Source organism: Lentisalinibacter sediminis (assembly GCF_040706615.1).
GTDB classification, from domain to species: domain Bacteria; phylum Pseudomonadota; class Gammaproteobacteria; order Steroidobacterales; family Woeseiaceae; genus Lentisalinibacter; species Lentisalinibacter sediminis.
Window position 1 is genome coordinate 57,672 of the sequence record NZ_JAPDRF010000003.1, and the last position, 56,226, is coordinate 113,897.

50 protein-coding genes and 1 other RNA gene (2 of these 51 running past the window's edge) are annotated in these 56,226 nt (G+C 67.2%); 31 read left to right on the forward strand and 20 right to left on the reverse strand.

Annotated features, from left to right (window positions below; genetic code table 11):
- A protein-coding gene (gene recN, locus ACJMKX_RS05130) for a DNA repair protein RecN (protein WP_405221999.1) crosses the window boundary here: on the forward strand, positions 1-880 show its 3' portion. The gene continues 812 nt to the left of window position 1, outside the view; 880 of the gene's 1,692 nt are visible here — the last part of the coding sequence; the start codon falls outside the window, past its left edge; its stop codon occupies positions 878-880.
- Positions 881-899: 19 nt separating this feature from the next.
- Here recN and fur read toward each other — a convergent pair whose 3' ends face one another.
- A complete protein-coding gene (fur, locus tag ACJMKX_RS05135; RefSeq protein WP_405223768.1) occupies positions 900-1,307 on the reverse strand; it encodes a ferric iron uptake transcriptional regulator in 408 nt (135 codons plus the stop codon).
- A gap of 171 nt (positions 1,308-1,478) precedes the next feature.
- On the opposite strand from fur, the gene ACJMKX_RS05140 reads away from it, so the two are divergent.
- A complete protein-coding gene (locus tag ACJMKX_RS05140; RefSeq protein ID WP_405222002.1) occupies positions 1,479-1,850 on the forward strand; it encodes an outer membrane protein assembly factor BamE in 372 nt (123 codons plus the stop codon).
- Here the strand turns inward: ACJMKX_RS05140 and ACJMKX_RS05145 are convergent.
- Both ACJMKX_RS05145 and ACJMKX_RS05150 read right to left on the reverse strand, forming a co-directional pair.
- Positions 1,847-2,206 carry an RnfH family protein gene (locus ACJMKX_RS05145; protein WP_405222005.1) on the reverse strand — a complete coding sequence of 120 codons (360 nt, stop codon included), beginning with the start codon at positions 2,204-2,206 and terminating at the stop codon, positions 1,847-1,849. The genes ACJMKX_RS05140 and ACJMKX_RS05145 overlap by 4 nt on opposite strands.
- Positions 2,187-3,572, reverse strand: a complete 1,386-nt coding sequence (locus tag ACJMKX_RS05150; protein ID WP_405222008.1) for a sodium-dependent transporter — start codon at positions 3,570-3,572, stop codon at positions 2,187-2,189. Before ACJMKX_RS05150 ends, ACJMKX_RS05145 begins: the two co-directional genes overlap by 20 nt.
- Positions 3,573-3,688: 116 nt before the next feature.
- On the opposite strand from ACJMKX_RS05150, the gene smpB reads away from it, so the two are divergent.
- The 3 genes from smpB (at position 3,689) to ACJMKX_RS05165 (ending at position 5,783) form a co-directional block, all read left to right on the forward strand.
- On the forward strand, positions 3,689-4,180 hold the full coding sequence (smpB, locus tag ACJMKX_RS05155) for an SsrA-binding protein SmpB (protein ID WP_405223770.1): 492 nt from the start codon (positions 3,689-3,691) through the stop codon (positions 4,178-4,180).
- Positions 4,181-4,240: 60 nt separating this feature from the next.
- Positions 4,241-4,601, forward strand: a transfer-messenger RNA (tmRNA) gene (gene ssrA, locus ACJMKX_RS05160).
- Positions 4,602-4,745: 144 nt separating this feature from the next.
- Positions 4,746-5,783 carry a TauD/TfdA dioxygenase family protein gene (locus ACJMKX_RS05165; protein ID WP_405222011.1) on the forward strand — a complete coding sequence of 346 codons (1,038 nt, stop codon included), beginning with the start codon at positions 4,746-4,748 and terminating at the stop codon, positions 5,781-5,783.
- A 51-nt stretch (positions 5,784-5,834) separates the two neighbouring features.
- Here the strand turns inward: ACJMKX_RS05165 and ACJMKX_RS05170 are convergent, their stop codons facing one another.
- Both ACJMKX_RS05170 and ACJMKX_RS05175 read right to left on the reverse strand, forming a co-directional pair.
- Positions 5,835-6,152: a P-II family nitrogen regulator gene (locus tag ACJMKX_RS05170; protein WP_405222014.1), complete on the reverse strand. Its 318-nt coding sequence runs from the start codon at positions 6,150-6,152 to the stop codon at positions 5,835-5,837.
- A 65-nt stretch (positions 6,153-6,217) separates the two neighbouring features.
- Positions 6,218-7,225 (reverse strand): sodium-dependent bicarbonate transport family permease, encoded by a 1,008-nt coding sequence (locus ACJMKX_RS05175; protein ID WP_405222017.1) that lies wholly within the window; start codon positions 7,223-7,225, stop codon positions 6,218-6,220.
- Between the two features lie 125 nt (positions 7,226-7,350).
- On the opposite strand from ACJMKX_RS05175, the gene ACJMKX_RS05180 reads away from it, so the two are divergent.
- Genes ACJMKX_RS05180 through ACJMKX_RS05190 form a run of 3 tightly spaced genes read left to right on the forward strand, consistent with a single transcriptional unit; the run spans position 7,351 to position 9,418 of the window.
- Positions 7,351-8,241, forward strand: a complete 891-nt coding sequence (locus ACJMKX_RS05180) for a LysR family transcriptional regulator (protein WP_405222020.1) — start codon at positions 7,351-7,353, stop codon at positions 8,239-8,241.
- A gap of 27 nt (positions 8,242-8,268) precedes the next feature.
- Positions 8,269-9,114, forward strand: coding sequence for a sterol desaturase family protein (locus tag ACJMKX_RS05185; protein ID WP_405222023.1), 846 nt, complete (start codon positions 8,269-8,271; stop codon positions 9,112-9,114).
- A gap of 13 nt (positions 9,115-9,127) precedes the next feature.
- A complete protein-coding gene (locus ACJMKX_RS05190) occupies positions 9,128-9,418 on the forward strand; it encodes a hypothetical protein (protein WP_405222025.1) in 291 nt (96 codons plus the stop codon).
- 46 nt (positions 9,419-9,464) lie between these two features.
- Here the strand turns inward: ACJMKX_RS05190 and ACJMKX_RS05195 are convergent, their stop codons facing one another.
- Both ACJMKX_RS05195 and ACJMKX_RS05200 read right to left on the reverse strand, forming a co-directional pair.
- A complete protein-coding gene (locus ACJMKX_RS05195) occupies positions 9,465-12,179 on the reverse strand; it encodes a fused MFS/spermidine synthase (protein WP_405222028.1) in 2,715 nt (904 codons plus the stop codon).
- A gap of 107 nt (positions 12,180-12,286) precedes the next feature.
- Positions 12,287-14,689 (reverse strand): OmcA/MtrC family decaheme c-type cytochrome, encoded by a 2,403-nt coding sequence (locus tag ACJMKX_RS05200; RefSeq protein ID WP_405222031.1) that lies wholly within the window; start codon positions 14,687-14,689, stop codon positions 12,287-12,289.
- Positions 14,690-15,061: 372 nt separating this feature from the next.
- On the opposite strand from ACJMKX_RS05200, the gene ACJMKX_RS05205 reads away from it, so the two are divergent.
- Complete coding sequence (locus ACJMKX_RS05205) at positions 15,062-15,778, forward strand: Crp/Fnr family transcriptional regulator (protein ID WP_405222033.1); 717 nt, start codon at positions 15,062-15,064, stop codon at positions 15,776-15,778.
- Positions 15,778-16,275, forward strand: a complete 498-nt coding sequence (locus ACJMKX_RS05210; protein ID WP_405222036.1) for a DUF2505 domain-containing protein — start codon at positions 15,778-15,780, stop codon at positions 16,273-16,275. The genes ACJMKX_RS05205 and ACJMKX_RS05210 overlap by 1 nt, the downstream gene beginning before the upstream one ends.
- Here the strand turns inward: ACJMKX_RS05210 and ACJMKX_RS05215 are convergent.
- The 4 genes from ACJMKX_RS05215 to ACJMKX_RS05230 all read right to left on the reverse strand — a co-directional run bounded on the left by ACJMKX_RS05215 (position 16,269) and on the right by ACJMKX_RS05230 (position 20,997).
- Complete coding sequence (locus ACJMKX_RS05215; RefSeq protein ID WP_405222039.1) at positions 16,269-17,414, reverse strand: D-2-hydroxyacid dehydrogenase; 1,146 nt, start codon at positions 17,412-17,414, stop codon at positions 16,269-16,271. The genes ACJMKX_RS05210 and ACJMKX_RS05215 overlap by 7 nt on opposite strands.
- Positions 17,415-17,464: 50 nt before the next feature.
- Complete coding sequence (locus ACJMKX_RS05220; protein WP_405222042.1) at positions 17,465-18,493, reverse strand: ion transporter; 1,029 nt, start codon at positions 18,491-18,493, stop codon at positions 17,465-17,467.
- Positions 18,494-18,665: 172 nt separating this feature from the next.
- Positions 18,666-20,132: an HAD-IB family hydrolase gene (locus ACJMKX_RS05225; protein WP_405222044.1), complete on the reverse strand. Its 1,467-nt coding sequence runs from the start codon at positions 20,130-20,132 to the stop codon at positions 18,666-18,668.
- A 112-nt stretch (positions 20,133-20,244) separates the two neighbouring features.
- Complete coding sequence (locus ACJMKX_RS05230; protein ID WP_405222047.1) at positions 20,245-20,997, reverse strand: glutamine amidotransferase-related protein; 753 nt, start codon at positions 20,995-20,997, stop codon at positions 20,245-20,247.
- Positions 20,998-21,134: 137 nt separating this feature from the next.
- Here ACJMKX_RS05230 and ACJMKX_RS05235 point away from each other — a divergent pair, with 137 nt between their 5' ends.
- The 5 genes from ACJMKX_RS05235 to ACJMKX_RS05255 all read left to right on the forward strand — a co-directional run bounded on the left by ACJMKX_RS05235 (position 21,135) and on the right by ACJMKX_RS05255 (position 25,182).
- Positions 21,135-21,740, forward strand: coding sequence for a nuclear transport factor 2 family protein (locus ACJMKX_RS05235; protein ID WP_405222050.1), 606 nt, complete (start codon positions 21,135-21,137; stop codon positions 21,738-21,740).
- 204 nt (positions 21,741-21,944) lie between these two features.
- Positions 21,945-22,844: a hypothetical protein gene (locus tag ACJMKX_RS05240; RefSeq protein WP_405222053.1), complete on the forward strand. Its 900-nt coding sequence runs from the start codon at positions 21,945-21,947 to the stop codon at positions 22,842-22,844.
- Positions 22,831-23,538, forward strand: a complete 708-nt coding sequence (locus ACJMKX_RS05245; RefSeq protein ID WP_405222060.1) for a hypothetical protein — start codon at positions 22,831-22,833, stop codon at positions 23,536-23,538. Before ACJMKX_RS05240 ends, ACJMKX_RS05245 begins: the two co-directional genes overlap by 14 nt.
- Positions 23,539-23,623: 85 nt before the next feature.
- Positions 23,624-24,148: a DUF2878 domain-containing protein gene (locus tag ACJMKX_RS05250; RefSeq protein WP_405222063.1), complete on the forward strand. Its 525-nt coding sequence runs from the start codon at positions 23,624-23,626 to the stop codon at positions 24,146-24,148.
- Positions 24,148-25,182, forward strand: coding sequence for an SAM-dependent methyltransferase (locus tag ACJMKX_RS05255; RefSeq protein ID WP_405222066.1), 1,035 nt, complete (start codon positions 24,148-24,150; stop codon positions 25,180-25,182). The genes ACJMKX_RS05250 and ACJMKX_RS05255 overlap by 1 nt, the downstream gene beginning before the upstream one ends.
- A 70-nt stretch (positions 25,183-25,252) precedes the next feature.
- Here ACJMKX_RS05255 and lysM read toward each other — a convergent pair whose 3' ends face one another.
- Both lysM and ACJMKX_RS05265 read right to left on the reverse strand, forming a co-directional pair.
- The gene (lysM, locus tag ACJMKX_RS05260; protein ID WP_405222069.1) at positions 25,253-25,753 is read right to left on the reverse strand and encodes a peptidoglycan-binding protein LysM; all 501 of its coding nucleotides are present in this window, start codon (positions 25,751-25,753) and stop codon (positions 25,253-25,255) included.
- Positions 25,754-25,816: 63 nt separating this feature from the next.
- Positions 25,817-26,020, reverse strand: coding sequence for a dodecin family protein (locus ACJMKX_RS05265; RefSeq protein WP_405222071.1), 204 nt, complete (start codon positions 26,018-26,020; stop codon positions 25,817-25,819).
- 121 nt (positions 26,021-26,141) lie between these two features.
- Between ACJMKX_RS05265 and ACJMKX_RS05270 the strand changes: the two genes are divergently transcribed.
- Together ACJMKX_RS05270 and ACJMKX_RS05275 are read left to right on the forward strand one after the other, a co-directional pair.
- On the forward strand, positions 26,142-27,404 hold the full coding sequence (locus ACJMKX_RS05270; protein WP_405222074.1) for a hypothetical protein: 1,263 nt from the start codon (positions 26,142-26,144) through the stop codon (positions 27,402-27,404).
- Positions 27,401-30,199, forward strand: a complete 2,799-nt coding sequence (locus ACJMKX_RS05275) for a tetratricopeptide repeat protein (RefSeq protein WP_405222077.1) — start codon at positions 27,401-27,403, stop codon at positions 30,197-30,199. The genes ACJMKX_RS05270 and ACJMKX_RS05275 overlap by 4 nt, the downstream gene beginning before the upstream one ends.
- Here the strand turns inward: ACJMKX_RS05275 and ACJMKX_RS05280 are convergent.
- Positions 30,171-32,243: a S9 family peptidase gene (locus ACJMKX_RS05280; RefSeq protein ID WP_405222080.1), complete on the reverse strand. Its 2,073-nt coding sequence runs from the start codon at positions 32,241-32,243 to the stop codon at positions 30,171-30,173. The two genes, ACJMKX_RS05275 and ACJMKX_RS05280, sit on opposite strands and share 29 nt — an antisense overlap.
- A 153-nt stretch (positions 32,244-32,396) precedes the next feature.
- Between ACJMKX_RS05280 and ACJMKX_RS05285 the strand changes: the two genes are divergently transcribed.
- The 3 genes from ACJMKX_RS05285 to ACJMKX_RS05295 all read left to right on the forward strand — a co-directional run bounded on the left by ACJMKX_RS05285 (position 32,397) and on the right by ACJMKX_RS05295 (position 36,188).
- The gene (locus ACJMKX_RS05285; protein ID WP_405222083.1) at positions 32,397-33,881 is read left to right on the forward strand and encodes an AAA family ATPase; all 1,485 of its coding nucleotides are present in this window, start codon (positions 32,397-32,399) and stop codon (positions 33,879-33,881) included.
- A 75-nt stretch (positions 33,882-33,956) separates the two neighbouring features.
- Complete coding sequence (locus tag ACJMKX_RS05290) at positions 33,957-35,816, forward strand: FHA domain-containing protein (RefSeq protein ID WP_405222086.1); 1,860 nt, start codon at positions 33,957-33,959, stop codon at positions 35,814-35,816.
- Between the two features lie 150 nt (positions 35,817-35,966).
- A complete protein-coding gene (locus tag ACJMKX_RS05295; protein WP_405222089.1) occupies positions 35,967-36,188 on the forward strand; it encodes a hypothetical protein in 222 nt (73 codons plus the stop codon).
- On the opposite strand, the gene ACJMKX_RS05300 is transcribed toward ACJMKX_RS05295, so the two are convergent.
- Entirely contained in the window at positions 36,177-36,734 is a 558-nt protein-coding gene (locus ACJMKX_RS05300; RefSeq protein ID WP_405222092.1) for a gamma-glutamylcyclotransferase, read from the reverse strand. The genes ACJMKX_RS05295 and ACJMKX_RS05300 overlap by 12 nt on opposite strands.
- 129 nt (positions 36,735-36,863) lie before the next feature.
- On the opposite strand from ACJMKX_RS05300, the gene ACJMKX_RS05305 reads away from it, so the two are divergent.
- The 3 genes from ACJMKX_RS05305 to ACJMKX_RS05315 all read left to right on the forward strand — a co-directional run bounded on the left by ACJMKX_RS05305 (position 36,864) and on the right by ACJMKX_RS05315 (position 38,414).
- Positions 36,864-37,163 (forward strand): hypothetical protein, encoded by a 300-nt coding sequence (locus tag ACJMKX_RS05305; RefSeq protein ID WP_405222096.1) that lies wholly within the window; start codon positions 36,864-36,866, stop codon positions 37,161-37,163.
- Positions 37,164-37,339: 176 nt separating this feature from the next.
- Positions 37,340-37,717: a hypothetical protein gene (locus ACJMKX_RS05310; protein ID WP_405222099.1), complete on the forward strand. Its 378-nt coding sequence runs from the start codon at positions 37,340-37,342 to the stop codon at positions 37,715-37,717.
- A gap of 187 nt (positions 37,718-37,904) precedes the next feature.
- Entirely contained in the window at positions 37,905-38,414 is a 510-nt protein-coding gene (locus ACJMKX_RS05315) for a hypothetical protein (protein WP_405222102.1), read from the forward strand.
- A 41-nt stretch (positions 38,415-38,455) separates the two neighbouring features.
- Here the strand turns inward: ACJMKX_RS05315 and ACJMKX_RS05320 are convergent, their stop codons facing one another.
- Positions 38,456-40,183: a M28 family metallopeptidase gene (locus tag ACJMKX_RS05320; protein WP_405222105.1), complete on the reverse strand. Its 1,728-nt coding sequence runs from the start codon at positions 40,181-40,183 to the stop codon at positions 38,456-38,458.
- Positions 40,184-40,338: 155 nt separating this feature from the next.
- On the opposite strand from ACJMKX_RS05320, the gene ACJMKX_RS05325 reads away from it, so the two are divergent.
- Both ACJMKX_RS05325 and ACJMKX_RS05330 read left to right on the forward strand, forming a co-directional pair.
- A complete protein-coding gene (locus tag ACJMKX_RS05325; protein ID WP_405222108.1) occupies positions 40,339-40,908 on the forward strand; it encodes a YkvA family protein in 570 nt (189 codons plus the stop codon).
- Positions 40,909-40,910: 2 nt separating this feature from the next.
- Entirely contained in the window at positions 40,911-41,240 is a 330-nt protein-coding gene (locus ACJMKX_RS05330; RefSeq protein ID WP_405222111.1) for a hypothetical protein, read from the forward strand.
- Here ACJMKX_RS05330 and ACJMKX_RS05335 read toward each other — a convergent pair.
- On the reverse strand, positions 41,237-41,521 hold the full coding sequence (locus ACJMKX_RS05335; protein ID WP_405222114.1) for a hypothetical protein: 285 nt from the start codon (positions 41,519-41,521) through the stop codon (positions 41,237-41,239). The two genes, ACJMKX_RS05330 and ACJMKX_RS05335, sit on opposite strands and share 4 nt — an antisense overlap.
- 122 nt (positions 41,522-41,643) lie before the next feature.
- Here ACJMKX_RS05335 and ACJMKX_RS05340 point away from each other — a divergent pair, with 122 nt between their 5' ends.
- The 5 genes from ACJMKX_RS05340 to ACJMKX_RS05360 all read left to right on the forward strand — a co-directional run bounded on the left by ACJMKX_RS05340 (position 41,644) and on the right by ACJMKX_RS05360 (position 51,673).
- Positions 41,644-43,770 (forward strand): carboxy terminal-processing peptidase, encoded by a 2,127-nt coding sequence (locus ACJMKX_RS05340; RefSeq protein ID WP_405222117.1) that lies wholly within the window; start codon positions 41,644-41,646, stop codon positions 43,768-43,770.
- 100 nt (positions 43,771-43,870) lie between these two features.
- The gene (locus ACJMKX_RS05345; protein ID WP_405222120.1) at positions 43,871-44,182 is read left to right on the forward strand and encodes a hypothetical protein; all 312 of its coding nucleotides are present in this window, start codon (positions 43,871-43,873) and stop codon (positions 44,180-44,182) included.
- Between the two features lie 25 nt (positions 44,183-44,207).
- Positions 44,208-45,347 carry an efflux RND transporter periplasmic adaptor subunit gene (locus ACJMKX_RS05350; RefSeq protein WP_405222123.1) on the forward strand — a complete coding sequence of 380 codons (1,140 nt, stop codon included), beginning with the start codon at positions 44,208-44,210 and terminating at the stop codon, positions 45,345-45,347.
- A 34-nt stretch (positions 45,348-45,381) separates the two neighbouring features.
- A complete protein-coding gene (locus ACJMKX_RS05355; protein WP_405222126.1) occupies positions 45,382-48,597 on the forward strand; it encodes an efflux RND transporter permease subunit in 3,216 nt (1,071 codons plus the stop codon).
- A gap of 16 nt (positions 48,598-48,613) precedes the next feature.
- Positions 48,614-51,673: an efflux RND transporter permease subunit gene (locus ACJMKX_RS05360; RefSeq protein WP_405222129.1), complete on the forward strand. Its 3,060-nt coding sequence runs from the start codon at positions 48,614-48,616 to the stop codon at positions 51,671-51,673.
- 14 nt (positions 51,674-51,687) lie between these two features.
- Here ACJMKX_RS05360 and ACJMKX_RS05365 read toward each other — a convergent pair whose 3' ends face one another.
- From ACJMKX_RS05365 to ppsR, 3 genes are all read right to left on the reverse strand, one after another.
- Positions 51,688-52,722 carry a hypothetical protein gene (locus ACJMKX_RS05365; protein WP_405222132.1) on the reverse strand — a complete coding sequence of 345 codons (1,035 nt, stop codon included), beginning with the start codon at positions 52,720-52,722 and terminating at the stop codon, positions 51,688-51,690.
- A 160-nt stretch (positions 52,723-52,882) separates the two neighbouring features.
- The gene (locus ACJMKX_RS05370) at positions 52,883-53,368 is read right to left on the reverse strand and encodes a DUF1249 domain-containing protein (protein WP_405222134.1); all 486 of its coding nucleotides are present in this window, start codon (positions 53,366-53,368) and stop codon (positions 52,883-52,885) included.
- A gap of 70 nt (positions 53,369-53,438) precedes the next feature.
- Positions 53,439-54,263: a posphoenolpyruvate synthetase regulatory kinase/phosphorylase PpsR gene (gene ppsR / locus ACJMKX_RS05375; protein WP_405222137.1), complete on the reverse strand. Its 825-nt coding sequence runs from the start codon at positions 54,261-54,263 to the stop codon at positions 53,439-53,441.
- 68 nt (positions 54,264-54,331) lie between these two features.
- On the opposite strand from ppsR, the gene ppsA reads away from it, so the two are divergent.
- Positions 54,332-56,226, forward strand: partial view of a phosphoenolpyruvate synthase gene (gene ppsA / locus ACJMKX_RS05380; RefSeq protein ID WP_405222140.1) — the 5' portion only. Its footprint extends 469 nt past the window's final position; only the first 1,895 of its 2,364 coding nucleotides appear in the window; the start codon lies at positions 54,332-54,334; its stop codon lies beyond the right edge, outside the window.

Sequence of the window (56,226 nt, forward strand, 5' to 3'; positions counted from 1 at the left end):
CGAGGCCGAGGCCGCCATCAGCGAGGCGGCCGAGGAGATCCGCCGCTACACCGGCTCGCTCGAATCCGATCCCGGCCGCCACGACGAGGTGGAGACCCGTCTCGGCGCCATCCGCGACGTGGCTCGCAAACACCGCATCGAGGCCGGCGAGCTGCCGGCCCAGCTCGAGCGGCTGCAGGCGGAACTCACCGAGCTGGAGGAGGCCGACGTGCGGCTCGAGTCCCTGGAGCGCGACGCCGCCACTGGCCGGGAGAAATACGACGGCCTCGCGGCCGAACTCACGGCGGCACGCAGGCGCACGGCGAAGGATTTTTCCGAACAGGTCACGGCCGCCATGCAAACGCTCAGCATGTCCGGCGGGCGCTTCGTCGTGGCCGTGGAGACGCCGGCCGATGCCGAGCCCCGGGAGCACGGCGCAGACCGCATCGAGTTCCTGGTCAGCGCCAATCCGGGCCAGGAGCCCATGAGTCTCGCCAGAGTCGCCTCAGGCGGCGAACTCTCCCGCATCAGCCTGGCCATCCAGGTGGTCGCCGCCGGCGCCAGCACCATACCGAGCATGGTGTTCGACGAGGTGGACAGCGGCATCGGCGGCGGTGTGGCCGAGATCGTCGGCCGCCGGCTGCGCCAGCTCGGCGACCAGCGGCAGGTGCTGTGCGTGACCCACCTGCCGCAGGTGGCGAGTCAGGCTCACCGGCATCTGCGGGTGGCGAAGGTGACCGACGGCAAGAGCACGCGCACGGGCATCACGCCGCTGGGCGACAAAGAGCGGGTAGAGGAAATTGCGCGGATGCTGGGCGGTGTGGAGATCACGGAGCGCACCCGCGAGCATGCCGCCGAGATGCTGGAGGAGGCCGCGGGCGGCCGGGAACGGACCGCCTGATCAGTCCGGCGCCGGAGTCTTACTTTTTCTTCGGCCGCACGTAGAGGACCAGGCTGTGGTCCGCGATCTCGTAGCCGTGCTTGGCGGCGATCTCGTGCTGCAGGCGCTCGATCTCCTCGTCGACGAACTCGATCACGTCGCCCGTCTCGATACAGACCATGTGGTCGTGATGCTCGCCGTCGTCCAGCTCGAACACCGAATGCCCGCCCTCGAAATTGTGCCGCGTGACGAGCCCCGCCCCCTCGAACTGGGTGAGCACCCGGTACACGGTGGCCAGGCCGATGTCCTCGCCGGAACCAAGGAGCTCCCGGTAGATGTCTTCCGCGCTCAGATGTGCCTGGCTGTTGGCCTCCAGGATCTCGAGGATTTTCAGGCGTGGCAGCGTGACCTTGAGTCCCGCGTTTCTCAGTTCCTTCTTCTGCATCATCGTCTTCGATTCCCTGGCGCTCGCCCTGCCGTAATCGGGTGCGTTCATGTATGATCGGCACGCAATTATGGCTCAGATAGCAGCCGCGCTCCACTAGCGCGACCGAGGCTTCCGGGAATGACTGAACGAGGCGCAATCAGAGAGACGAGTAGGGGCGCGTCACGAGGACGGATGCCGGGGCGCGCATTTCGCGGCATCACGCTCGCGGCCCTGGCCGCGCTGCTGTTGGGAGGCTGCGTCTACCGCATCAATGTCCAGCAGGGCAATCTCCTCGACGAGGACCAGATCGAGCAGCTGGAAGTGGGCATGACCCGCAAGCAGGTGCGCTTCCTGCTGGGCACGCCCATGGTCAACGACCCGTTCCACGCCGAGCGGTGGGACTACGTCTACTACCTCGCGCTGGGCCGCCGCGACCCGATCATGTCGCACATGCTCACGGTCTACTTCGAGGGGGATCTCGTCTCCCGGATCGAGCGCCACCAGGCTGTCGAAGACGAGACCATGGAACCCCGGGGACTGCCGGAGCCCGACCAGAGCGGCTAGTCGCCCTCCCCCGGATCGCGCCCGGCCCGACCGAGCGTCCGGCCGGCTTCCGCCGCACGGCGCCGCGCCTCCCGCGGATCGACGGTGAGCGGGCGGTAGACCTCGACCCGGTCGCCGTCGCGCAGCGGCCGGTCCCGGTCCGCCACCCCGCCCCATACCCCGACCGCGCAGCGCGCGAGATCCGGCACGCCCGCCTCCTTCGCGAAGTGGGAAGCCGCCTCGGCCAGGGCATCCGCCACGGTCGCGCCGGTCGGCAGACGAATCGGCACGCACCACTGCCGATCCGGCAGGGCACAGACCACTTCGACGTCCAGCTCGACGTCGGGCGTCGCGTCGTCAGGTAAAGGAGAGCACACCGATCGCGTTCAGGAACACCAGTATCACCGCCACCGGGGCAACCCAGCGAGCGAGGAAGCGCCACACCCGGTACAGCCCGTCGGCACCGCCCAGCTCCTCCGAGGTGGAGTTGGCGCACATGACCCAGCCGGCGAACACGGTGATGAGAAGACCGCCGAGAGGCAGCATGATGTTGCTGGTGAGAAAGTCGAGATTATCGAACAATGTGCCGGCCAGGAACGTGACGTCGGAGAGCGCGTTGAAAGAGAGCACCGTGCCGAACCCCAGCGCCCAGATCACGATGCCGATCACGCTCGCCGCGGCCACCCGGGTCATCCGGAAGCTCTCCACCAGCCAGGCCGTCGCCGGTTCCATGAGCCCGATGGCCGATGTCCAGGCCGCGAAGGAGAGCAGCAGGAAGAAGATGGTGGCGAACACCACGCCGCCGCTCATGTTGCCGAAGGCGAGCGGCAGCGTCTCGAACACCAGACCCGGTCCGGAACCGGGGCTGAGACCATTCGCGAAGACGATCGGAAATATGGCCAGCCCGGCCAGCATGGCAATGAACGTATCTGCCGACACCACCGTGAACGAGGCCTTCATGATGGAGGTGTCTTCCGGCAGGTAGGCACCATAGGCCATCACCGCACCCATGCCGACGCTCAGGCTGAAGAACGCCTGCCCCATCGCCGCCAGCACCGAATTGGGCGTCAGGGCAGAGAAGTCCGGCGTGAACAGAAACGCCAGTCCCTGCTGGAAATGACCCGTGGTCATCGAATAGCCCAGCAGCACGAACATCAGCAGAAGCAAGGCGGGCACCATGAATCGCACGGCGCGCTCGAGGCCGCCCTCCACACCTCTTGCGACGACGAAGACCGTCAGTACCATGAAAAACGTGTGCCAGCCGGCAACGGTCCACCAGCTGCCTACCATGTCGCCGAACAACGCGGTGATGCCGACGGCATCCTGGCCGGAGAATGACCCGCTGACGCTGTGGCCGACGTACGAGAGCGACCAGCCTGCGATGACACTGTAATAAGAGAGGATCAGCATGCCGCCGACCACACCGGCCACGCCCACCAGCCGCCACCGGCTGGTGCTGCCCTCCTCCTCGCCCAGCAGCGCCATCGTGGCGGCCGGGTTTCGACGCCCGCGGCGGCCGATCAGAATCTCGGACATCATGATGGGCAGCCCGACGACGAAGACGCAGATCAGGTAGACCAGCACGAAGGCACCGCCGCCGTTCTCGCCGGCGACATAGGGGAACTTCCAGACGTTGCCGAGACCCACGGCCGAGCCGGTGACAGCCAGCACGAACGCCATGCGCGACGACCAGTGCCCGTGCAGGGACTTGCGCGGCGCATCGACTGCAGCTTCTTCGCTCATCAGGACTCCCCACCCACCGGCTGAAGGGCGGAATTGTGGCCGAATCCCGGGAGAGTGACAACAGAAGGCCCGCCGCCCTGCCGCCCGGCACGGGCCGAATCCGTTACACTTCGGCCATGGCCGGCAAGCAGAAAAACAAAGGCAGCGACAAGCCTTCGCGCACCATTGCGGTAAACAAGAAGGCACGCCACGACTTCTTCATCGAGGAGACGCTGGAGGCGGGACTCGCGCTGGAGGGCTGGGAGGTGAAGAGCCTCAGGGCCGGCAAGGCGCAGGTGACGGAGGCCTACGTCCAGCTGCGCGACGGCGAAGCCTGGCTGTTCGGCTCCCACTTCCACCCGCTGCTGTCGGCCTCCACCCACGTCAAGGCCGACCCCACCCGTACGCGCAAACTGCTGCTGCACCGAAACGAGATCGACCGGCTGGTGGGTGCCGTGGAGCGGCAGGGCTATACGCTGGTGCCGCTGGACCTGCACTGGTCACGGGGGCGGGCCAAGCTCACGGTGGGCGTGGCCAAGGGCAAGAAGAAGCACGACAAGCGGGCCACCGTGAAGGAACGCGACTGGCAGCGGCAGAAAAGCCGCATTCTCAAGTCGGCCGGGCAATAACTCAAGCCGGCATTGAATCACGGAACTTCCACCCCACATCCGTTATCATAGAGAAAACTTGGGGGCGACATGGCTTCGACGTGGGTCGCGAACCCCTGGGTGCATGCCGAGGTGCAGAGTACCTCGTTAAACCATCTGCAAACCTTATAGTTGCCAACGACGACAACTACGCTTTAGCCGCTTAAAAACCGGCTCGAAGCCTTCCGCCCGGCACGTGCCTGTGCGTCCGGTCCCGGGAGTCATCCACACAGGATCGCGCGAGGAGTCGTCCGGGCTCCGACCGTTAAACCCCAATTCCGGGCTGGCTGCGGGTTTGCCCTTTCCACCGGGTTGCCCGTAGTGAGATCAAAGGTGGAATAAGCATGTAGACCTCAGGGCAGAGGGCTTGCGGACGCGGGTTCGATTCCCGCCGCCTCCACCAAACAACGATCCATCCATCCTTCATGGATGCTCTGAAGCCCGCGCCAATGCGGGCTTTTTTGCGTCTGAATTCATCGATCCTCGCACTGGATCCAGCGAGGCCGCATGACTGCGTCTTCAGTCTGATTGCGTTACGCTTCGGCCTATGAGCCAGAGCAAACTCGCAGCAAGAACACCATCATCACGGATTTCACCCCTCGATCCACTACGAGTCGAGACGATCGAAAATGCCGGAGGAAGAATCCACCCGCTCGATCCGATTGGAGCCGCGGTGTTCGGTATCGATTTGTCATCCGAGCGCCCGCCATCCCCCGACGTGATCGAGGCCCTCGAAAAGGAAATGGCCAGCCGCGGGTTCCTCGTCTTCAAATCCACTCAGCCACTGGCTGTCGACGATTTTCTTCGCGCCAGCTGCTGGTGGGGCGGGGCGGAACTCCACAGCACGCACGGAGTTCATCCGGCGACGCCGGATAGCAACCGACATATTTTCCGCCTGTCGAATGATCGTCGTCACGGCATCCCGGGGGTGGGTCCCCAGTGGCACAACGACGGCAGCTTCAACCCGGACACCTTCTCCCACGCGGGCTACCACATTGTCCGCCCGGCGGAGAAAGGCGGAGGGACCTACTTCGCTCACCAGGGGGCGGCCTATGACGCTCTCCAGGAGGAGCGGCAGGAATTCTGGAGCCGTCTGTCCTCTGTCAACTCCGCGTCGGGAGTCGTCCATCCGGCAGTGCATGAACACCCGATCTCCGGACAGAAAAGTCTCTGGCTCCACCTGGGCATGACCGGCGCGGTGATCGAGAAACTTCGGCATGACGATGGCTTTCGACTGCTCAGCTCGGAAGAACTGAAGCGGCTTTGCCATGAATACAAAGACGTCCTGGATGCAGGCTTCGAAGACGGCTACGCCATCGCCTACGAGTACGAGGAGAACGACTGCATCTTCATCGACAACCTGGCGGTAGCGCATCGCGCTTCACCTCAGGCCCACTTGCCTGCCGAGGAACAGGGTCTGCGCATCATGCATCGCAGTACCGTTCGCGGCGTCAGCGATTTGGCGCCTCGCTACGGACTGCCGATCCGTATCAACATCGCGGGGCCGAGCCCCTTCGGCGCAGGCGTCTGGCAGGCGGGCGGGATCGGTTTCCGGTGGGACGAGAGCATCCCGATGCAAAACTGAAGCCGACGGCAGGGTACGCTGGCTCGCCCATCGGCGTGCGGCCGGGTGCCCTCAGAACTTGTGCGGCCGCAGGATCTCCACCTCCTCCAGGTAGGTGATGCCCGAGTAGTTGTCGAAGAAGTGCTCGGCCACCTCGTCGGCGATGCGGTTCGCCGCCTCCCGATCGCCGGTAATAACCTCGATCTTCACGTTGCTGAACTCGTCCACAACGGCCGCCCGGTTGGCAGGGCGCACGCCACGGCTGCCCTTGCCGCCGGCCGCCACCACCGTGTAGCCCTTCGCTCCTGTCGACTCGATCAGCCGAGCCACCTTCTCCAGGATGAGCTTCTCGGTGATGATGACGACCTTCGTTGCCTTGTAGTGAGTCATTGCTCTTTACCTCCCCGCGCGGCTGCGCGGTCATTATCGCTTGGCATGCCTCTTTCCGCGCCCGCTCACAGCCCAAATACCGCCTCGGCGAGTGCGATGTACAGCGGGATGCCGACGGCGATGGCCACCGGGGTGCCGACGCTGGTCGAGGATCCGATGTACGAGGAAGGGTTCGCCGACGGGATCGCCGCGCGCAGCGTGGGCGGCCCGGAGATGTCGGAGCTAGACCCCGCGATGACCGCGAGCAGGATCACGCCGCCCGGGCTGAAGCCGGTCAGCAGGTGCGCCACGTAGCCCAGGCCGAAGGCGATGAGGCCGTGGGCCAGTGGCGCGACGGCGCCATACACGGCGTACCAGTGCGCCACGCTGCGCAGCTCGTTCAGGCGGGTCCAGGCCTCCATACCCATGGTCAGCATCAGGATCGACAGCAGGCCCCGGAACAGCGGGTCGTAGAAGCCCTCGTAGACCAGCTCCGGGCGCGTCAGCAGACCGAGCAGCAGACCCAGCAGCAGAGCCGAGAGCGCGGAGCCCCGCAGGCTGTCTGCGATGATGGAACCGATACGGACCTCCTCCCGCGCACCGCCCTTCCGCTTCGCCAGATAGACGTTCGCCAGAACGATGGCGACGATCAGGGCCGGGATGTCCATGAACGGATACAGCGCCGGTACCCACGCCTCATAGAAGATGTCCTGCTCCTCCAGCATCACCATGGCAGCCGCCAGCGTGGACGCGCTCACCGCACCGAACAGTCCGGCCGTGGCGATCCCGTCCTCGGTCCGCACGCCGGGCAGCGCCGCGAGCGTGTAACGCCCGACGATGACGATGGCGCAGCCAACAATGACGGCGATAGCCGCCGGCAGCAGCATTTCACCGAGTTCGGCCTCCCGGATCTCCATTCCGCCCTCCAGGCCGATGCGCATGAGCAGCATGTAGACGCAGAATTTGTAGATGGCATCCGGTATCTGCAGCTTACTGCCGGCCGCGGCCAGCACCATGCCGCCGATCAGGAAGGCGAGCGCCGGCGACTGGAACTGGGCCAGCAGGCGGCTGAAGAAGTCGATAGCGAGGTCCATGGGTTTCTCCGGCCAATCGTTCAGGCTTTCGGTCAGTCAATCGGACAGTCAATGGATTGGAGACGGATGTTGCGTATCGCGGGCTCTTCCGTAAAATAGATTTATTGTTCTATTCCGTTCTTTTTATGAGAACAGAGACTCTCAGACGGCTGAACTTCCGCCACCTGCACTACTTCTGGGTGGTCGCGAAGGAGGAGCACCTGACCCGCGCGGCCGAACGGCTGCACGTCTCACAGTCGGCCATCTCCTCGCAGATACGTCAGCTCGAGGAAGAGCTGGGCCACGAGCTGTTCCTGCGCGACGGACGCACGCTGCGCCTAACGGAGACGGGCAGCCTGGTGCTCGGTTACGCCGAAAGCATCTTCAACCTGGGCGCCGAGCTTCTGGAGACGGTGCGGGGCGGCGACGGCCAGGAGATGCCGGAGCTGCGGGTGGGCGCCGTCGCCACCCTGTCACGGAACTTCCAGCAGAACCTGCTGCGACCGGTCATCGGCGACGAGAATCTGCATCTCCTGATCGAGTCCGCGAGCCTGGAGGAACTCATCGGGCGGCTGCGGGTACACAAGCTCGACCTGATCCTCTCGAACCGGCCGGTGACCGCCGACGACCAGCTGCCGCTCAGCTGCCGGCGCATCGCCCGGCAGACCGTATGCCTGGTGGGTCCGCCCCGCCCGCGCCGGCGCCGCTTGCGCTTCCCCGACGATCTCGCCGGCACCGCGCTGCTGCTGCCCGGCCACAGCAGCGAGATTCGCAGTCAGTTCGACCTGCTGTGCGAAGAGCTGGGACTCGCGCCGAAAATATCGGCCGAGGTGGACGACATGGCCATGCTCCGGCTGCTCGCCCGCGATTCCGGCAGCGTGGCCATGGTGCCGGAGGTGGTCGTGCAGGACGAACTGGAGCATGGCATCCTCAGCAAGTACTGCGAGGTGCCCGATATCCACGAGAACTTCTATGCCATCACGGCCCGGCGTCACTTCCGCTCTGCGGCATTGAAGGCCGTGCTGGACGGCTTCTGATTTCGCAACAGCCCGGACGATCTGCGCATGGAACCGCTGCTGGCCGACAACGAAGCCCTCATCCGGGGCGGATTCTTCCTGTGCGTCCTCCTCCTGCTGGCCGCCGCGGAGAGTCTCGCTCCCCGGCGCCGGCGCCAGCTGCCCCGCCGCACCCGCTGGTTCTCCAACCTGGGCATCGTCCTCGTGAACACTGCCGTGCTTCGCCTTGCGTTCCCGCTGCTCGCCATCGGCGTCGCGCTGGTCGCCGCGGAGCGGGGCTGGGGTCTGCTGAATGCCTTGTCGGCGCCGTGGTGGGTCGCCTGGCCGGTCTCGATCCTGCTGCTCGACCTCGCGGTCTATCTCCAGCACGTGATGTTCCATGCACTCCCCGCCCTTTGGCGTCTGCACCGCATGCATCACGCGGACCTGGATTTCGACGTCACCACCGGGCTGCGCTTCCATCCGCTGGAGATCCTCATCTCGATGGTCTGGAAGATGGCGGTGATCGCGGCGCTTGGCGCGCCGGCGGGCGCGGTGCTGGCATTCGAGGTCCTGCTGAACGCCACTTCGATGTTCAATCACAGTAACCTCGCGATCCCGCTGGGCATCGACCGGGTGCTGCGCTGGCTCGTGGTCACGCCGGACATGCACCGCGTTCATCACTCGATACACCGGGACGAGACCAACAGCAATTTCGGCTTCAACCTGCCCTGGTGGGACCGGCTGCTCGGCACCTACCGGGACCAGCCGAGGGACGGCCACGACGGCATGACCATCGGCATAGGGCAATTCCGCGACCCCGCCGACCTGCGGCTGGACCGTATGCTGCTGCAGCCCTGGCGGGGCGACGCCGGCGGCGGTCTCGGTGGCGCTGGCGGCGCGCGCAGACAATGAGAGGTAATCCGACATGAGCGACAGAGAAGCGTGGCTGAAGAAGGCCTGCGCCGACCCGGGATCCGTGTTCGAAGGGCCGGAGGCGCTGGCCGCGCGGGATGACCTGAGCCCGGAAGAGAAGATTCGCATACTCCGCTGCTGGGAGTACGACGCGGCCGAGTTGTCGGTGGCCACCGAGGAGAACATGCCCGGGCCGGAGAACGACCTGCTGCGCCGCACCCTGCTCGTTCTCGCCGAACTCACCGGCGATGTCGACGCCGAGAAGGTCGCGCCCAGCAAGCAGCACGGGCTCTCCGCGGACTAGCGCCGGCGAGCGAGCGCGCGGTGCCGGGTCCCTGGTCCGGGCGCCTTTAATCGGGCAGAGTCGCCGGCGTCTGGTAGAGGGCTTCGGCGCGGCGCGAGAGCCGGTCCCGGCGCACAGGATCCCGCTGCATGGCCGCGAAATACCGGTACTGGGCGTAGATTCTCGCCCGCAGGCTGTCGTGCCAGGGCGCGATCGCCAGTGCGCCGTCGAACAGCCGATAGGTCTCCGCGAGCGGTATCCGGCCGAGGAACCGCTGGAACGCCTCCAGGAAGCGGAACTCGGCCGCGAAAGTGCGCTCCAGCCGCGCCGGATTCTCCGCGTCCGCCGCCAGCTCGCGGAAGTAATCCGAGTGGGCGCGGCGCTTCAGCTCCAGCAGGAAGGCCTGATTGGCGATGGCCTTGTCCAGCCGGCCCTCGGCGTATTCCCAGGGGTGATAGAACTCGTAGCGGGGATGCGCGAGGGTGTTCAGCTCCGCTTCCGCGACCGCCTCGCGGATCACCGAATCCGCAGCGACGAAGTGCGCCACCAGCGACTCGGCCGAAGTGATGCCATAGGGCTCGAGGCTCGCCAGCGCTGCCCTGTCCTCGTCTAATCTGCGCCGGATGGCGCCGAGCTCGACCGGCACCGGCTCCGCCGAGCCGACCAGCAGGGTGTTGAACGGCCCGAGCCGGTGCGCGGGCAGAAAGCTCCAGACCTGCACGTGGGGGAAGCCGCGGCCGAAGGTCTTCAGGATCATGCGGTACTGGCGCGGCGGCAACGTGCCCGGGACCCACTGCACCACCAGCCCGCCCGGCGCGAGATGCTCGAGCAGCAGGCGGTAGTAGTCCAGCGAGTAGGAAAAGCCGTTGGAGGCGTACTCGTCGGCGGTCTTTTCGTCCGCGGTGATGACGTCGAACCGCCGCTCGCTGGTATGCAGGAAACTGTTGATGTCGTCGTTGACGACCTCGAGGCGCGTGTCGCCCAGGATGCCACCGTGCTCCTCGCGGAAGTAGCCGGCGCCCTCTATCACGCCGGGCTCGATCTCCACCGCCGTGATGGCTCTCAGATCCTCGTGACGGGCGCTCTCCCCTACCAGGATCCCGGACCCGAGACCCACCGAGAGCTCGGTGTGCAGCCCGTCCTTCAGCAGCCGCGGCAGGTGGGCGAGCAGCACCTGCTTGAAATGGGTATCGCCGGTCCCGCCAATCACGATGCCGTCCACGCTCATGTACTTCTCGCCGCTGTCGGGATCCGCGTACACCTTGGTGGTGGCGAGCGGGCCTTCCCGATAGAACAGCGTGCGGTGATCCGGTTGCTCGCCGCGGGAGGGGAAGCGGAAATCCAGCGGCGTCTGCATCATGACGACGGCGCTCGCGATCAGCATCATCGGCAGCGCGCCCCACCAGACCGGGCTGCCGGCGGGGCGCAACAGCCGCACCGCGAGGACCAGCAGCCCGAGCAGGACATTCAGCACGGCCATGAACAGGATCCCCTTTTGAATTCCGAGCCAGTCGAGCAGGAACAGACCGGGCACGAGCGCGCCGACCACGTTGCCGAGCGTGTTCACTGCATACACCTTGCCCACCGAGCCGCCGGTCTCGCTGATGCGCCGCACGGCGAGGTGTCCGACCAGCGGGAACGTGGCGCCGATCAGCGCCGCCGGCACCAGCATGACCAGGAAGGCGATGCCGAAGCTCGCCAGCACCAGTGTCGTCGCCTCCCCCGCGATGCCCTGGAGATAGCGGCCCAGCGAGGCGGGGTCGTTCACCGCGAACAGCAGCGGCAGCGCCAGCGCCGACACCAGTCCCAGCGAGAGCTGCAGCCAGCCGAAGGCCTCGACGCGATCGCGCACGTAGCGGATCACGAACCGCACCAGGTAACCGCCCAGCGCAATGCCGGTCAGGAAGGCGCAGAGCATCGTACTCAGCGCATAGGTGGAGTTGCCGAGGACGAAGACCAGGGAGCGGGTCCAGTAGATCTCGTAGGCGAAGGAGGTGAAGCCCGAGATAGCGAGCCCGATCAGTACGAAGCGCATGACCGCAGGGCCGGGCACCTCGGACGGCTCCTCCGGACCGAGAACGTCTTCGGCAGGCGGCGCTTCACCCGCCTCCTCGCCACCGGCGCCCCGGCCTGCAGCCACCCAGGCGATGAGCCCGATCAGGGCGTTGCCGACGGCCGCGCCCACGATCGGGGCGTGGATACCGTAACTGCCGATCAGGAAGAACCCGGTGGTCGCCGCGCCGGCCACGGCGCCGAAGGTGTTGACCGAGTAGAGCGTGCTGAGGCGCACGCCCACCAGTTCACGGCCGCTGACCAGGTAGCGGCTCAGCACCGGCAGCGTCGCGCCCATCAGGATGGTCGGCACCATGACCAACAGAAAGGCGGCGAGGAAACGGACGGGGGCAAGAAGTACGGATGACCCGCCGACGAGCCCGTGCAAGGCCGGATAGACGATCTCCATGTGGGACAGCGCCCAGTGCGACAGCAACGCGGCCGCCGCGATGCCGACCTCGAGAACGGCGTAGAGTTTCAGCCTGTTCCCGGTGCGGTCGGCAAACTTCCCCAGGTACCAGCTGCCAAGTGCCATGCCCGCCATGAAGGCGGCCAGCACGGTGCCCACGGCCACCGCCGTGGAGCCGAAGACATGGGTCATCATCCGGGCCCAGACGACCTGATAGACCAGGGCCAGCGCGCCGGAGCCGAAGAACAGCGCCAGCACCAGCGTGAGCGATGCGCGGGGTGACTTCCTCTCGATCATGGCGGGATGGTACCGGAAACCCACGCCGCTTCCCGCAGGTATCGGGCGAGGCGACGCGGCGCGTTTCCGCTGGACAAAAAAGCGCCCGCCGAAGCGGGCGCCCAGTTCTGGTTTTTATTATTGGTCGTTAATTAATCGGCGATACCGGGATTGTGGTAAAGCGCGGTATCGAACGAGGCACCGGCACCATGGCAGACGGCACAGGCTTCCTGACCGTTCGGCAGGCCGTTGAACTTCAGGATGTCACCCTTCGGTACACCGACTTCACCGTTGTTGGTCGCGAAGTGACCCAATGCCGCAGCCGAAGCATGGCAGGTACCGCAGGACGCAGATGTCGGCGTAGTGGCCGCGTCATCCGTCCAGACCGTGAGATCGCCGCCGCCGACGCTGACGCTGACGGAGCGAGCTTCAGCCCGCGCGACGTTGTAGGCGCCTTCCACGTGGCAGGCGTCGCAGTTCGCGATGCTCTGCGGGTAGGTGATATCCGCGTACAGACCGTCGATGTAGCTCGGGCTGGCCACATGGATCGAGTGAATCATGTAACCCAGACCGTAGCCTTCATCCACCGGCACGTCGCCCTCACCGAAATCGAAGTCCTCCACGACCGCCAGGTCGGCGTTGTGGCAGACCACGCACATCTCGGCGTTGCCGTTGCGGTTCGACCCGTGGAACTGCAGCTGCTCGTGGCAGGCGTTGCACTTCGCGGAATCCGCAGCGAACTCACGCGCCATGGTGCCTTCCGGATAGAAAACGATGCTATCCGGTGCCGCCCGCTGGGTCGTGAGGTCGCCGTTGGCATCCTCTACGTCCACCGCGGCCGGATGACCGCCCATGGCGATGTAGGCGTTGCCCGTGAAGTCCGCCGGCAGAGACGTGAAGTACGTCACCGTGTAGCTGCCATCGGTGTTCTGCACCGCGTCACGCTGCAGGGCCGCGAGATACATCCGGTGCGGATGAGCCACCGCGTACGGCTCGGCGCCCGTACCCCGGTCCCGCACACCGACGTCACTTGCACCGGCCTCGGTACCGTTATAGGTCTCGATTCCCGGCCAGGAGACATACAGGTTCAGCGATGCGGCTCCGTCCGTAAACTCCGGATCGTTGACGATATCGTAGGGATTGCCTGCGGCATCGCTTACCTTAAACGTGATCACAGGCGTCTCGCCCGGACCCACATTCGTGGCATCCAGAATCTCGAACACGAAGTTCTCACCGGTGATCTGGCGGAACTGCTGATCGCCGTCGATCCTCGTGTGGATCACATCAGCCGGACCAGCGAAGTTAACGCCGCCCTCCAGGTGGCAGTTAGCGCACTGGTTATTATTCTGCGGCCCGAGGACCGGCACTTCTGAATTGGCGTGATCGAACTGGTACTCGGCAATACCGGTGACCTCGTCGTAATTGCTGACAACGAGACCGTCGGAGTGGCAGCTGCCGCAGGACTGCGTCGACGCACCCAGGTTCCAGGCGTTGCCATCCGGCGCAGCCTCGGATTCCACGTGGCAGGTCGTGCAGTAGGTCAGCGACTGCGGATGAGTCACTTCACCATAGTCGTGCACGGAGCCGCCGTAACCGTAGATCACGTAAGGCAGCGGATCGCCGGCGACGTCCACACGGCCCTCACCCACGTGGATGGAGTGGGTCATGTAGGCCATGTCGAGAGACTCGCCCGTATCCTGGTCGATCGTGCCGGGATTGTGGCACGTCACGCAGTATTCCACCGTCTTCCGCGGTCCGCCGTGCAGGGCGAACGAGAAGTGGCAGTCGGCGCAGTTGGCCGTGGCGGCAATGTCCTTGCTGCCGGAGCCGACGCCGCCATCGGGCACGAAGTCGTAGACCGGGTTATCCGGAGCCAGCGGCACCTCGCCCGGACCGCCGAGACGAATCTCGAGGCCCACGCGGTGGGTCAGGCTCGGTTCCCAGGCCACTTCGATGGGATCGGTCACTGCGGTGACGTCCGTTGCGAACGTGTAGCGGTAGTTGCCGTCACCCAGCTCTTCCAGCGTACCCTGCGTATCGGTCGTCGCCTGTACCGCCGAATCCAGAAAGTCCGGCGGATTCGGGTTGAACCGCTCCGGACCGGCCGTCTCAATACGGTTCACATAGCTCTGCCAGTAGGCGATACCGCCGTTTACGTCGGGATCGGCCGGCACGAGCTTGGCGAACGTGAAGTTGACCACGCCCTCGGCCAAACCGAGCGCGGGATCGCCGTTCTGATCCACCACGGTGAATTCAACCACCGGCGGACTCGCGATAGTCACACTATTGATAGTGGCCTCTAGCTGACCGAGGATCTCGATCTCCTCGGCCGTCAGAGCCTCGCCATCACCGATGGAGATCGGTCCTGGTCCCGGAGGCCCCGGAGGTCCTTCCGGTCCCGGAGGCCCGGCGGCTCCGTCCTGCCCGTCCTGGCCCGGAGGCCCTGCGGGTCCCTGTGCACCGTCGTCGCCTTCGCAACCTGCCAGACCTAACAGCAGGAACGACGCGAGGAGCAATGCCCAGCTTCCTTTAAACATCTTGTGGAAACGGTTCATGGCGCAACCCTCTGCTTCTTCTAAATGCCCGATTTACCAGCAACGACCTTTACCAAGGCCTCACCGATTAACCGGCGTCAGGTGAAAGAGTAGGTTTGCGCGTGTCAAGAAACACTGACAATTGTCAGTTCAGCCGCTCTGACCGCTTGTGGATAGTACGTATTTCCCTTTTCTTCGAAGAGGGGCTCGGGCAAAGCGGCGAGCGCACGCATAGAGGCGTTGCAATCGTAAGCACATTCTGTAGGGCCAAACAATGACAATTGGCAGTTTCAAATACGGGAATACCGACAATCGCACTGGATATCCCGGTATCGACGCGGGGCCTGCCGACGCGTATCAAGTGCTTTAGAAGAAGGAGGGGAGCGACCGCCGATGCCATGTGAAAACTGCCTGTGTCTTTTCCGCAGTCTGGACGAAGAGAAGGATGGCCTCGCCGACCTGCCCTGCGTGGTCTCGGGGCTCGTCCAGTGCTCCAGCTATCAGAAGGGGGAGATGCTGTTCCTGCAGGGAGAACCGGGCGGTAATCTCTATTCCATCTCCCACGGCGTCGTGAAGATCTGCCATCACAGCCCGGACGGGCGCGAGCAGATCGTGGGCATCGGCCGGCGCGGCAACCTGGTGGTGGGACTGCAGACTCTGCAGCAGGAGCGCTATGCCTATTCGGCGACGGCGGCCACCCCGGTGCAGGCCTGCCGCATCAGCCACGAGGCCCTGCTCTCCCGTGTCACGGAGCGGCCGGACATCGCCATGCGGCTGATCGATGCGCTTAACGCCCAGCTGGTGCAGAGCCGTGCTCTGATACAGGCCATGGGCCAGAAGTGCGCCAGTTCGAAGCTGGCAGCTTTCATCCTGATGATGGCGCCGGAGCCCTGGCCCCGTGACGGGCGCTTCCGCCTGCCGATCACCCGCCTGGAGATCGCCAACCTGCTCGGCCTGAGCGAGGAGACCGTCTGCCGCCTCATGGCGGACCTGAAGCGCCGCGAGGTCCTGCTCGCGCCCCGGGGCCGCATCGAGGTGCTGGACCTGGAGGCGCTCCGTGAGCTCGCCGACGGGGAAGTCGTCGACGAGCGGGAGCCCAAGTTCGCCTGATGGCCGTCAGCCGCCGCTTCGACGCCGACGTGGACACTGTAGCCGCGTTGATGACCGACCCGGATTTTATCGTCGACCGCTGCCTCGCCATCGGTGAACTGAGCGCCGAATGCCACGCCGACGAGGACCGGGACTCCGTCACGCTGCACACCACCCGGGTTGCGCGCCAGGATCTGCCCGGCTTCCTCACGAAGCTGGTGGGCGAACAGCAGACGCTCACCGTCCACGAGATCTGGCAGACTGTCGCGGACGGGCGCAACAACCGCTACCAGGGCCGCTACACGGTGCGCAGCGCCAGGGCTCCCATCGAGATCGAAGGACGCTTCACCCTCGAGGCCGACGGCTCCGGCTCGGTATACAAGGTGGAGCACCGGTTCCACGTGCCGATACCGCTCATCGCCGGTCGCATCGAGAAGGTGCTGCGCCGTCAGATCACGGCCACCGTCGAGGCCGAGCTGGCCTGCGCGGCCGAGCGGCTCACCGACTCCACTCAGTAACCTTTGTCGATATCCACCACGGAGAGCAGGGGCTCGCCCGCCACGTAGCGGCGCAGGTTTTCGCGCACCAGCAGCCAGCGCCGCTCGGACGAACCCTCGGTGCGCGCGGAGATGTGAGGCGTGATGACTACCCGCGGCATGCGCCACAGCGGATGCCCCTCCGGCAGGGGCTCCGGGTCGGTCACATCCAGCCCGGCGCCGGCGATACGCCCCGACTCCAGGGCCGCCAGGAGGTCCTCCGTGACCACGCTGCCGCCGCGACCGATATTAATGAAATACGATCCCGGCTTCGCCGCAGCGAAGAACTCCGCGTCGAACAGATCCTCGGTCGCCGGCACCAGCGGCGTGGCGTTGACAATGATGTCGGCGCGGCCGGCCAGGGTGTGGAGCTCGTGGGCAAGGCCCACGTAGCTGACGAACGGCGGGCCCTGCCGGGAGCTGGCCCGGGTCGCGATAACCTTCATACCGAGGGCATGCGCGCGCCGCGCGATCTCGGTGCCGATGCCGCCGAGTCCGACCACCAGCAGCGTCCGGTCGGCCAGCTCCCAGGTGCTGTCGGCGTAGTCTTCGAGCCCCCGCTCCCATCGTCCGTCGGCCTGACGCAGATGATAGACGTCCAGGCCGCGGGCCAGCATGAACATCATGCCCATCACATGCTCGGCGATGGCCGGTCCGTACAGGCGCTGTGCGTTCGTGAGGATCATGTCCCGCTCGGCGAGCGCGGGTGTGTCCACGCAGCGGTCCACCCCGGCGCTGTAGCTCTGCACCCAGTGCAGCGACTCGCCCGCCTCGATCAGCTCGGCGCTGCAGATGCCGAGTAGCGCGACGGCGCCCGGCAGCACCGCCTCGGCCTCGGCACGCGACTGCACGGCGACCAGCTCGGCCTCCCCCGCAACGGCCTGCAGCCACGCCAGCCGCTGCGGACCGTCGACCGCCACCAAGATGGGGCCGCCAGACTGCCAGCGGGGATGCTCGCGTACCGGCGTCTCGCCCTCGCTCAGCCCGAGTTCGCTGATCAGCTCCCTGGTGTCGGCATCGGCGGCGGCAGGCCGGGCCTGGCCCAACGGTGCCGCCATGACGAGGGCCACGGCGCAGCAGACGATCACCGCCTGCCGTCGATAGATCTCGCTCAGCTTCATGCTTGCTTCCGGTAATGACTCCCGGATCGAAGCATACCCCAACCCGACCCTCAGCGCGGACGCGGGCCCTCCAGATGCTCCCCACACTGCGGGCAATAACGGAAGCCGTGCGCCGCCCTCCCCTGCAGCTCCACCAGCCGCGTCAGGGTGTCCTCGGAGAGTCCGAGTTCCGCGCGCAGCCGGGCGAGCTCCGCCTGCTCGCCCGCGTCCAGCATGCCGTCGCTCAGCGCCTCGGCCACCTCGAAGCGGAGCTTCTCGCGTCGTTCCTGCAGCTCCGCGGAGAATCGGGCCGCGAGGATGCCCGCCGGCAGGGCGAAGGTCGCCACGCCCATCAGCATGATGACCATGGCCAGAATCTTGCCGCCCGCCGTCACCGGCGTGACGTCTCCGTAGCCGACCGTGGTCAGCGTGACGACCGACCACCAGATGGCATCGACGACGCTGCGGAATACCTGGGGCTGGGCCTGGCTCTCCAGCGAGAACATCAGGCAGGCCGAGATGATGACCAGCACGAACATGGTGAGCAGCGCGGCGGAAATCGCTCCGATTTCCACCCTTATTACTTTAAGAAAAATCTGTAACCCGTCGAAATAACGAGATAACTTCAACAGGCGCAGCAGCCGGAAAGCACGCAGGTAGCGCAGGTCGATGGGGATCAGCAGCGCCAGGTAGAACGGCGCGATGGCCAGCAGGTCGATCACCGCCAGCGGCGAGGTGGCGTAGCGCAGGCGCGCCCGCCACGGCGGCGAGGCCTGGTAGCGCGGGTCCGCCGGCGCGGCCCACAGGCGGGCCAGGTATTCCAGTGTGAAGATCACCACGGAGGCGATCTCGAAGCCGTGGAAGAACTCGGGCGTCACCCGCTGCACCGACAGCTGGGACTCCAGGATCACGGCCGCGACATTCGCCAGGATCAGCGCGACCAGCACCCGGTTCACGAAGCGGCCGAGCCGGCTGCCGGACCGCTCACCCTCCAGCAGGTCGTAGATCGTCCCGCGCAGGCCGGCCTCGCCGCTCCCGCCGACCGCCGTGCTGCCGGCCGGCCGGTCGACGTGTCGCTCCTGCAGGCGGATGGTCTTCATGGGCGCGCGCCCCTGTCGCCTCTGCGGCGTGGCTCTGAAGAGGTTAGCGGCCGGGGTCGGTGAAACTTGAGGCGACCGGTAAGACTCAGCGCTCGAGCAGGCACGTTGGGGTGCTGGCCGCAGATTCTTCGCAGCAGCCTCGGTCATGGCCAGATTTCAGTCGAGAAAGCCTCTATATCTTATTGTTATTGCTAATCTCTTCTTCGCCCGGCTCCGGCATCTGATCCAGCGCCTTCAGAAACATGCGGCGCACCGCCCGCACGTGCTGATCGATGGTCTCGGCTTCCCAGTCGTCGGTCGGCACGGGCGGCAATATCTCCACCTTGATGATGGCGGGACGCACGAAAATACCGCTCTTGGGCAGCGCGTCCGTCGCGTTGTGGATCACGATGGGCACCATCGGCACGCCCGCCTGCATGGCCAGGTGGAACGCACCCTTCTTGAACGGACCGAGCCGGTCGCTGAGGCTGCGCGTCCCCTCCGGCGCCAGCACGATGGACAGGCCGCTCTTCAGCGTCTCGACGGCCGGCCGCATGGCCTCGATCGCCTGCTCCGTGTTGGCCCGGTCGATGAAGACCGTCTCGGTGGCCCACATGAGCGGGCCGAGGATCGGGTTGCTCCTCAGCTCCTTCTTGGCGATACCGGTGAAATCCTGCCGCAGCAGCTTCGCGAGGATCACCATGTCCGCCCCGCTCTGGTGGTTGAACACGAACACCGCGGGCCTGTGCGACCAGAGATGCTGCTCTCCCGTCACCTGCAGATCGAGACCCGCCAGCGCGCTGGCGAAATCGCCGAACGTCGCGATGGCCAGGTTGGCGGCATCGCGCCGGGACCGGTTGAGCGCCAGGACGGGGACACTCGCAAGGGCGGAAGAGACGAGCGCACCCCAGGCAAGACCGGTGCCGAGCACCTCGCGCACGCCGGGCAGGCCGCGGCTGTGAAAGCGCCGGATCGGCCAGCCTCTCTCCTCGGCCACCTCCTCGAGGTCGCCGTCCGGATTGAGCGGGCGCGGATAGCCGACGTGTTCGAGCAGCGGCACGTCCTCGGCACCATCGGTGTAGAAGAAACTGTTGGCGAGCTTCAGGCGACGCGCCTTCAGGAACTTGCGGGCCGCAGTCAGCTTGCCCTCGCCGTAAGTGATCGGCTCCACCAGCCGGCCGGTGAACCTGCCCTCCTCCACCTCGAAGCGAGTGCAGAGCAGGTGCTCGATATCCAGTTCCTCTGCCACCGGGTTGACCTGGTACGGCGTGGCCGAGGACAGAACCACCACGGTATGACCCTTGCGCTGGTGGGCGCGCACCAGGGCACGGGATTCCGGATAGATGGCGCCACTCACGTACTTGCGGAACGTCTCGCGGCCCAGGCGCACGAACGAGGCTTCCTCGACGCCCTCCAGCGTCCGGGTGGCCGCCTTCAGCATGGCCGGAAATTCCCGGCTGCGGAAGCCCTGACCGATGAACGAGACGAACTGCACGAGCGCCTGGCGGGGTTTCAGCTCGCCGGAGGACAGCCGCTCGCGCATCATCGAGGTCACCGAGAACCCGGACAGCAGGGTGCCGTCGAGATCGAAGAAGGCAACGATCTCCGGTCCCTCCGGCATCTCGTCGATCTCCCGGGTGACGTCGGCGTACAGCTTCATGCTCGGGTTTCCGCTCGGCTGACTGAACCGCCTATCATGCAGGCAAAGACGGCAAAAATCAGCCCGGAATTCGGCCGGAGATCCCGCGCGAACCGGCCGTGCGCGGCACCGCTCACCGTGACGGCAGCGCGCGCCGCCGCCTGGGCAGGCCGAACTGCTCGATCCAGCGGCCGAAGACACGCCGGCTGCGTGCCTCCAGCGCCGCGATGAGCCCGGGCGTCTCGCGCCGTATCGCCTCCGGGTGCACCTGCCCCTGCAGGCGCTCCAGCAGACGACGGTTGATCGGTACCGTCAGCCAGCGCTCGATCAGCGCCCGATCCACCTCCAGGTGGAACTGCAGCCCCAGCGCCAGATCGCCGTAACGGAAGGCCTGATTGGCGCACAGCATGGACTCCGCCAGGTGGCTGGCACCCGGCGGCAGCTCGAAGCGGTCGCCGTGCCAGTGGAAAAGCGGCGCCGGCGAATCCAGCGCCGAGAGCACCGGGTCCGCCTCACCGTCGGCGGTGAGCCGCACCTCGTGCCAGCCGATCTCGTGGGGCCCGTTGGGGGCCACCGTGCCTCCCAGCGCCTTCGCGAGCAGTTGTGCGCCCAGACAGATGCCGAGCACGTGGCGCTCCCGCTCCAGCGCCTCCCGGATCAGTTCGACCTCGGTGGCCAGGTTGGGGTAGTCCTGCACCTCGTCCACGTTCATCGGTCCGCCCAGGACGATCAGTGCATCGTAGCCGGCGAGTCGCGGGCGTTGCGCCGGGTCGCGGCTGAAATTGACGTAGCGGATGCGGAAGCCGTGCTCCTTCAGCAACGGATCCAGCGTGCCCAGCGGCTCGAAGGGCACGTGCTGGAAGACGAGGACCTTGGGACGCGGCATCGGCGGCTCCTGATCCGATCAGCGGCAATCGCCGAATAACGTGCCAGCGCCGGCAGCGTACACGTGCACTATGCTTGTCGTCGTCACCATACGTTCACCATCGGCTCAGTCCGCGGCCACCCTGCAAGGAGACCGGCATGCAAAAGCTCGTGATTGTAACCCTGCTTGTCATCGGCGTCCTGGCCGTCGTCGTGGTCGGGCTGCTGGCATGGGCGATCCGCAGCGCGGACGTAGCCCCCTCCGCCGCCCATGTGGCCGCCTACGAGGAGGCCCTGGCCCGCACGGAGGGGATGGGCCCCGCGCCGGGCAGCGAGGCCGAGGCCGCCGCCGTCGAGCGGCTGCGGCAGTTCTTCGGCGAGCTCACGCCCGAAGGGGTGCAGCGCATGGCCCGTGAGGTCTATGCCCCGGACGCCTTCTTCAACGACACGCTGAAGACTCTGCGGGGTGCTGCGGCCATCGAGGAGTATTTTCTGCACACGGCGCAGAATGCCGACTCCGTGCAGGTGGAGTTCCACCACATCGGCCGTTCGGGCGACGATTTCTACTTCCGCTGGCGGATGACGATGCGTGCCGGGGCGCTGGCCGACGGCGAGCCGCTGGTCTCGTGGGGCGTCACCCATTTCCGCTTCGACGACGACGGCCGGGTGGTGCTGCACCAGGATTTCTGGGACTCCGCCGGCGGGCTGTACGAGTACATTCCGGTGGTCGGCGGTGTGCTGCGCGCCATCCGCGCACGCTTCTGAGACGGGCCGGGGAGGCGACGGCCGGGCTGCTTGCATGACGGGCGCGCTGGGTCTAGAGTCGAAGCGTGTATCTCTTGCCGCGGCCAGGATGAAACTTCGGGCGGCCGCGCGAGTCGACATCTTGGATACAACACCTGATCCCTGGGGAATCGCCGAGGCAATCACCAAGGGAATCGCCGGCCGCCTCGGCCGATGGAGCGTTGCTTGACCGGGAGAGTCTCTGCCATTTTCGGAGTCGTCCTGGCGGCCCTGGTCTTTACGGGCTGCTCGAGTCAGGTTGCGCTCACGAATCCTGCTCTCCCCGAACCCCTGCTGAATCAGCTGCCGCTCAAGGTGGCCGTGCGTTACTCGCCGGAAATGTCGCGATACGTGCACGAGGAGGAGGTGCTCGGGCGACAGAAATGGACCATCAACCTGGGGGCCGCCAACAAGCTCGCCTTCCAGCATCTGTTCGAGTCCATGTTCACCGAGGTGGTCGAGGTCGACGCGGACACGAACGTCGAGGCGGTGGGCGCCGACGCCCTGATCGAGACGAGTATCGAGGCCTTCGAGTTCGCCCTGCCCTCCCAGAGCCGCTCGGACGCCTACACCATCTGGATCCGCTACCGGCTGCGCATCTTCGACGGCGAGGGCACGGAGATCTCCAATTGGCCCATCGCCGCCTACGGCAAGGCCGGCTCCGAGGGCATGTTCAGCGCCGACGAGGCGCTGGCCCGCGCGGCTGTGCTCGCCATGCGGGACGCGGCCGCCATGATCGGACTGCGCTTTGCGCGGGAGACGGGGCTCGGCGACCCGGGCGGCAATGGCATGCCCGGGCCGGAGCCGGAGGAGGCGGAGAGCAGGAGCGTTCAGGTCGGGCTCCCGACCGATCCCTCGACGGATCCCTCGGCCAATTCCGCAGGCGATTCCGCGGGCAATTCCGCAGCAGACCCTGCAAGCGAGACCGAGTCCGGCGCCGTAACGGTCGTGGCCCCGCCCGAAACCGAAGACGAGGCCGAGCTGCCGGCCGAAGAGGGGCCGGGGCAATCCACGGACGTGGCTGCGAACACCGGCGATGCGACCCAGGCAAACTTCCAGGGGAATCTCACCGATGACCGAGGCTAGAGACTGCAGAGCGGGAGCGACGGGCCCCGGCCGGATGCTGCTGCTGGGGCTGGCCGGGACGGCCGTCCTGCTGAGCGGCTGCGTCACGGCACGGATGGAACAGGAGAAGAGCGCAGCCACCGGCATCCTGGATGGCGAGGCGGTGGTGGTCATGGCGCGCAGCTACCATCTCGGCAACGAGACGGAGCGCGGCTTCACCGATTGCGTCGGCAACGCGCTTGGCAACGGCCGCGAGGGCCTGGCCGTGATGCCGGACGAGCAGTTCGTGGACGCGCTGTTCCCCTGGCTGGAACCGCGCACGGCGCCCGCCGAGACCAAGGCGTTGCAGCGCTTCATGCAGCGCCCGGGCGTGCGCGAGCGCATCCGCGACAGCGGCGTTCGCTACATCGTCTGGCTCGACGGCGATACCGAGCGCACCGGCGGCGGCGGCAGCCTGTCCTGCGCGGCGGGACCCGGCGGCGGTGGCTGCTTCGGCTTCGCCTGGTGGGAGAACGAAGCCAACTACGAGGCATCGATCTGGGACCTGAAGGAACTGAAGTCCGCCGGCTCGGTGAAGGCGGACGTCTCCGGCACGTCCTATCTGCCGGCGATCGTGATCCCGGTGCCGCTGATCGCGCGCACCCAGACCGCAGCCTGCAAGAACCTGGCGGATCGGCTCCGCACGTTCATCGCCGACACCGACACGATCAGCTGAGCCTGATCCACTGAGTCCGCTGCATCCGGAAGGCCGCCGGCGCCGAAGAGCAGACGGGTCAACGGACAATCGCGGGATTCGCCTCGTGCTGATCAATTTCATCCTGTTCAATGCATGCTGGTTCGCGCTGGTGCTCGGTGCGGCCAACGGCATCGTCTGGCCGGGCATGCTGATGGCCGGCGCCTTCCTCGCCTGGGAGCTCTCCCGGGAGTCTTCCCGGGGCCGGCTGCTCGCGCTGTGCGCCCTCGCGCTCTCGCTGGGACTGCTGGTGGACGGCAGTTTCGTCGCCCTGGGGCTGCTGGACTATGCCTCCCCCTGGGGGCCGCTGGCGCCCGCCTGGATACTGACGCTGTGGGTGGTCTTCGCCCTCACCCAGCGCGGCTGTCTCCGCTGGCTGGCCGGGCGCTACCGGCTGGCCGCACTGTTCGGCGCCATCGGCCAGCCCCTGTCCTTCACGGCCGGCTCGAAGCTGGGCGCTGCCGCCTTCCCCGGCGAGTTCACGCTCGTCTGCCTGGGGTTAGTCTGGGCCGTGGTGACACCGTTGCTGGTCTGGTACGCCCACTCGGCACCGCTGCCTTCGCTGCTGCGCAGCGCCGACGAGGCCGCGTGATGGCCGGCCTCATCGATTGGGCCGAACGCGGCCTCGTACCGGACGCACTGATCCGCCAGGGCATCCGGCGTCTGCTCGCCGGACGCCTGGCCAACGAGCGCCTGGCGGACGCCGACGCGCAGGATGCGCGCTTCCGGCTGCGCATCTCCGAACTCTCCGAGGGGCCCGTGGCGGTGCATACCGACGCCGCCAACGAGCAGCACTACGAGGTGCCGCCGGAGTTCTTCCGGCTCTGCCTGGGACGCCACCGCAAGTACAGCTGCGGCTACTGGGACGAGTCGACGACCACGCTGGACGACTCCGAGGCCCGAATGCTCGCAATCACGGTCGATCGCGCGCGGCTCGAAGACGGCCAGCGCATCCTGGAGCTGGGCTGCGGCTGGGGCTCGTTGTCGCTGTGGATGGCCGAGCATCTGCCGAAGGCCGAGATCCTTTGCGTCTCCAACTCCGCCCCGCAGCGCGAGACCATCCTGGGGATTGCACGCGAGCGGGGACTCGGAAACATCGACGTGATCACCGCCGACATGCGCGAGTTCGACGCCGGCGATACCTTCGACCGTATCGTATCGGTGGAGATGTTCGAGCACATGAGCAACTACCGCGAGCTGATGCGGCGCATCGCCGGCTGGCTGCGACCGGGCGGACAGCTGTTCGTCCATCACTTCTGCCACCGCGAGCTCCTCTACCCCTTCCAGGTCGAGGGCGAGACGGACTGGATGGCGCAGCACTTTTTCACGGGGGGCATCATGCCCTCGGCGGATACGCTGCTGCACTTCCAGGACGATCTCCGACTCGAGGAGCGCTGGCTGGTGAGCGGGCGCCACTACGAGCGCACCTGCAACGCGTGGCTGGAGAAACTGGATGCGCACCGGGACGCCGCGCTCGAGATCCTCGGCCAGGACCTGGCCGGGCGTGATGCACAGATCTGGCTGCAGCGCTGGCGCATTTTCTACATGGCCTGCGCCGAGCTGTTCGGTTATGGAGACGGCCGCCAGTGGCTGGTGGGCCACTACCGCTTCCGCCGGCCTCAATGAGCCGTACCGGCCGAACGAAGAACGGGCCCCGCAGGGCCCGTCCGGCTGCATTTCGACTGCCGGCGGCCGGTCAGCCGAGCGGGATACGGATACGCTGGCCCGGATAGATCTTGTCCGCGTCCTCGATCACTTCCCGATTCGCCTCGAAGATGCGGGGATACTTCATCGCATCGCCGTAGTACTGCTTGGCGATCTTGCTGAGCGTGTCTCCGGAGCGGATGGTATAGAACTCCACCGGCTCCTCGGCGGGGGCCACCTCCGCAGTACTGCCGCCCCCGTCACCCGTGTCACCCGTGTCACCCTTGGCGGTCGCAGGCGCGCGGATGGTCATCTTGTTGGCGTAGACGTCGATCACCCCCTCCACGTTGCCGGCAAGCAGCACGCACTTCTGCATGGCGGCGCCGGATTCGCACTCGCCGGACAGACCGACGACGCCCTGGTCGAATTCCACCTCGAGATTGCGCACGCCGGGGTTGTTCTGCAGGATCAGCTCCTTGATCTTCTCCGCGGCCTCCTCGTCCTTGTTGAAGATCCGGCGTCCGATATCCTTCGCGAAACCCAATAGATCCATTTCATTCTCCTCGTTGCACCGGCCGCGGTGAACGCGGCCGGCCGTCAGGGGTCACAGAACCGGTCAGCCATTCAGAACGAAGGTGACTTTCATGTTGACGCGGTATTCCTTGATCTTGCCGCCGTCGCAGACCACCTTCATGTCCTGTACCCACGCGCCTTCGATGTTGTCGAGGGTCTCATTGGCCCGCTCTATGCCTTTCTCGATCGCATCCTCGAAGCTCTTGTCGGATGCACTGGTGATCTCGGTAACTCTTGCAACGCTCATGGCTTTCTCCTTGTGGCGAAACGGCGGCCCGCGGCCCGGCGGGATCGCCCGGCCACGGCTGCAGGATGCGTCTCCACCGTCCTCCCTGCTCGGTGCCGCCGTTTTGCGCATAATACGCAGAATGCGCAATACCTGCCTCCTCCTGCTCGTCTGCCTCCCGCTGAGCGCCTGCCGCCTCGCCGGCGAGGCGGCCGCGGCGCCCGCGGCGGATGAACTCACGTACCGGCTGCATTACGAACTCGTACTGGAGCCCCTGCGGGGCGTCGCGCAGGCGTCGATCACGCTCGAACAGCCTCGCCACCTGCTGCGCGAGGCCCGCTTCAACCTGTCCGGGGAACGCTGGACCGAATTCGCCGGTGACGGCGAGATCGAGCGCCGCGGCGACAAGCTCGTCTGGCGGCCGCCCGAGGCGGGCGGAACCCTGCGCTGGCAGGCGGCGCTGGTGCATCCCCGCGGCGAGGCCTACGACGCCCGGCTCGGCCCCGGGTGGGCCCTGTTCCGGGGCGAGGATGCCTTTCCGGCCGCCGCGACCCGCACCCTGAAGGACGCCGTATCGCGGAGCACGCTCAGCCTCCGGGTGCCGCGCGGATGGTCCGTCGTCACCCCGTACCGTGAAGAGGATGGTCGCTACCTCGTCGTGAACGACGAACGCCGCTTCGACCGGCCCACGGGCTGGATGGTGGCCGGCAACATCGGCGTGCGCCGGGACACCATCGCCGGCGTTCGCGTGGCGGTGGCGGGGCCGGTCGACCAGGGCGTGCGCCGGGTCGACGTGCTGGCGCTGCTGAACTGGAACCTGCCCGCAATCGTGCGGCTCGTGCCCGATTTCCCCGACCGGCTCACCGTGGTCTCCGCCGGCGATCCCATGTGGCGCGGCGCGCTGTCGGCCCCGGACTCGCTCTACGTCCATGCCGAGCGCCCGCTGATCAGCGAGAACGGCACCAGCACGCTGCTGCACGAACTCATGCACATCGCCCTCGGGCGCGACACCGGGCGCGGCGACGACTGGATACTGGAAGGACTGGCCGAGTACTACAGCGTGGAGGTCCTGCGCCGCACCGGAACTGTGACCTCGGAGCGCAGCCGCGACACGTTCCGCGACCTGGCCGAGTGGGGCCGGGAGTCCGAAGGCCTGCGCCGGCGGCACTCGACCGGCGCGACGACGGCCCGGGCGGTGAGCGTGTTCCGGGAACTCGACCGGGAGATCCGCGATCGCACCGCGGGAGACGCCAGCCTCGACGACGTCTTCCGGCGGCTCGCGGAGGGTGGTGGGCACATCGACCTCGACGAGCTGCGAGAGACGGCGGCGGCAGTCATCGGCGCCTCGTCGCGCACGCTGGCGTCGAAGCAATTCCGGGACGCGCTGGGAGAGCCGGCTACGTGATCATCGACGAACTCAGGAGGCGCCGCGTATTCAGATCGGTCGCCGCCTATGTCGTCGCCTGCTGGGTGGTCATCGAGGCGGCGGACGTCATCTTCCCCTATCTCGGTCTGCCGGAATCGGCGGTCCGCACCGTCATCCTGGCTGCCATCGCGGGCTTCCCGCTGATCCTGGTGCTGGCCTGGTTCTTCGACATCACACCGGAGGGCATCGTCCGCACGCCGGACCGGGGCGAGGCCGCCGAACCGTCGCGGCGGCTGTTCGGCCGCTGGACCGACGCGGTGCTCCTCGGGCTGCTCGCCGTCGCCATCGCCTACATCGTCAGCGAGCGCTTCGGCGCCGAGGACACCGAACGTGCCGCCGGCAAGCTGGGCTCCATCGCGGTTCTGCCGTTCGACGATCTCAGCCCGAACAGGGACAACGCCTACCTGGGTGACGGCATCGCCGAGGAGCTCCTGCACACCCTCGCCCGCGTGGACGGGCTGCGGGTGGCGGCCAGGACTTCGTCCTTCGTCTTCCGCAACACGGACCGCAGCATCCCGGAGATCGGCGAGGCACTCAATGTGGCGACCGTACTCGAGGGCAGCGTGCGCAAGGACGACAGCGCGAACCGGGTCCGCGTGACGGCACAGCTCATCGACGCCAGTGACGGTTTCCATCTCTGGTCGGAGACCTACGAGGGCCCGCTGGACGACGTGTTCCTGATCCAGGACGAGATCGCCACCGCCATCGCCCGCAAGCTGGAATTCACCCTGCTGGGCGGCGCTGCGGAGACGGCCGCGGAGGCCACCGGGAGCGTCGAGGCCTACGAGCTGTATCTGAAAGGCCGCACTGCCGCCCACGAGCGCACCGAGGAGGCACTGCTGCGGGCCCGCGACTACTACGCCAGGGCCACCGAGGCCGACCCGGGCTACGCACTCGCCTACACCGGCCTCGCGGACACGCTCTCCCTGCTGATCGACTACGGCAACGAACGCCTGGACGACGTGACGCCCCGGGTCGAGGAACTGGTCAACCGGGCGTTCGAGCTGGATCCGGACCTGCCGGAGGCCTGGGCTTCGCTGGGGCTGTTGCGCCTGCAGCAGGCCCAGTACGCCGCCGCGGAGGAGGCACTGAACCGGTCCCTCTCGCTGGACCCCGCCAACGAGGAGACGCTGACCTGGTACGGCAGCGTACTGCTCGCCCAGGACCGCTACCGTGACGCTCTCAGCACCTATCTGCGCGCCTACGACCGTGATCCCCTCTCGATCCCGCTCAATACCAACCTGGGCAACCTGCTTGGCACGATGGGCCGCCACCTCCAGGCCGAGACCCACTTCCGCCGGCTGCTCGAGTTGCAGCCGGCGGAGATCGGCACCCACCACAACAACCTGATCCAGTCTGCCCACGCGCGCGGCAACCTGTCCGAGGCCTTGCGCTGGGCGGGTGCCGAGCTCGAGCGTGATCCCCGCAACCTGCTGGCTCTTTACTACCTCGTCGCTCTGCACACCGACCTGCGACAACCGAACGAGGCACGCCGCTGGCTGGCGGTCATGGAGCAGATGGATCCGGAGGATCCGTACACGCTGCAGGCGACGAGTCTCTGGTACGTGGCGAATGGACGCTACCGGGAAAACCTGGACTACGTGCGCGCCACGGCCGACCGCTATACGCGCAACCTGGAGCCCTACGGCGTGACGCTGCCACCCGGCCTCCTCGCCTGGCTCGGTTCGGCCAGTTTCTTCGCCGGCGAGCTGCAGGCGGCGCGGGATGCCTATGAGGAGGCGCTCAGCTACGACGGCGGCATCGCGGGACCGGTGGTCAACGAGACGAACCAGGCCTGGCTGCCCTGGATGATCCGGACCTACCGGCAACTCGGCCTCGAGGCGGAGGCCGGCCGACTGCTGGACGCGCTCCAGGCCTACCTCGAAGAGCGCCTCTCGGCCGGAATCGACACGGCCAGCGCGCACGCCCAGTATGCGCAGGTGCTGTCATTGCGCGGCCGGCCGGAGGCCGCGCTGCGGGAACTGCGTGCGGCCGCGGAACGTGGTTTCCGCCAGGCCTACTATCTGGAGATCGCCGGAGACTTACAGGCGCTGCTGGATTCCGCCGGCGGCGGGCAGTTCCGGACGCTGCTGGACTCCTATATCCAGCGCGACCGTGCCGCGCTCGCCAGTACCGGACCGGTCGAGCATGCCCTCCCCGCCAGGCCCAAAGCGATCGATCTCGACGCTTCCGAGCGGCAACGTTATGCGCGTCGCTACCGCCGGGAGGACGGTGCCATCGTGCAGATCGACGACACGCCGGAGGGGCTCGTCCTGTCCGTTCCCGGCGATCGCCCGCGCCTGATGCAGCCTGCCTCGGAAACCGAGTTCTTTTTCGACGACTCGGCGGTCAGACTGCAGTTCGTGCTGGACGAGCGAGGACGACTACGGCACATGCTTTGGCATGAATATGGCCACGAGCTGCGGGGCCGTCCGGCAGTGACCCGCCGCGAGGTGGCCGACTACGAGATCGACCCGATGATCCTGGACGACTATGTCGGTCGCTACGAGATCGAGGGTGTGGCCGGCGTGGAGCTGCGCCTCACCCGCCGTGACGACACGCTGTTCGGCGCGATCACGGGCCAGGCGGCCATCCCTTACCATCCGCTGGACGCCGACGAGTTCGGCAACGAACTGGTCGACGTCAGGCTGCGTTTCCGCCGCGACCGCACGGGGCGCGTGACCGGACTCGTCATCCGCCAGGATGGCCGCGAGCTGGAGGCGCGGCGGGCCGGCGCAGAGCCGGCTAGCCCCCCTCGCGAAGATGCCGGTTGAACCAGTCGATGATGAGGCGCAGCCGCTCCGCCCGCTTCGACGGCGCACCGTCCCGTGACAGGCCGTGGCTCTCGCCCGGCATCACCACCAGCTCGGCCGGCTTGCCGAGCTGCTTCAGCGCCGTGTAGTACTGCAGGCCCTGTTCCAGCGGCGTGCGGAAGTCGTCGTCGCTGTGGATGATCTGCACCGGCGTCGTTACCCGGTCCACCAGCATCAGCGGCGAACGCGACAGGTAGCCTTCCGGGTCGCGCCAGGGGTAGTCCCGGAACCAGCGCGCGGTCACGTAGCGGTTGATGTCGGTGGTGCCGACGAAGCTCAGCCAGTTGGTGACGGACCGATGTGCCGAAGCGGCGCGGAAACGCTCCGTCTGCCCCACCACCCAAGTGGTCAGCAGCCCGCCGCCGCTGCCGCCGGCCACACCGAGGCGTTCAGCGTCGATGTACTCGCGCTCCGCCACCGCGTCGACGACAGCCATCAGGTCGCGGAAGTCGTCGCCCGGGTAGCGGTACTGGATGACGTTGCCGAAGACCTCGCCGTAGCCCGTGCTGCCGCGAGGATTGGCGATGAGCACGAAGTAGCCCGCTGCCGCCAGCACCTGGAACTCGTGGAAGAAGTTCGTCCCGTACATCGAATGCGGGCCGCCGTGGATATAGAGGATCAGCGGGTGGCGCTGGCGCATATCGAAGCGCGGCGGCTGAATCAGCCAGGCCTGTATCGGCGTGCCGTCGAAAGAATTGACCCGGAGCTCCTCGTACTCCGCGAAGCGCGGATATTCCAGATAGGCGCCATTCAGGGACGTGCGCTGGCGCCAGCCCCCGCGCTGCGCCCGCTCCGGCGGGAAGGTCACGATCTGCGGCGGCGAGTCCGGCCGGCTGTAGACCGCGGCGATGCTGCCGTCGGCCGCCACGTCGAACTCGCGGATGTCCCCCTCGTCGAAATCGGTGACCGGCGAGACGACGCCGTCGTCGACGCCGGCCCGCAGCAGCTGCACCCGGCCCTCCACCGCCGCCGTGAAATACAGGCTGCGGCTGTCGGCCGACCAGGCGAGCCGGCGTGCCGGTCCGAACGGCGGGTTGACGTCACCGGCCATCGTATCGGCGACACCCGCCGGCCAGTCCGCCGTCAGGTTTCGCCGCTCGCTGCCGTCCGGACGCATCACGTAGAGCTCGTCCGGACGATAGCTGACCGGGGGCTCGCCGTCGTCGAAGCCGGTCCAGGCGATCCAGCTCCCGTCCGGCGACGGCAGCGGATTGTCGTCGGGCCCGTCGCGGTCCGTGATGGCCCGCGGGGCGCCGCTGCCGTCGGCCGCAACGGCGTAGAGTTCCGTATCGCCCAGCGCCAGCGCCTCCTCGGAATCCCAGGCGGCGCTGAAGTAGAGAGTGGCCCCGTCCGCACTCCAGACGGGCACCCCGGCCCCGAATTCGTGCTCGGTGAGCCAGAGGGGCACCGTTCGCGGTTCCGTCACGACCACGACGCCGAGCTGCGCCGCGCCTGGCCGCCGGTAGCCCTCCCGGCCGTCCCGCCGAGTGAGCAGGCGGTCGGTGACGTAGGACTCGTCCTGCTCCGGCTCGGCCGCCGGACTTGCCAGTATCGCGATGCGGCGGCTGTCCGGCGCCCAGGCGAAAGCGCGCACGCCTCCTTCCGCGGCAGTGACCTGCATCGCGTCGCCGCCGCCCGCCCGCAATACGTAGACCTGGGCGGCGCCGCCCCGGCGGGACAGAAACGCGAGGATCCGGCCGTCCGGTGACCAGGCCGGCGCGTAGTCGGCAGCCGCATCCGTCGTCAGACGGCGCTCGCCCGACGCCCCGATCAGCCACAGGTCTGCGTGGTAGCCGTCCGCCCCGGCGTCGGTGCCGAAACGGGTATACACGATGCGTTCGCCGTTGGCATTGCCATTCGCATTGCCATTCGCATTGCCAGAGGGAGCGTAGCGGGGGCTGCCCGCGTATTCCCAGTCGAGCAGTGATTCCTCGGTGAGCGGCGCCGCCGCCAGCGGGAGTGCGGCGGCCAGTACGAGCGCTGCGACCGGCAGTGTCGGCTTCATCGGCGATACCTCATAACGAGCGGGATTCTAGCAGCCGGCGGCAAATCTCTGTGGCGTGACCTGGCGCAAGCCCTCACCCATGGTGGATGGTCTAGCATGTAGCGGCACTGTTAACGAGCAATGGGCGGCCAACGGACGAGCTATGGACGAGTTATGGACGAGCGCAAAGACCTCAGCCTGATACTGAACTCGCGGGTACCGATCATCGTCGTGGAGAGCCACGAAGAGGACCGGGTGCTGGAGCTGCTGAAGGACGTGAATCTCACCGGCGGCGACTACCGGCCGCTGTATCGATGGACGGTCACCGACGGCCTGCAGCGCCTCGATATCGACATGGAGCCGCAGTTGCACAACAGCCAGCCGGCCGACGTCCTGCGCCATATCCGGGCAGTGGAGAAACCGGGGCTCTACGTGCTGCTGGACTTCCATCCGTATATCGACGACCCGGTCAACGTCCGCTTGATCAAGGACATCTGCATCGGCTTCCGCAACACGAACCGGCATCTGGTGCTGATCAGTCACCGGGTCCGCCTGCCGGCGGAGATCGAGCGCTTTTCCGCCAGGCTGGAACTGAGCATGCCCTGCCCCGCGCGGCGGGAAGAGATCGTCCGCAAGGTGGCCCGCGAGTGGGCACAGGCCAACGAGGGCCGTCCCGTGCGCACCGACAAGCAGGCCTTCGAACTGCTGATCCGCAATCTCGGCGGGCTGACCGCTGCCGATACCTCGCGCCTGGCGCGGAACGCGATATTCCGCGACGGCGCCATCTCCGCCGCCGACATCCCGGAGGTGATGCGGGCCAAGTACGAGCTGCTGAACCGCGGCGGCCTGCTCTCCTACGAATACGAGACCGCGGACTTCGCCGAGGTGGGCGGTCTGGGCCGGCTGAAGAGCTGGCTGGAGCGCCGCCGCGGCGCATTCCTGAAGCCCGGCGAAAACCGCCACCTCGACCTGCCGCGCGGACTGCTGCTGATCGGCGTACAGGGCTGCGGCAAGAGCCTGGCCGCGAAGGCCACCGCCGGCGTCTACGGCATCCCGCTGCTGCGCCTCGACTTCGGCGCGCTGTACAACAAGTATCACGGCGAGACCGAACGCAACCTCAGGGAGGCGCTGCGCACGGCCGAAGTCATGGCGCCCTGCGTACTCTGGATCGACGAGCTCGAGAAGGGCATCGCCGGCGGACGCGACGATACCGGCACGGGCCGACGGGTGCTCGCCACCTTCCTCACCTGGATGGCGGAGAAGCGGGAACAGGTATTCGTCGTCGCCACGGCGAACGAGATCGACGACCTGCCTCCCGAACTGGTGCGCAAGGGGCGCTTCGACGAGATCTTCTTCGTCGATCTGCCGCGACCCGAAGTCCGGCGACAGATATTCGAGCTGCACCTCGCGGCCCGGGAACTCGACCCCGGCGGATTCGACGTGGCGGCGCTGGCCGATGCCAGCCACGGCTTCTCCGGCGCCGAGATCGAGCAGGCGGTCGTCGCGGCGCTGTACACGGTTCACGGCTCCGACCAGCGGCTGGACACGGCCGCCATCCTCGCCGAGATCGAGGCGACGCGCCCCCTGTCCGTCGTGATGGCCGAGCGCATCGACCGCCTCCGGCGCTGGGCCGACGCCCGCACGGTACCCGCCGACTGAGTCGGACAGGGCGCCCGCCGCTCGCGACACGCGCCGCATGTCCGCCCGCACGGGCGCGCATGCTAGACTTTTCCCATGGCATCGGAAAGAAATAACAAGATCGATGCTCCGGCCGCCGTCATCGACGACGACCCCACCGACGAGTTGCGCGCGCTGGGCGGCGGCGCGAGCGAAGACGGGACGGCCGAGCTGCACGGCCTCGACGCAGAGACGGTCACCAGGGAAGAGAAGATTCTCTCCCTGCAGACCGACCTGGAAGAGCGCGGCGAGCGCATTCGCTCCCTGGAGAGCCGGCTGGCGCAGATGCAATCCCGCTGGGACGAGATCGAGCAGGAGCTGGCCGAGAGGGAGAGCACCGCGGCGGCCCTGCGCCAGGAGCTGGACACCGCCCGGGATCGCATCGCCGTCCAGCAGGAACAGCTGAATGATGCCGCCGACCGCGGCGCCGGCCTGACCGAAGCGCTGGCCGCCGGAGAGCGGCAGCTCGCCGACGCCGGGGGCGAACGGAAGCGGCTCGAAGGGGAGCTCAGCCGCTTGCGCGAGGAGACGGCGCGGCTGCAGCAGGCACTGGCCGAGGCCGAGCAGCAGGACTCGCGCCTGCGTTCCGGCCTTTCGCTGCTGGTGCGCACGCGGCGCGAGGCGGGCCGCGCGAAACGGGATGCCGTACGACTGACCCGGCGGCTCGCTCGCCGGGAGGCCACGGGGCGGGCGCTCGAACGGGAACTGGCCCGGGTCCGGAGCGAGAACGACGAGCTGCACCGGCGGCTGGAGGGCCAGGACGCACGTAGCCGGGAACTCGAGGCCGCCGCAGCCGAGATGGAAGGCCGGCTCGAGGAGAGCGCCGACTGGCGCGAACAGGCCGAGGAACACTCCCGTACTCTCGCCGAGGTGCGCGTCGCCGCCGCGGAACTCGGCAGCCGTATCGAGGAGCGCGACGAGACCATCCGCCGGCTGGAGGCCGACAACGAGCGCCTCGCCGGCGAGGCCGCCACGCTGCGCGCCGCGCTGGAAGAGGCGAATCGGTCCCGGGCGGAAGTCGACGGCGAGCTGGAGAAACGCAGCAGCGAGCTGGCGCACTTGCGCCAGGAACTCGGCCGGCGCACCGACGAGCAGGACGAGATGATCGGCCGCCTGGAGGCCGACAACGAGCGGCTCGGCAGCGACGCCGCCGCGCTGCGCACGGCGCTGGATGAGGCGCGCATGGCGGCCGCCGAAGCGGCAAGGGCCCGAGCCGAGTCGGCCGGCGAACTCGAGGAGCGCGGCGAGGAACTGCAGCAGGTCTGGCACGAGCTGTGCGAACGGGACCAGGAACTGGAGAAGGCCCGGTCGCGGCTGGCGCAGATGGAGAGCCGGGTCGACGATCTGAAGGGCCGCCTGGCCTCACGGGAATCCCGCGAGGAAGCCGATGCCGCCGCAATGGAGTCGCTGCGCGGCGAGCTGCACGAGACCCGCATCGAACTCGCCGACGCCCTCACCCGCAGCGGCGAACTGTCCAAGGAGCTCGAGCAGCTGCGCGAGCATATCTCGAGGCTGGGCACTATCGAGGCGTCGATGGAGAACCTCGACGCCCGCATGGCGCGCAGCATGGTCGGCGACGATGAGTCCGGCCCCGAACAGACGCGGGTCGGCCGGTCGCTTATCGCCGAGGTCAACGGCCAGGATATCCGCTACCCCCTGTTCCGCGAACGCATCACCATCGGCCGCACGGCCGGCAACGACATCCAGCTGAAGACCCCGTTCGTCAGCCGCTTCCACGCGGCGATCATTAACGAGACCGACCGGGTGCACGTTGTGGACCTCGGCAGCAAGAACGGCATCTACGTGAATGGCGAGCGCACACCGCGGGCCGATCTGAGACCCGGTGATACGCTGGTGATCGGCGACAGCCGTTTCCGCTACCAGGAGACGCCACGGGATTCCGGCGCCGACGCCTGATTGTGAGCTGATTGTGAGCCCAATCACGGACTAGACTCGACACCTGCGCTACTCTCGGCGACGCTGGGGAGACCGCACGAGGTCGGGACGGATGCGCCACTGATGGGCAGCAGGGAAGCACAGGCAACGGGCGCAGGCACGCTCCGAGTCATGAGCCGGTCGCTGGCGAATCGCCGCGTCTGGCTGCCCACGCTGCTGTACGAGGCCCTTCCCTATTTCTACATAACGGCCGGCTTCCTGGCCCTGTTCGCCACCCTGTACGTCAGCGGCTGGTACTGGGTGGTACCGTATTACCTGCTCTTCGCGGGCTGCTGCCTGCATCTCGGCGCCCGCATCTGGCGCCGGCGCCGGCGCGAGCGCCTACGCCCCTGAGTCAGGGCCCGCCCGGCGCAGCAAAGCCTCCAGCGCAAACACCTCTTCGTGCTCCGGCGCACCGAGTCCGCGCAGCGCCTCGGCCAGACGAAGCACGTACTCCGAATTCGGCCCGCTCGGACCGACACTCATCCGGATCTGCCGCGCCATCTCGTCGAGCCGTGCCGGCCCGAGATAATGCTGGCCCGCCGGATCGGCGATATAGGTAATGGCCTCGCCGCGTCGGCCGTCGTCCAGTTCGACGCCGAGGATGCGTTTCAGGTAACCATTCTTCTCGCGATGGTCGAGGTAGGTCAGCACCTCTTCGCGCGAGCCGGTGTGGATACGGTAGGCGACCCCGCGGCAGCGGACACCCCACGCCGGCGCCAGCGTCGCCACCCGGCCGGGCCGGCCCGGCGTGCCGCGGTGATCCGTCGAGGCCTGCCAGAAGCGCCGCTGCAGACCCTCGCTCCAGGCAGGCACGGCCTCGGCGTGTGGGAAGTCGGGCCGCCACACCAGCGAGCCATAACCGAAGATCCACAGTTCGTGTTCGCCGCTGTCGGCCATGCGCACCTCGCGATATCCCGCTGCGGTCGATGCCCCGGGGCTTGATTCCGCCCGACAACTCACCGAGGATCGCCGCTGAATAACCACTGACTGGCCACTGAATGGCCGCCGGACGGACGGATTCTCGCAATGGCAGAGGAAAAAAACGACATCGGAATCGCGACCATGCTGAAACGCGAGTCGCTGCTGACCGTCGCTCTGGTGCTCGCCGGCGTGCTCCTGCTGCCAGCGGCGGTCTACGGAGTCGGTTTCCTGATTTTCGGCGAATACCCGGAGGGCCTCGGGGGCTTCTACGGCGAAATCTGGGGCACGCTGGGGCGCGGCAGTCCCGGCACCTGGTTTCTCGTGCTCAGCCCCTGGCTGGTGGTGACGGTGGCCCGCCTGACCTGGCGCTCCATGCGCCGGCCCCGGCGCCGGTCGCCGGCGTAAGCCCTGCCGACGGGGCCGCATAACTGTGAACCCGGTCACAGAACTCTCATCAAATCAATGAATTGACGGGTAATTTGACAAAATTATGTAAAGTTTGAGGTGCACGCTCTCCGGCAGACCGGATAATCGATTCGTCCGTAAAGGCATCGGCCCATCACGAAAAACAAATCCGATAAATGACCTCGTACCTGAAAAAGCTGCTCGAAGAGCGACTGCTGGACCGCTTCCGGCCACGGCCGGCACCGGCACCGGCGCGCGGGGCCACACCGCTCCTGAACCAGGTACTCGCCGAACAACGCGCAAGGCAGCGCAGGGAGTCGCACAATCGCGAACGATCGTCTCCGCCCTCGCCTCCCCGCATCGATCACCTGCCGGCGGGCAGCCGTGTCGTCTCCAACGGCAATGGCAAGAACGTCTATCTGGGCGAGATCCCCGCCGACGACCGCGAAGAGTTGCTCAAATTGCTGGACGACCCTTCACTGTCGATCGATGAGGATCACGCGTTCGATCCCTATGACCACTCGGATTCCTGGCGCCGCGACGACCAGCGCTGAGGGCGTCGCCGCTGCCGGCCGCGGTGGATACCGGTCGACGGCATCCGGAACGGCCATGGCCGCACTGTGCCTTGTTGACATAAGTTCTTGAATTAGCTCCAGGTTGTGACCTGATTCCTCGTTAGCTGCCACCGCCAGGTGCCAGACTGGCCTCCGCTGTCCCTGATGACCACGGAGGGTGCGGCCGATGAAGACTCCACTGATGCTCACGGCGACCTGCCTGCTGACGCTGCTCGGTACGACGGCGGTGGCCGACGAGGCGCCCGGCCGTGAATCGGCCACGGATGCGGCCACCGATGGGAAAGCCAATGGGAAAGCGATACGGGTGAGCACGGGGGAGGCAGCCGGAACGCTCCGCTACGCCCTGCTGCCGGCACGCTTCCGACACCGGGCCGCACCGACAGAACGCCCCCACGCCGGCCTGCCGCGTGACACCGGACCCGGCATCCGTCCCATGGAGTACCGGGACCGAGCGCCCCTGATCACCCGGCTGAAGGAACTCGACGGGCTGCGCCTGCTCACGTTCTGGGAGACCCGCGCGTTCGCCGTCTTCTTCGGCGTCTCCCGAGACGGCGTCGCCGGACTGAACATCGCCCAGAAGAAAGACGATGTGCCGGAGCGGGAGGAGGAAAAGGCGAACCCGGCTGACCCGGCGCTCGAGCCAGCTTTCCTCGCCGCAACGGCCTATCGCCGATAAGAGCCGCTAACCGCCAAGTGGCCTGCAAGCGCGGCTCGGCTTCAGCCGCCCTCGCGATCAGAGGAGGACGCATCGCGCGCCGCACGGAACTCGTTGCCCTCAGCCCAGTTCGGCCAGTCCCTCGTCCCGGCCAGGGCGCGGCCCACCTCGAATAGCAGTCCGACGTCCTCGATCACGCCGCGCAGGTCCCAGTCCTCGCTGTATTCGTCGCTGACCTTGTGATAACGCTCGCTGACCCAGGCCGCGTTGTAGGCCAACCCGTACTCCCTGCCCTTCTCGCGGTGGTCGACCCCGCCGCGCAGGTAGAGCGCCGGCACGCCGCGCTTGGCGAAATTGAAGTGATCGGAGCGGTAGAAGAAGCCCTTCTCCGGCGTGGGTTCCGGCTCCAGGTGCCGGCCCTGGGCCTCTGCGGCACGCGCCGCATACTGGTCCAGCTCGGAGTTGCCAAAGCCGATCACCGTGACGTCGTGACTGGGGCCCACCAGCGACATCGCGTCCAGATTGATGTTGGCCACGGTGCGCTCCAGCGGGAACAACGGGTGGCTGGCGTACCAGTCGGAGCCGAGCAGGCCCGATTCCTCTGCGGTCACGGCCAGGAACACGATGCTGCGCTCCGGGCCCGGCTCCATGGCGGCGAAGGCCTCTGCGATCTCCAGCAGGCCGGCCACGCCGCTCGCATTGTCCACGGCACCGTTGTAGATGCGGTCCTGCAGCACAGAGCGCGCCAGGCCGAGGTGGTCCCAGTGCGCCGTATAGACGATGTATTCGTCCGGATGCTCGCTGCCCGGCAGCATGCCGACGACGTTGGCCGACTCCATGCTGGACAGGCTGTTAGTGACCGCAACACTCGCCTGCAGACCCAGCGGCCGCGCCTCGAATTCCCGACTCGCCGCGCTGCTCACTGCCTCGTCGAAGTCGACGCCGGCCGAGGCGAACACCGAACGGGCCGCTGCGCCGGTGAGCCAGCCCTCGATGGCCACACGCGGCGGCGCGGCATCGCCCAGATCGAGGTCGAACTGCTCGCCGCTCCAGCTGCCGCTGACCACCAGCCAGGGATAACCGGCCGCCTCCGTCTCGTGGACGATCAGCGCGCCGGCTGCGCCCTGACGGGCCGCCTCCTCGTACTTGTAGGTCCAGCGGCCGTAATAGGTCATGGCGCGGCCGTTGAACAGCTCCGGATCGCCGCTGGCGAAGCCTGGGTCATTGACCAGGATCACCACGGTCCTGCCCTCGACGTCGAGGCCCTCGTAGTCGTTCCAGTCGTACTCGGGCGCGACGATGCCGTAGCCCACGAAGACCATGTCGCTGTCGGTCAGAGACTCGGCTTCCTGATAGCGCTTGGTCCACACCATCATGTCCTGCTGGTAGCGGAACGACAGCGATTCCCCACCGCCCTCGATCGCAAGCGGCGTCACCTCCTCGGCGGTGATGGAGACCAGCGGCACGCCCTGCAGGTAGCTGTCGCCGTTGGCCGGTTCCAGCCCGGCAGCGCGGAACTCCGCGGTGAGGTAGTCGACCGTGTTGCGCTCGCCCTCGCCACCCGGCGCCCGGCCCTGGAACTCGTCCGAGGCGAGCACCTTCACGTGTTCGGCGAAATCGACGGCGTCGATGGCAACTGTCGCCCTGGCGGTCTCCGCGCCGGCGGCCGGCTGATCGGCCTGACGGGCCTGTTCCTCGCCACCGCCGCCACAGGCCGCGGTGAGAGTGAAGACCGCGGCCAGGGCCGTCCAGCGCGACGCGCGGCTTACCAAGCGCACTACGATATCCATGCCTTCTCCTGTTCCGGTCACGGCCGCCCGTCCGGGCGGCCCGTCGATGAGAGCGGCCCGGTATACCAGAAACCGCGCCCGGGTACACCCCATGCGGAATTGACCGCATCCGGACCCCCGCGTACGCTCGCTGCTTGCCGCCGAGGAGGACCATCATGGGGCTGCGCATCACCATCGATCTCGAAGATTCGGATCTCGATCACTTCCGCCTGATCATGAAGGAGGCGCACAAGGCCGCCGGGCGGGCCTCCGAGGACGACATCATCGCGTCAGCCGAGACCCTGCTCGGCCAGGTCCGCCAGGGCAAGGTGCCGACCTACATCCAGGAACGTCTCGAGAAGCTGCGGGTGCTGACCGACATGCTCCACGACTCGGAGTGGCAACTGCCCGACGAGGAGAAGGGACGCGTGATCAACGCGCTGGCCTACTTCGCCGAGCCGGAGGACCTGATCCCCGATCACATCCCGGGCCTGGGCTTCCTCGACGACGCCATCATGGTGGAACTGGTCGTGCGCGAGCTGCGCCACGAGATCGAGGCCTATCAGGATTTCTGCGAATTCCGGGTGCGCGAGGAAATGCGACGGGGCCGCAAGAACGAGGATCCGGTGACGCGAGAGGAATGGCTGCGCAGCCGGCGCCGCGAGCTCCACTCGCGCATGCGCCGGCGCCGGCGCAGCGAGCGCAAGCGCGGCGGATCCCGGCGCTCGCCGCTGTCGCTGTTCTGAGTGTGCGCCCGGCGGAGGCGGAAGCCCTCCCGCGGGAACTCCGGGGCGCCGTCGCGGCGCTCGAGCGAACGGTCACCGGCCAGCTGCGCGATGAACTGGCGGCGGCCGGCGCCGGCCGCGGCGGACTCGCCGAAGAACTCCGACGGCGCCGGGACGACTACCGCACCTGGCACCGCATGGACGAAGTGCCGGATCGGGTGGCCGAAGTGGCCGGCCGCCTGATCCGCGGGGAACCCTCACCCGGCGTGCTTCGGCAACTGCAGCTGGCCGTGCTCGCCGCGATGGCCCGGGCCCATGAGCGCGCGCTGGCGGAATCCGCGGGAGACGGCTAGGGCCAGTAGAACCAGCCCGTGAACAGTACGTCGGCCCACATCAGCGCCTGCGCCGGCCACCGCCACCACAGGCGTTTCAGCTGCGCATAGAAACTTGCCCCGGCCACGACTGTCATAGCCATGAACAGCCCGAAGCTGCCGACCAACGGACGGAACTCGGAGGCAAGCCGCGGATACTCGTCCCCGAGGATGAGGAAGATCAGCATGACCACGGCTAGGCCGAGGCTGATCGAGGCCGCGGATCCGAGGACGATGCCGGTGATTATGGTGAGTGGCTGCATAGGGCTTGTCGAGCGTTGCGAAGGCGTGTCGTTTGCCCTTGATTGGCGGGTCGGGGCATTCTAGCCTTGCTTCGGCGGGGCGCAAGTGCCGCCGCTGCGTCGGAATCGAGGACGGATCTGGAATGATGAAGAGAATCAGAACTGGTTTATTTGCGACGGCATTCGTGCTGGCCGGTGCCTGGGCCGGCGGCCTCGTGCCCGTCGCCGCCGATGCCGTCCCGCCGGAGAGCAATCCGACGCTGGCCCCGACGGAACGGCACGAGCAGATCGCGACGCTGGTCACCGATTTCATCGAGCGCTCCCACTACCGCCGCACCGCGGTCGACGACGAGGTGTCCGGCCGTGTCCTCGACGCCTACATCGAGGCTCTGGACGGCAACCGCTCCTACTTCCTCCAGTCCGATATCGATGCGTTCGAACAGTACCGTACCGAGCTCGACGATGCCGTCTCCCGGGACGAGTCCCTGGACCCGGCCTTCGAGATCTTCCGGGTCTACCGCGAGCGTGCCGAGCGGCAGATCACTCATGCGCTGGCGCTGCTCGACGAGGAACCCGACTTCTCGGTGGAAGAGACCTTCCGCTTCGACCGCGAGGACGCGCCCTGGGCCGCCAGCCAGGCGGAACTGGACGAACTCTGGCGCAAGCGCGTCAAGAACGATGCGCTCAGTCTCGTGCTGACCGAGAAGCCGTGGGAAGAGGTACGCGACATCCTGGAGAAGCGCTACAAGCGTTTCCAGACGCGCTTCGAGCAGATCAACAGCGACGACGTGTTCGAGACGTTCATGAACTCCTACGCCCGCACCATGGACCCGCACTCGAGCTACCTGTCGCCGCGCAACTCCGAGGAATACCAGATCCAGATGAGCCTGTCCTATTTCGGCATAGGCGCGTCTTTGCAGATGGAGGACGAGTACGTCACGGTGATGAACATCATCCCCGGCGGGCCCGCCGCCATCGACGGACAGCTCGAGCCCACCGACCGCATCACGGCAGTCGGCCAGGGCGACGAAGGCGAACTGGTGGACGTCATCGGCTGGCGCCTGGACGACGTGGTGCAGATGATCCGCGGACCGGCCGGGACCACCGTGCGCCTGCAGATACTGCCGGGCAATGCCCTGCCCGGTGCCGAGGAGGAGATGCTCTCGCTGGTGCGCGACCAGGTGAAGCTGGAAGAGCAGGCGGCGAAGAGCGACATCGTCACCATTCCGCGCGACGGCCGCGACTGGCGGGTTGGCGTCATCACCGTGCCGAGTTTCTACCGGGACTACGAGGCCCAGCGCGACGGCGACAAGGACTTCACCAGCACCACCCGCGACGTCGAGCGTCTCATCGGCGAGCTGGAACAGGAGGGCGTCGACGGCCTCATCGTCGACCTGCGCAACAACGGCGGCGGCCACCTGACCGAGGCGACGGCACTGTCCGGCCTGTTCATCGACCGCGGTCCCGTCGTGCAGCTGCGCGACTCCACCGGGCGCATCAGCGTGATCGACGACCAGTGGAAGAACGGCGTCGCCTACGACGGCCCGCTGGCGGTGCTGGTCAACCGTTTCAGCGCCTCGGCGTCGGAGATCTTCGCCGCGGCCATCCAGGACTACGAGCGCGGCGTGGTCATCGGCCAGCGCACCTTCGGCAAGGGTTCGGTGCAGAACCTCTACGCGCTGGACCGCTTCCAGCGTGACCGGAGCGGCGACGGCCTCGGCCAGCTCACCCTCACGATCGGCAAGTACTATCGCGTAACCGGCGACAGCACCCAGCATCGGGGCGTCGACCCCGACATCGCCCTGCCCTCCGTGATCGACTCGGAGGAGGTCGGCGAGAGCACCCGGCCCACAGCGCTGCCCTGGGACCGGATCCGCGCCACCCGTTATGAAGCGCGCGAGCCCCTGGATTCCACCATCGACCTGCTGTCGACCAACTTCCGCGAGCGGCTGAAGAGCGACCCGGATTATGACTACCTGCTGAAGGACATCGAGGCCGCCCAGAGCATGCGCGAGCGCAAGACGGTGTCCCTCGCGCTGGACGAGCGCAAGCAGGAGCGCGAACGGCTGCAGGCCGACCGCCTGGCGCGGGAAAACGAACGGCGCAAGGCGCTGGACCTCGCACCGGTGGATTCCGTGGAAGCGCTGGACGAGGAAGAAGGGCCGGACATCCTCCTGAAGGAGGCCGCCTCCATCGTCGCCGACATGGCCCAGTTCCTGGCGCTGCCGCGCCCGCCTGCGGCCGAGCGGGCCGCCAAGAACGACCTCTGAGCCGTCTCCGGCCGTCCTGATCGGGGCCTGCCCTCTTGTCAGCCGGACACAAGGTGTTATACTTAACTACAACACTAGTCGACCATGGAAGTAGCACAGAATGTCCGTACGCCTGCTCCGCCCTCTGCTCGCGCTGGCCGTCGGCCTGACTCTGGCCTTCGCCGCCGCTCGGGCGCCGGCCACAAGCAATGCCCCCGCGACGCTTTTCCCCGCTCCCCCGACACACGCCGCGGACGCAGCCGCGCCGGTGACGGTCTCACCGCCGGTGCTGCGGATCCGACCGCTGATAGAACTGCGCTGGGCCGAGATTTTCGGCAACCGCATCGAGGAAGCCGCACGGGCGATGGATCGAGCCGCCGCTTTCCCGCCGGTTCGCCTGCCGACCGGCCCCATGTACCGGCGCGACATCTGAGACATTGCGAGGACGATTGAAGTCGATGAACACCCGGGACGCGAAAGCACGGAACCTGCTCCCCGCCGCGCTGCTCGGCGCCCTGCTCCTGGCCGGCTGCGGCGGCTCCGCAGATTCGGGCGACGGCCCCTCTGCCGGAGGCGCGGCAGAAGAGCAGAAGACGGAAAGCGCGGCGATACCGGTGGAAGTAGCCACTGTCGCCCGTGACGACATCTACGCGGTCTACTCGGGCACTGCCGCCCTCGAGGCCTTCGCCGAGGCGGAGGTGGTCGCCAAGGTGGGCGGCGAGATCCGCGAGGTCCTCGCCGAGGAAGGCGAGACCGTACAGCGCGGACAGGTGCTGGCGCGCCTCGACGGCGACCGCCTGCGCCTCGAACTGGAGCAGGCCCGGGCCAATCTGGCCAAGGCGGAGCAGGAATACCGGCGGAACACCGAACTGCACGAGAAAGGCCTGCTCGCCGCAGGGGCCTTCGAGAACCTGAAGTTCGAGCTGGACGCGTTGCGTGCGGCCTGGCGACTCGCGCAACTCGAGTACAGCTATACCGAGATTCGTGCACCCATCGACGGCGTGGTCGCGGAACGGCTCGTCAAGGTCGGCAATACGATCTCCGCGAACACGCCCATGTTCCGCGTAACCGATCTGGAGCCCATCGTTTCCTACCTGCACGTACCGGAGAAGGAATTCGGCAAGATCGAACAGGGACAGCCCGTGTTCATCACGATCGACGCGCTGCCCGGAGAGCGTTTCCGCGGGGAGGTCGAGCGCATCAGCCCTGTGGTTGACGCCGGCACCGGCACGTTCAAGGTGACGGTGGAAGTGGACGAGGAAGACACCGCGCTCAAGCCGGGAATGTTCGGCCGGCTCGACATCGTCTACGACTCGCGGCCGGCCCGGCTGCTGGTGCCGCGCCCGGCCGTCGTCGAGACGGAATCGGGACCGGCGGTTTACGTCGTCCGTGACGGCGTGGTGGAGCGCCGGCCGGTGCAGACCGGCATCGCCTGGCAGAACCGTATGGAGATCGTCTCCGGCGTCGAGGAGAGCGAACAGGTTGTGGTGGTCGGCCAGTCGGGGCTGCGTGACGGCGCGCGGGTGAAGGTGGTGGCGGACGAAGAGACCGCGATGCAGCTGAACGCGGAACTCGAGTCCCGCCGAAACCGCCTGTGAGCCGGCGCCGGCGACGGCCCGGGGAGAGCACGCCATGTGGCTGGTGAACCGGGCCACTGAACGGCCGGTAACCGTGCTGATGTTCTTCGTCGCCGTCGCCCTGTTCGGGACGGTGTCTCTCAGCCGCCTGGACGTGAACCTGCTGCCGGATCTCTCCTACCCCACCCTCACCGTGCGCACCGAGCTGGAGGGCGCCGCACCCCAGGAGGTGGAGAACCTGCTCAGCAAGCCCATCGAGGAAGCGGTGGGCATCGTCAAGAACGTGCGCAAGGTGCGCTCCCTGTCCCGCTCGGGCCGGTCCGACGTCACCATCGAGTTCATCTGGGGCACGGACATGAACCTGGGCAGCGTCGACGTGCGGGAGAAGCTGGACGTGCTCGAGCTGCCGCTGGAGGCCGACCGGCCGCTGCTGCTGCGCTTCGATCCGTCCAGCGACCCGATCATGCGGTTCGCCCTGCGCCGGGCCGGCGACGAGGCCGCCAGCGCCGTCCTCTCGGCCGACGAACTGAAACGCCTGCGGCGGCTCGCCGAGGACGAGCTGAAGCCCGCTCTGGAGAACGTGGCGGGGGTGGCCGCAGTGAAGGTGAGCGGCGGCCTGGAGGAGGAGATCGAAATCCTCGTCGACCAGGAGCGCCTGGCCCAGCTGGACCTGTCCATCGAGGAAGTGGCGGAACGCATCCGGGCCGAGAACACGAATCTTTCGGGCGGCAGCCTGGAACAGGGCAATCAGCGCTTCCTCGTCCGCACCATCAACGAATACCAGTCCATGGAGGAGTTCGCGAGCACGGTGATCGCCACCCGCGAGCGCCGGCCCGTCTACCTCGGCGATATCGCGCAGGTGACGCGGGGCTTCAAGGAACGGGAGGCCATCACCCGCGTCGACGGCGCCGAGGCGGTGGAGCTGGCCGTCTACAAGGAAGGCGACGGCAACACGGTGCAGATCGCCGGCCGCACGGCGGAACGCATGGACTCGCTGTCGGAGGATCTGCCCGACGGCCTGGAAGTGGTGACCATCCAGGACCAGTCCGGTTTCATCCGCGCCGCCATCGATCAGGTCGTCAACGCCGCGCTGCTCGGCGGGCTGCTCGCGGTGCTGGTGCTCTACGGTTTCCTGCGCGACGCCCGGGCCACGGTGATCATCGGTCTCGCCATACCGGTCTCCGTGATCGGCACCTTCGCGCTGATGTATCTCTCCGGCCTCAGCCTCAACATCATGTCGCTGGGCGGCATCGCGCTCGCCGTGGGCCTGCTCGTGGACAACTCGATCGTCGTGCTCGAGAACATCGTGCGCAAGCGCGAGGGCGGTCTAGGCGTGCTCGCGGCGGCCCGGGACGGTGCCGGCGAGGTGGCCACGGCCGTGACTGCCGCCACCCTCACGACGGTGGCCGTGTTCTTCCCCATGGTCTTCGTCACCGGAATCGCCGGCCAGCTGTTCCGCGACCAGTCGCTGACGGTGACCTACGCCCTGCTCTTCTCCCTGCTGCTGGCGGTGGTGCTCATCCCCATGCTCGCCGCCTCCGGCGGCCGCCAGGGCTACGCGGAGGCGATGGACCCCCGTCCGCCGGGCCGGATCGGCCGCGCGCTCGGCCGGGTGGGACGCATCGCCGGCCGTCTCTGGCATCTGCTCGCCGCGGGCATGCGGCTGTTATTGACGCCGCTCGTGCTGTTCTTCAGCGGCTTCAACCGGGTCGCCGCCGGCCTCTACGAGCGGATGCTGCCGTGGGCCCTCACCCACCGGGCCGTCGTCCTCGTGACCGCTGCCCTCATCTTCCTGGGCTCGGTCGCCCTGGTGCCGAGGCTCGGCACGGAACTCATCCCCCAGCTCTCCCAGGGCGAGTTCTCCGTCAACCTCCGCCGCGCGCCGGGCACGCCGCTCACGGCCACCGACCAGGCGCTGCTGACGGCCTGGCGGGCCGCCGCGGACGTGCCGGGTGTGGAGCGCACCTATTCGGTGGCGGGCAGCGGCAACCGCCTGGACGCGAGCCCGGTGGACGCCGGCGAGCACACCGGCAGCCTCACCGTGCGCATGTCGGCCGGCGCCGGCCGCGACGGCGAGTCCCGCGCCATGGCCCGGATACGCGAGGACATAGCCGCGCTGCCGGGCGTGCAGTACGACTTCAGCCGGCCGGAGCTGCTGTCGCTGGCCACGCCGCTGGAGGTGGTGATCTCCGGCTTCGATCTCGCGCGCCTGCGCACCGCCGCCGACCGCCTCGCCGGCGCGCTGCGCGCCGATGGGCGTTACACGGACGTGCGGTCCAGCATCGAGGCAGGCAATCCGGAGATCCAGATCGCCTTCGACCAGGAGCTGGCGGCCAAGCTCGGCCTGTCGGTCCGCGACGTGGCCGACCAGGTGGTGAACAGCGTTCGCGGCAATCTCGCCACGCGTTACAGCTGGCAGGACAAGAAGATCGACGTCATGGTGCGCAGCGTCGACCGCTCCGCGGCGTCGCTGGAGGACGTCGGCGCGCTCATCGTCAACCCGGCCAGCGAGCGTCCGGTGACCCTGGACGACGTCGCCACCATTGTCCTGGCCGAGGGACCCGCGGAGATCCGCCGCCTGGATCAGCAGCGCGCCGCCGTGATCTCCGCCAACATCGCGTACGGTGACCTGGGCGCAGCCGCAGAGGCCGCCGAACGTATCCTCGGCTCGCTGTCGCTCCCCGCCGGCCTGACTACCGACATCGTCGGCCAGAGCGAGGAGATGGAGGATTCGCTGGCGTCCATGCGCTTCACCCTGCTACTGGCCGTGTTCCTGGTCTACCTGGTGATGGCCTCCCAGTTCGAGTCGCTCCGCCATCCGTTCGTGATCCTGTTCACGATCCCGCTGGCCCTGGTCGGCGCGGTGCTGGCGCTGTATCTCACGGGCACCACCATCAACGTGGTGGCCTTCATCGGCGTCATCATGCTGGCCGGCATCGTGGTGAACAACGCCATCGTGCTGATCGACCTGATCAACCAGCTGCGCCGCGCCGGCGTCGCGAAGACCGAAGCCATCCTGGAGGCCGGCCGCAGCCGCCTGCGGCCCATCCTGATGACGACGCTGACCACGGCGCTCGGCCTCCTGCCCATGGCGCTCGGCTTCGGCGAAGGCGCGGAGATCCGCGCGCCGATGGCCATCACGGTGATCGGGGGACTCACCACGTCCACCCTGCTCACCCTGCTGGTGATCCCCGTGGTCTATTCCCTGGTGGAGCGCGACGAACGGCCGCAACCCGCCGACGCGCCCGCCCCGGCTCCGCAGCGGGCCTGACGCGGAGGGGCCGGGCATGCGCCACACCGAATTCTCGCTGCGCCGGCCGGTCACCGTCACGATGATCTTCGCGGCGCTGGTCGGCATCGGCCTGATTTCGTCCCGGCTGCTCCCGCTCGAACAATTCCCGGATATCGAGTTGCCGGGCTTTTTCATCAACATCCCTTACGAGGGATCCACGCCCGAGGAAGTGGAGCGGCTGATCACCCGGCCCGCCGAGGCCGCGCTGTCCACGCTCTCGGGCGTCAAGCGCATGAACTCCACCTCCCGGGCGGACGGCGCGCAGATCTGGATGGAGTACGGCTTCAACTCCAACGCCGCCACGGAGGCGGTGGAGGCGCGGGTGAAGCTCGATGCCATCCGCGACGAACTGCCGCCCGACCTCAAGCGCATCATGGTCTACAGCGGCTCATTGAACGACCAGCCCATCATGACCCTGCGCCTGTCCTCCGACCGAGACCTGTCCCAGGAGTACCTGATGCTCGACCGCGTGCTGAAGCGGCGTATCGAGCGCATCGAAGGGGTATCCAAGGTCGAGCTGCAGGGCGTCGAGCCGCCCGAGGTCCGCATCCTGCTCGACTCGGGCCGGGTGGCCGCCCACGGCATCAATCTGTACGAACTCTACGAGCTGCTGCAGCGGAGCAACTTCTCGGTCAGCGCGGGACGGCTGGAGAGCGGCGAGCAGCGCTGGACCCTGCGCTCGGACGGCGAACTGCGGAGCCTGGCCGAAATCGGCGACCTGATCGTCGACGGCGGTAATCTGCGCCTCGCCGACATCGCCGACATCCGGCTGGTGCCCGAGGAGCGGGACTACGGCCGCCACCTGGACGGCCGGGAGGCGGTGGGGCTCGGCGTCACCCGGGCCAGCGGTGCGAACATGGTGCAGGTGGCCGACCGGGTCAACGACGAACTCGAGAAGATCGCCGAGCTGCCTTCGATGCGCGGGATCCGCATCTTCAACATCGACAACAAGGCCGACAGCGTGCGCTCGTCCCTGGCGGACCTGCTGCAGGCCGGCCTGATCGGCTCGCTGCTCGCGGTGCTGGTGCTCTATCTGTTCCTGCGCCAGGTGACAACGACACTGATCGTGATGCTGGCGGTGCCGGTCTCGCTGGTGATCACGCTGGGCGTGATGTACTTCAGCGGCCTCACGCTGAACATCCTCACGCTGATGGGACTGATGCTCGCGGTGGGCATGCTGGTGGACAACTCGGTCGTGATCACGGAGAGCATATTCCGTTACCGGCAGGAGTACCCGGACGACCCGCGGCGGGCCGCGCTCGAGGGCGTGGACGAGGTTGGGCTCGCCGTCATCGCCAGCACCGCAACCTCGGTCTGCGTGTTCCTGCCCATCGTTTTCGGCGAGCAGATCGACATCACCGTGTTCCTGTGGCACGTCGGCGTCACCATCTCGGTGGCCATCGTACTCTCGCTGCTCGTCTCCCAGACCCTCATCCCGCTGCTCGCCAGCCGGGTGCCGGCACCGCCGCCGCCGAAAGCAGGCAGCGCCATCGCCATCCTCACCGATCGCTACACCCGCACCCTGGCCTGGACGCTGCGTCACCCCCGCTGGTCGGCGCTGGCCGCAGTGCTCGTGCTCGCCTCGCCGGCCGCCCCCGTCGGCCTCGGCATGCTGCAGACGGACATGTTTCCCCAGGAGCCGTCGCGGCGGCTGGAACTCATCTATCACATCGACGACATCTATCCGGTGGAGCGGGTGGAGATGGCGGTCGACCGCATGGAGACGTTCCTGTTCGAGAACGCCGAGCGTCTCGACATCGAATCCGTCTACAGCTATTACGACACCGGTCGCGCGCAGTCGAGCATACTGCTGACCGAGGGCGATGCGATCACGGTCGATGCCCAGACGGTGATGGACACCATCCTGGAAGAGATGCCCGAGCTGGTCATCGGCAGGCCCGACTTCCAGTGGCAGCAGCAGGGCGGCGGCCCGGGCTTCGGCATCACGCTCACCGGCGAGTCGACCGAGCGCCTCGCGGAACTCGCCGGCGAGGCCTGGCGCGTACTCTCCACCGTCGACGCGCTGGAGGGACTCACCTCGGACCTGGTCGCGGGTCCCAAGGAAGTGCAGGTAGTCGTCGACCGGGAGCGTGCCGCCCGAATCGGACTCACCAGCCAGGCGGTGGGCCAGGCGGTCTCGGTGGCCATGCGGGGGCAGCCGCTGCGCGAGTTCCGGACGCCGGACGGCGAGATCGGCGTGCGGCTCGCCTTCCGCGAGGACGACCGGCAGACGATGGAGCAGCTCGCCAATCTGACCATCATGGCGCCGACGGGCGAGCGGGTGCTGCTGGGGACGGTCGCCGACCTGCACGAACGCACGGGGCCGCGCCAGATCCGCCGTACTGACCGCAAGACCTCGGTGAAGATTTCGGGCTCCATCGACACCGACAGTTCGCTCTCGGAGATCCGGCCGGTGGTACAGCAGCTGATGGACCAGCTCGACTACCCGCCCGGCTACGGCTGGAGCTTCGGTGAGGGAGTGGACCGCAGCGACGAGACCCGGCAACTGCTCATGCAGAACATCCTGCTCGGCGTCGCGCTCATCTTCATCGTGATGGCGGCGCTATTCGAGTCCGTGCTCTACCCGGTCTCGATCATGGTCTCGCTGATCTACTCCATCACCGGCGTGGTCTGGTTCCTGGCCCTCACCGGCACCACCATGAGCTTCATGGCGATGATCGGCATCATGATCCTGATCGGCATCGTCGTGAACAACGGCATCGTGCTGGTAGACCACATCAACAATCTGCGCCGGCAGGGTATGCCCAGGGAGCAGGCCGTGCTGGAAGGCGCCCGGGACCGGCTGCGCCCCATCCTGATGACGGTGGCCACCACCATCCTCGGCCTGCTGCCGCTGGCCATCTCCACCACCAAGGTCGGCGGCGACGGTCCGTCCTACTTCCCGATGGCACGGGCGATCATCGGCGGGCTGGCCTTTTCCACCGTCACCTCGCTGCTGCTGGTGCCGCTGGTTTACGTGAGCCTGGACCGGGCCAGGAACTGGGTGGGGCGCGTACGCCGGTACGCTCGGGCCCGCGCCTCAGCCGCCGCGTGAGGCCGCGGGGCGGATCAGGACAACAGCACGTCCGTGACGTGCCAGAATTCCTCCGCCAGCACATTGATGTCGGGCTCGTTGAGGTCCGCCGACTCGCCGGGGGCCTCCAGTGACTCCGGCACCGGCACCGTGTCCGCCCGCCGCCCGTAACGGGCGCGCTGGCTGAGGACCTGGGTGCGCCGACGGACCTCGGCGGCGAATTCCCCGCCGGCCTCGGCTTCCTCGAGCGTCTTCAGGCGTGAGCTCAGCCGCGTCAGCAGCATGTCGCAGTCGCGCTCGCTGCCGTAGTCGATGCTGCCGGGCGTGCGCTCCATGGCGGAGCGTGCCATTTCGGTGAAGCCGAAAGCAGAGAAATGCGCGTGCAGATACTCGGCCAGGGCGATCACCATGCAGTTGACCAGCCGCCGCCCCTGCACCGACAGCCCCGGATAGTCGGGCGGCGTCGCCTTCTGCAGTCTGCCGTATTCCCGGGTGAATTCGTCCGCCGCCGCGGCGATCTCCTCCAGCTCCGCCTCGATCGGCCCCCGCTCGGCGCGGATCGACCGCCGCCGGAAGAAATTCCAGAATCCCGCCAGCGCCGCCGTCCGTTCGTCGTTGTCCGCAAGCGCCGCCTCCAGTTCCCGCCGCCGCGCCCGCGCCCGGTCGAGGCGTTGCGCCGCCTCGCGGCGCAGGGCGGTCTGCTCCGTGGCCCAGGTCGCCAGCAGACGCTTTCGCTCCCGCTCCGTCACCTGGGCGGCCATCTGACCGGCGAATTTCTCCAGGCGGGCATGGCAGCGCTTCCAGATGCCGCGGATCTGGTAGAAGACCACCGCCCGGTTCGCCGCGGTGCGGTCCGCCAGCAGCTCCTCCAGGCCGTCGAGTTTCTGCTGCAGCCTCGCATTGCGGCCCTCCTGCACCTTGAGCTGATCCAGCAGCTCGAAGCGCTCCTTGCGCAGCCGCGAGTATTCCTTCTTCAGCTCCGCACGGTTCCAGTACAGATGCAGGAGCTTGTCGTCATCCTGCTCGACCTGCACGTCCGGAGAACCGAAGAGTTGTGCCAGTGCTGCCATTGTCGGGCCCTTGACATAATCGGGACCCGCGCCGCCGTTCGGGGCGCGGGGACCGTTCCGATAGGGGGCATGCTGGCACCATCCCTGCGCCCGTACCATGACCGGATCGACACTTTCGGCGTGGGGGGGGCTGGCCACCCCGGGGGCGGCGCGGCGGCGGTCAGTCGGCGGGGCGGTCCGCGGGGAACGCGTGGCCCCGGTCGAGGCAGTACTCCAGCCACTTGTTCAGCATGACGTTGCGCGCCCAGCGGCTGTCGAGTTCGCGGCGGAATTCGCTGGCGAGGCGCCGGAACAACTCGTGATGGTGCTGATCGGCAAGATGCATGGCCTCCGCCAGGCAGCCATCGAAGTACACGCGCACGGTGAGGTCGGGATCGGCGACGCTGCCGCCCGCCTCCTCGAAGCGGTAGGTCATGGCGAGCGTCGAGGTATACGGCGTGCGCTCCAGCACGCTCAGATGCAGGTCGCAGTCGCCGCCAACCCGGGAGACGTGCCCGCCTTTCATCGCGCGCAGAGCCGGCGCCATGCGTAGCAGTCGCAGGTAGTTGCTCTCGTAGAGCGTCATCAGGCCGGCGAAGCTGCGCGGCCGCACGACGGTCTGCGGCAGGATGAGGCTGTCGGCGATCATGGGCGGAATATAGCACACGGCCAGCGGGCTCTTGCCGACCCTGAAAAGACCGTAAAAATCAAGGTTTACGTGTGGCGAAAGCCGTGATCTAGGGACGCGTGCGGCGCTCCAGCCCGGTGCTGTCGAGGATGCGACTGGAGATCTCCTCGATGGAGAATTCGGTGGTGTCGATGTAGGGGATGTTGTACCGGCGGAAGAGCTTCTCCGCCTCCCGCAGCTCGAAGCGCACCTGCTGGGCGCTGGAATAGCGGCCCCGCGAGCGCCGCTCGCGGCGGATCTGCTGCAGCCGCGCGGGCGATATAGTCAGCCCGAACAGCTTGCCCCGGTGCTTCAGCAGCGTTTCGGGCAGCTCGCCGCTCTCGAACTCCTCCTCGGTGAGGGGGAAGTTGGCCGCGAATACGCCGTACTGGAGGGCGAGATACAGGCAGGTGGGCGTCTTGCCGGAGCGGGATACGCCGACCAGGATCACGTCGGCCTGCTCGTAATTGCGCACCGTCGCACCGTCGTCGTTGGCGAGCGCGAAATTGGTCGCCTCGATGCGCTTCATGTAGACATTCGGATCGGATACGCCGTGGGCCTTGCCCGCCGAGTGGGACGATTCCTGCTCCAGTTCCTCCTCGAGCTCGCCGAGGAAGGCGTCGAAAATATCGAGATACAGCCCCTCCGAACCCTGTATGATTCTGCGCAGATCATCGTGTACGAGGGTGCTGAATACGATCGGCCGGATGCCGTCACGGCGGGCGGAATCGTTGATTTTTTTCAGCGCAGCCAGTGCCTTGTCATCATTATCGATAAATGGCAAAGTCACTTGCCGGAAATCCTGGCTGTCGAATTGCGTGAGCAGGCTGTGACCCAGCGTCTCGGCCGTGACACCGGTCTGGTCGGACAGAAAAAAGACGGTTCTTTGGCCCATGGGTCGATCCGAGGCGCAAGCGTCGTTGGATTGTGCACGTTCGGGTCGATAACACAAGGGAGTCGACTTTGGAGCCTTATGTAGTTTCGCTCGATGCATTGGGCATGGGCGACGTGGACCGGGTGGGCGGCAAGAACGCGTCACTCGGCGAGATGATAGCCAACCTGTCCGCCGCCGGCGTCACCGTCCCCGGCGGCTTCGCCACCACCGCACAGGCCTACAGAGACTTCCTCCGCCACGAGGGCCTCGCCGACCGGATCAACCAGCGCCTCGGCGCACTGGACGTGGACGACATCAAGGATCTCACCGCCGCCGGGAGCGAGATCCGGCAGTGGATCATGGATACCCCCCTGCCCCCCCGGCTGCGCGAGGACATTACTACAGCCTGGGAGGAGATGACCGGGGGCGATGACATCGCGGTGGCGGTGCGCTCCTCGGCCACCGCCGAGGATCTGCCGGATGCCTCTTTCGCGGGACAGCAGGAGACCTTCCTGAACGTGAAGGGCCTCGAGCGGCTCATCGAGGCCATCCACAAGGTCTTCGCCTCGCTGTTCAACGACCGCGCTATCGCCTACCGGGTGCACCACGGCTTCGACCATTCGCTGGTAGCCCTGTCGGCGGGCATCCAGCACATGGTGCGCAGCGATGTCGGCACCTCCGGCGTGATGTTCACGCTGGACACCGAGTCCGGCTTTCGTGGCGCTGTCTTCATCACCGCTTCGTACGGCCTCGGCGAGACGGTGGTTCAGGGCGCCGTCAATCCGGACGAGTTCTACGTCTACAAGAAGGCGCTCAAAGACGGCCATGACCCGATCCTGCGCCGCAACCTCGGCAGCAAGACCATCAAGATGGTCTACAGCGACAACCCCACCCCGGGTCATACCGTGGAGACGGTGGACGTCGACGAGGCGGAGTCCCAGCACTTCTGCCTGAGCGACGAGGACGTCATCGAACTGGCGAAGCAAGCGGTGACCATCGAGGAGCATTACGGCCGTCCGATGGACATCGAGTGGGGCAAGGACGGTGAGGACGGCAGGATCTACATCCTGCAGGCACGCCCGGAGACGGTACAGAGCCGCAGCGGGCGCACCCTGCAGCGCTTCTCCCTGAAGACGCGGTCGGACGTGCTCAGCCGCGGGCGCAGCATCGGCCAGAAGATCGGCATCGGCCCCGCCAAGGTCATCCGCAGCATCGAGGAGATGACCCGGGTGCAGAACGGCGACGTGCTGATCGCCGACATGACCGACCCGGACTGGGAGCCGGTCATGAAGCGCGCGGCGGCCATCGTCACCAACCGGGGCGGGCGCACCTGCCATGCCGCCATCATCGCCCGGGAACTGGGCATACCGGCCGTGGTCGGCTGCGGCGACGCCACCGAGCAGATCGCCGACGGCCGCGAGGTCACCGTATCCTGCGCCGAAGGCGACGAGGGCTACGTCTACGACGGCAAGCTGGAGTACGAGAAAAAGAAGATCGAGCTCGACTCCCTACCGGACATCCCGGTGAAGATCATGATGAACGTCGGTAACCCGGACCGGGCGTTCGACTTCGCCGGCATCCCGAATCACGGCGTCGGCCTGGCACGCCTGGAGTTCATCATCAATCGCATGATCGGCGTCCATCCGCGGGCGCTGCTCGAGTTCGACAAGCTGGACGCCGACACCCGCGAGGCGGTGGAGGAACAGATGGCCGGTTACAGCGAGCCGGTGGAGTTCTTCGTCGCGAAGCTGGCGGAGGGCATCGCCACGATCGCCGCCGCCTTCGATCCGCACCCGGTCATCGTGCGCCTGTCCGATTTCAAGACCAACGAGTACGCCAACCTCATCGGCGGCGAGGCCTACGAGCCACACGAGGAGAACCCGATGCTCGGGTTCCGCGGCGCCGCCCGCTACGTGGACCCTGACTACCAGCCCTGCTTCGAGCTGGAATGCCGGGCGCTGAAACGGGTGCGCAACGAGATGGG

What these genes read in the sequence shown, in the direction of transcription:
- fur (WP_405223768.1), bottom strand. Translation starts at nt 1,307, where the DNA reads ATGATGCAGAAGAAGGAACTGAGAAACGCGGGACTCAAGGTCACGCTG.
- ACJMKX_RS05140 (WP_405222002.1), top strand. Translation starts at nt 1,479, where the DNA reads ATGCCGGGGCGCGCATTTCGCGGCATCACGCTCGCGGCCCTGGCCGCG.
- ACJMKX_RS05150 (WP_405222008.1), bottom strand. Translation starts at nt 3,572, where the DNA reads ATGAGCGAAGAAGCTGCAGTCGATGCGCCGCGCAAGTCCCTGCACGGG.
- smpB (WP_405223770.1), top strand. Translation starts at nt 3,689, where the DNA reads ATGGCCGGCAAGCAGAAAAACAAAGGCAGCGACAAGCCTTCGCGCACC.
- ACJMKX_RS05165 (WP_405222011.1), top strand. Translation starts at nt 4,746, where the DNA reads ATGAGCCAGAGCAAACTCGCAGCAAGAACACCATCATCACGGATTTCA.
- ACJMKX_RS05170 (WP_405222014.1), bottom strand. Translation starts at nt 6,152, where the DNA reads ATGACTCACTACAAGGCAACGAAGGTCGTCATCATCACCGAGAAGCTC.
- ACJMKX_RS05175 (WP_405222017.1), bottom strand. Translation starts at nt 7,225, where the DNA reads ATGGACCTCGCTATCGACTTCTTCAGCCGCCTGCTGGCCCAGTTCCAG.
- ACJMKX_RS05180 (WP_405222020.1), top strand. Translation starts at nt 7,351, where the DNA reads ATGAGAACAGAGACTCTCAGACGGCTGAACTTCCGCCACCTGCACTAC.
- ACJMKX_RS05185 (WP_405222023.1), top strand. Translation starts at nt 8,269, where the DNA reads ATGGAACCGCTGCTGGCCGACAACGAAGCCCTCATCCGGGGCGGATTC.
- ACJMKX_RS05190 (WP_405222025.1), top strand. Translation starts at nt 9,128, where the DNA reads ATGAGCGACAGAGAAGCGTGGCTGAAGAAGGCCTGCGCCGACCCGGGA.
- ACJMKX_RS05200 (WP_405222031.1), bottom strand. Translation starts at nt 14,689, where the DNA reads ATGAACCGTTTCCACAAGATGTTTAAAGGAAGCTGGGCATTGCTCCTC.
- ACJMKX_RS05205 (WP_405222033.1), top strand. Translation starts at nt 15,062, where the DNA reads ATGCCATGTGAAAACTGCCTGTGTCTTTTCCGCAGTCTGGACGAAGAG.
- ACJMKX_RS05210 (WP_405222036.1), top strand. Translation starts at nt 15,778, where the DNA reads ATGGCCGTCAGCCGCCGCTTCGACGCCGACGTGGACACTGTAGCCGCG.
- ACJMKX_RS05215 (WP_405222039.1), bottom strand. Translation starts at nt 17,414, where the DNA reads ATGAAGCTGAGCGAGATCTATCGACGGCAGGCGGTGATCGTCTGCTGC.
- ACJMKX_RS05220 (WP_405222042.1), bottom strand. Translation starts at nt 18,493, where the DNA reads ATGAAGACCATCCGCCTGCAGGAGCGACACGTCGACCGGCCGGCCGGC.
- ACJMKX_RS05225 (WP_405222044.1), bottom strand. Translation starts at nt 20,132, where the DNA reads ATGAAGCTGTACGCCGACGTCACCCGGGAGATCGACGAGATGCCGGAG.
- ACJMKX_RS05230 (WP_405222047.1), bottom strand. Translation starts at nt 20,997, where the DNA reads ATGCCGCGTCCCAAGGTCCTCGTCTTCCAGCACGTGCCCTTCGAGCCG.
- ACJMKX_RS05235 (WP_405222050.1), top strand. Translation starts at nt 21,135, where the DNA reads ATGCAAAAGCTCGTGATTGTAACCCTGCTTGTCATCGGCGTCCTGGCC.
- ACJMKX_RS05245 (WP_405222060.1), top strand. Translation starts at nt 22,831, where the DNA reads ATGACCGAGGCTAGAGACTGCAGAGCGGGAGCGACGGGCCCCGGCCGG.
- ACJMKX_RS05255 (WP_405222066.1), top strand. Translation starts at nt 24,148, where the DNA reads ATGGCCGGCCTCATCGATTGGGCCGAACGCGGCCTCGTACCGGACGCA.
- lysM (WP_405222069.1), bottom strand. Translation starts at nt 25,753, where the DNA reads ATGGATCTATTGGGTTTCGCGAAGGATATCGGACGCCGGATCTTCAAC.
- ACJMKX_RS05265 (WP_405222071.1), bottom strand. Translation starts at nt 26,020, where the DNA reads ATGAGCGTTGCAAGAGTTACCGAGATCACCAGTGCATCCGACAAGAGC.
- ACJMKX_RS05270 (WP_405222074.1), top strand. Translation starts at nt 26,142, where the DNA reads ATGCGCAATACCTGCCTCCTCCTGCTCGTCTGCCTCCCGCTGAGCGCC.
- ACJMKX_RS05280 (WP_405222080.1), bottom strand. Translation starts at nt 32,243, where the DNA reads ATGAAGCCGACACTGCCGGTCGCAGCGCTCGTACTGGCCGCCGCACTC.
- ACJMKX_RS05285 (WP_405222083.1), top strand. Translation starts at nt 32,397, where the DNA reads ATGGACGAGCGCAAAGACCTCAGCCTGATACTGAACTCGCGGGTACCG.
- ACJMKX_RS05290 (WP_405222086.1), top strand. Translation starts at nt 33,957, where the DNA reads ATGGCATCGGAAAGAAATAACAAGATCGATGCTCCGGCCGCCGTCATC.
- ACJMKX_RS05295 (WP_405222089.1), top strand. Translation starts at nt 35,967, where the DNA reads ATGAGCCGGTCGCTGGCGAATCGCCGCGTCTGGCTGCCCACGCTGCTG.
- ACJMKX_RS05300 (WP_405222092.1), bottom strand. Translation starts at nt 36,734, where the DNA reads ATGGCCGACAGCGGCGAACACGAACTGTGGATCTTCGGTTATGGCTCG.
- ACJMKX_RS05305 (WP_405222096.1), top strand. Translation starts at nt 36,864, where the DNA reads ATGGCAGAGGAAAAAAACGACATCGGAATCGCGACCATGCTGAAACGC.
- ACJMKX_RS05310 (WP_405222099.1), top strand. Translation starts at nt 37,340, where the DNA reads ATGACCTCGTACCTGAAAAAGCTGCTCGAAGAGCGACTGCTGGACCGC.
- ACJMKX_RS05315 (WP_405222102.1), top strand. Translation starts at nt 37,905, where the DNA reads ATGAAGACTCCACTGATGCTCACGGCGACCTGCCTGCTGACGCTGCTC.
- ACJMKX_RS05320 (WP_405222105.1), bottom strand. Translation starts at nt 40,183, where the DNA reads ATGGATATCGTAGTGCGCTTGGTAAGCCGCGCGTCGCGCTGGACGGCC.
- ACJMKX_RS05325 (WP_405222108.1), top strand. Translation starts at nt 40,339, where the DNA reads ATGGGGCTGCGCATCACCATCGATCTCGAAGATTCGGATCTCGATCAC.
- ACJMKX_RS05335 (WP_405222114.1), bottom strand. Translation starts at nt 41,521, where the DNA reads ATGCAGCCACTCACCATAATCACCGGCATCGTCCTCGGATCCGCGGCC.
- ACJMKX_RS05340 (WP_405222117.1), top strand. Translation starts at nt 41,644, where the DNA reads ATGATGAAGAGAATCAGAACTGGTTTATTTGCGACGGCATTCGTGCTG.
- ACJMKX_RS05345 (WP_405222120.1), top strand. Translation starts at nt 43,871, where the DNA reads ATGTCCGTACGCCTGCTCCGCCCTCTGCTCGCGCTGGCCGTCGGCCTG.
- ACJMKX_RS05350 (WP_405222123.1), top strand. Translation starts at nt 44,208, where the DNA reads ATGAACACCCGGGACGCGAAAGCACGGAACCTGCTCCCCGCCGCGCTG.
- ACJMKX_RS05355 (WP_405222126.1), top strand. Translation starts at nt 45,382, where the DNA reads ATGTGGCTGGTGAACCGGGCCACTGAACGGCCGGTAACCGTGCTGATG.
- ACJMKX_RS05360 (WP_405222129.1), top strand. Translation starts at nt 48,614, where the DNA reads ATGCGCCACACCGAATTCTCGCTGCGCCGGCCGGTCACCGTCACGATG.
- ACJMKX_RS05365 (WP_405222132.1), bottom strand. Translation starts at nt 52,722, where the DNA reads ATGGCAGCACTGGCACAACTCTTCGGTTCTCCGGACGTGCAGGTCGAG.
- ppsR (WP_405222137.1), bottom strand. Translation starts at nt 54,263, where the DNA reads ATGGGCCAAAGAACCGTCTTTTTTCTGTCCGACCAGACCGGTGTCACG.